The sequence below is a fragment of the Paenibacillus sp. FSL R5-0701 genome (assembly GCF_037973995.1).
Lineage (GTDB): Bacteria > Bacillota > Bacilli > Paenibacillales > Paenibacillaceae > Paenibacillus.
Map to the genome: position 1 here is coordinate 1672472 of NZ_CP150230.1, position 57372 is coordinate 1729843.

65 protein-coding genes and 1 pseudogene (2 of these 66 only partly in view) are annotated in these 57372 nt (G+C 44.5%); 46 read left to right on the plus strand and 20 right to left on the minus strand.

Going from position 1 to position 57372, the window contains the following annotated elements; all coding sequences use genetic code 11:
• Positions 1 to 95, plus strand: partial view of an aminoglycoside phosphotransferase family protein gene (locus MKZ13_RS07675; RefSeq protein WP_339183021.1) — the 3' end only. 859 nt of this gene lie to the left of the window's left edge; the window shows 95 of its 954 coding nt (coding positions 860-954); its start codon lies beyond the left edge, outside the window; the stop codon is at positions 93 to 95.
• A gap of 135 nt (positions 96 to 230) precedes the next feature.
• Entirely contained in the window at positions 231 to 737 is a 507-nt protein-coding gene (locus tag MKZ13_RS07680; protein ID WP_339183023.1) for a DUF2569 family protein, read from the plus strand.
• 132 nt (positions 738 to 869) lie between these two features.
• Here MKZ13_RS07680 and MKZ13_RS07685 read toward each other — a convergent pair whose 3' ends face one another.
• The 14 genes and pseudogenes from MKZ13_RS07685 to MKZ13_RS07750 all read right to left on the minus strand — a co-directional run bounded on the left by MKZ13_RS07685 (position 870) and on the right by MKZ13_RS07750 (position 12014).
• A complete protein-coding gene (locus tag MKZ13_RS07685) occupies positions 870 to 1328 on the minus strand; it encodes a threonine/serine exporter family protein (RefSeq protein WP_339183025.1) in 459 nt (152 codons plus the stop codon).
• An 18-nt stretch (positions 1329 to 1346) separates the two neighbouring features.
• Entirely contained in the window at positions 1347 to 2108 is a 762-nt protein-coding gene (locus tag MKZ13_RS07690; protein ID WP_036611092.1) for a threonine/serine exporter family protein, read from the minus strand.
• A 235-nt stretch (positions 2109 to 2343) separates the two neighbouring features.
• Entirely contained in the window at positions 2344 to 2649 is a 306-nt protein-coding gene (locus MKZ13_RS07695) for a hypothetical protein (RefSeq protein WP_339183028.1), read from the minus strand.
• A 64-nt stretch (positions 2650 to 2713) separates the two neighbouring features.
• The gene (locus MKZ13_RS07700) at positions 2714 to 3757 is read right to left on the minus strand and encodes a S66 peptidase family protein (protein WP_339183030.1); all 1044 of its coding nucleotides are present in this window, start codon (positions 3755 to 3757) and stop codon (positions 2714 to 2716) included.
• Positions 3758 to 3868: 111 nt separating this feature from the next.
• Positions 3869 to 5185, minus strand: a complete 1317-nt coding sequence (locus MKZ13_RS07705) for a DUF4179 domain-containing protein (protein ID WP_339183032.1) — start codon at positions 5183 to 5185, stop codon at positions 3869 to 3871.
• Complete coding sequence (locus tag MKZ13_RS07710) at positions 5185 to 5697, minus strand: sigma-70 family RNA polymerase sigma factor (RefSeq protein ID WP_339183034.1); 513 nt, start codon at positions 5695 to 5697, stop codon at positions 5185 to 5187. The genes MKZ13_RS07705 and MKZ13_RS07710 overlap by 1 nt, the downstream gene beginning before the upstream one ends.
• A 220-nt stretch (positions 5698 to 5917) precedes the next feature.
• Positions 5918 to 6445, minus strand: a complete 528-nt coding sequence (locus MKZ13_RS07715; protein WP_339183037.1) for an ankyrin repeat domain-containing protein — start codon at positions 6443 to 6445, stop codon at positions 5918 to 5920.
• A 68-nt stretch (positions 6446 to 6513) separates the two neighbouring features.
• Positions 6514 to 7377 (minus strand): AraC family transcriptional regulator, encoded by an 864-nt coding sequence (locus MKZ13_RS07720; protein WP_339183039.1) that lies wholly within the window; start codon positions 7375 to 7377, stop codon positions 6514 to 6516.
• Between the two features lie 18 nt (positions 7378 to 7395).
• Complete coding sequence (locus MKZ13_RS07725; RefSeq protein ID WP_221819352.1) at positions 7396 to 7848, minus strand: NUDIX domain-containing protein; 453 nt, start codon at positions 7846 to 7848, stop codon at positions 7396 to 7398.
• 159 nt (positions 7849 to 8007) lie between these two features.
• A pseudogene (locus tag MKZ13_RS07730) lies at positions 8008 to 8496 on the minus strand (GNAT family protein); the annotation flags it as partial.
• A 151-nt stretch (positions 8497 to 8647) separates the two neighbouring features.
• Entirely contained in the window at positions 8648 to 9058 is a 411-nt protein-coding gene (gene flgB / locus MKZ13_RS07735; RefSeq protein ID WP_221819275.1) for a flagellar basal body rod protein FlgB, read from the minus strand.
• A 183-nt stretch (positions 9059 to 9241) separates the two neighbouring features.
• The gene (speD, locus tag MKZ13_RS07740; RefSeq protein WP_036610662.1) at positions 9242 to 10057 is read right to left on the minus strand and encodes an adenosylmethionine decarboxylase; all 816 of its coding nucleotides are present in this window, start codon (positions 10055 to 10057) and stop codon (positions 9242 to 9244) included.
• Positions 10058 to 10214: 157 nt separating this feature from the next.
• On the minus strand, positions 10215 to 10793 hold the full coding sequence (locus MKZ13_RS07745) for a DUF1273 domain-containing protein (protein WP_036669296.1): 579 nt from the start codon (positions 10791 to 10793) through the stop codon (positions 10215 to 10217).
• A gap of 72 nt (positions 10794 to 10865) precedes the next feature.
• Entirely contained in the window at positions 10866 to 12014 is a 1149-nt protein-coding gene (locus MKZ13_RS07750; protein WP_339183041.1) for an RluA family pseudouridine synthase, read from the minus strand.
• Positions 12015 to 12204: 190 nt separating this feature from the next.
• Between MKZ13_RS07750 and MKZ13_RS07755 the strand changes: the two genes are divergently transcribed.
• Positions 12205 to 12612, plus strand: a complete 408-nt coding sequence (locus MKZ13_RS07755; protein ID WP_091015180.1) for a hypothetical protein — start codon at positions 12205 to 12207, stop codon at positions 12610 to 12612.
• 216 nt (positions 12613 to 12828) lie between these two features.
• On the opposite strand, the gene MKZ13_RS07760 is transcribed toward MKZ13_RS07755, so the two are convergent.
• Positions 12829 to 13539 (minus strand): GT-D fold domain-containing glycosyltransferase, encoded by a 711-nt coding sequence (locus MKZ13_RS07760; RefSeq protein WP_339183044.1) that lies wholly within the window; start codon positions 13537 to 13539, stop codon positions 12829 to 12831.
• 311 nt (positions 13540 to 13850) lie between these two features.
• On the opposite strand from MKZ13_RS07760, the gene MKZ13_RS07765 reads away from it, so the two are divergent.
• From MKZ13_RS07765 to MKZ13_RS07790, 6 genes are all read left to right on the plus strand, one after another.
• The gene (locus MKZ13_RS07765; protein ID WP_339183046.1) at positions 13851 to 14540 is read left to right on the plus strand and encodes a glycosyltransferase; all 690 of its coding nucleotides are present in this window, start codon (positions 13851 to 13853) and stop codon (positions 14538 to 14540) included.
• An 18-nt stretch (positions 14541 to 14558) separates the two neighbouring features.
• Positions 14559 to 15548, plus strand: coding sequence for a polysaccharide biosynthesis protein (locus MKZ13_RS07770; RefSeq protein ID WP_339183048.1), 990 nt, complete (start codon positions 14559 to 14561; stop codon positions 15546 to 15548).
• 75 nt (positions 15549 to 15623) lie between these two features.
• Positions 15624 to 17027, plus strand: a complete 1404-nt coding sequence (locus MKZ13_RS07775) for a nucleotide sugar dehydrogenase (protein ID WP_339183050.1) — start codon at positions 15624 to 15626, stop codon at positions 17025 to 17027.
• The gene (locus tag MKZ13_RS07780; protein ID WP_339183052.1) at positions 17014 to 17760 is read left to right on the plus strand and encodes a methyltransferase domain-containing protein; all 747 of its coding nucleotides are present in this window, start codon (positions 17014 to 17016) and stop codon (positions 17758 to 17760) included. The genes MKZ13_RS07775 and MKZ13_RS07780 overlap by 14 nt, the downstream gene beginning before the upstream one ends.
• Positions 17761 to 17924: 164 nt before the next feature.
• Positions 17925 to 19055 (plus strand): glycosyltransferase family 2 protein, encoded by a 1131-nt coding sequence (locus MKZ13_RS07785; protein ID WP_339183054.1) that lies wholly within the window; start codon positions 17925 to 17927, stop codon positions 19053 to 19055.
• A gap of 171 nt (positions 19056 to 19226) precedes the next feature.
• Entirely contained in the window at positions 19227 to 19433 is a 207-nt protein-coding gene (locus tag MKZ13_RS07790; RefSeq protein WP_339183056.1) for a hypothetical protein, read from the plus strand.
• Positions 19434 to 19785: 352 nt separating this feature from the next.
• Here MKZ13_RS07790 and MKZ13_RS07795 read toward each other — a convergent pair whose 3' ends face one another.
• Positions 19786 to 20310, minus strand: a complete 525-nt coding sequence (locus tag MKZ13_RS07795; RefSeq protein ID WP_339183058.1) for a DUF5412 family protein — start codon at positions 20308 to 20310, stop codon at positions 19786 to 19788.
• Between the two features lie 23 nt (positions 20311 to 20333).
• A complete protein-coding gene (locus MKZ13_RS07800; RefSeq protein WP_339183062.1) occupies positions 20334 to 21227 on the minus strand; it encodes a helix-turn-helix domain-containing protein in 894 nt (297 codons plus the stop codon).
• Between the two features lie 114 nt (positions 21228 to 21341).
• On the opposite strand from MKZ13_RS07800, the gene MKZ13_RS07805 reads away from it, so the two are divergent.
• The 11 genes from MKZ13_RS07805 (at position 21342) to MKZ13_RS07855 (ending at position 34051) form a co-directional block, all read left to right on the plus strand.
• Positions 21342 to 23162: an ABC transporter ATP-binding protein gene (locus tag MKZ13_RS07805; RefSeq protein WP_339183064.1), complete on the plus strand. Its 1821-nt coding sequence runs from the start codon at positions 21342 to 21344 to the stop codon at positions 23160 to 23162.
• Positions 23155 to 25119 carry an ABC transporter ATP-binding protein gene (locus MKZ13_RS07810; RefSeq protein WP_339183065.1) on the plus strand — a complete coding sequence of 655 codons (1965 nt, stop codon included), beginning with the start codon at positions 23155 to 23157 and terminating at the stop codon, positions 25117 to 25119. The genes MKZ13_RS07805 and MKZ13_RS07810 overlap by 8 nt, the downstream gene beginning before the upstream one ends.
• A complete protein-coding gene (locus MKZ13_RS07815; RefSeq protein ID WP_339183066.1) occupies positions 25112 to 25273 on the plus strand; it encodes a hypothetical protein in 162 nt (53 codons plus the stop codon). Before MKZ13_RS07810 ends, MKZ13_RS07815 begins: the two co-directional genes overlap by 8 nt.
• 313 nt (positions 25274 to 25586) lie before the next feature.
• A complete protein-coding gene (gene recQ / locus MKZ13_RS07820; RefSeq protein WP_036610632.1) occupies positions 25587 to 27467 on the plus strand; it encodes a DNA helicase RecQ in 1881 nt (626 codons plus the stop codon).
• A 634-nt stretch (positions 27468 to 28101) separates the two neighbouring features.
• Positions 28102 to 30144 (plus strand): B12-binding domain-containing radical SAM protein, encoded by a 2043-nt coding sequence (locus tag MKZ13_RS07825; protein WP_339183068.1) that lies wholly within the window; start codon positions 28102 to 28104, stop codon positions 30142 to 30144.
• 25 nt (positions 30145 to 30169) lie between these two features.
• Entirely contained in the window at positions 30170 to 30604 is a 435-nt protein-coding gene (locus tag MKZ13_RS07830; protein WP_221823554.1) for a hypothetical protein, read from the plus strand.
• Positions 30605 to 30740: 136 nt separating this feature from the next.
• Positions 30741 to 30884: a hypothetical protein gene (locus tag MKZ13_RS07835; RefSeq protein WP_339183071.1), complete on the plus strand. Its 144-nt coding sequence runs from the start codon at positions 30741 to 30743 to the stop codon at positions 30882 to 30884.
• 35 nt (positions 30885 to 30919) lie between these two features.
• On the plus strand, positions 30920 to 31837 hold the full coding sequence (locus tag MKZ13_RS07840) for an NAD(P)-dependent alcohol dehydrogenase (RefSeq protein ID WP_339183074.1): 918 nt from the start codon (positions 30920 to 30922) through the stop codon (positions 31835 to 31837).
• Between the two features lie 542 nt (positions 31838 to 32379).
• The gene (locus tag MKZ13_RS07845; protein ID WP_339183077.1) at positions 32380 to 32709 is read left to right on the plus strand and encodes a DUF3024 domain-containing protein; all 330 of its coding nucleotides are present in this window, start codon (positions 32380 to 32382) and stop codon (positions 32707 to 32709) included.
• 140 nt (positions 32710 to 32849) lie between these two features.
• Entirely contained in the window at positions 32850 to 33494 is a 645-nt protein-coding gene (locus MKZ13_RS07850; RefSeq protein WP_339183079.1) for a DUF3885 domain-containing protein, read from the plus strand.
• Between the two features lie 77 nt (positions 33495 to 33571).
• Positions 33572 to 34051: a hypothetical protein gene (locus MKZ13_RS07855; RefSeq protein WP_339183081.1), complete on the plus strand. Its 480-nt coding sequence runs from the start codon at positions 33572 to 33574 to the stop codon at positions 34049 to 34051.
• A gap of 69 nt (positions 34052 to 34120) precedes the next feature.
• Here the strand turns inward: MKZ13_RS07855 and MKZ13_RS07860 are convergent, their stop codons facing one another.
• Positions 34121 to 34723 carry a hypothetical protein gene (locus tag MKZ13_RS07860; RefSeq protein ID WP_339183083.1) on the minus strand — a complete coding sequence of 201 codons (603 nt, stop codon included), beginning with the start codon at positions 34721 to 34723 and terminating at the stop codon, positions 34121 to 34123.
• Positions 34724 to 34960: 237 nt separating this feature from the next.
• Here MKZ13_RS07860 and MKZ13_RS07865 point away from each other — a divergent pair, with 237 nt between their 5' ends.
• The 3 genes from MKZ13_RS07865 to MKZ13_RS07875 all read left to right on the plus strand — a co-directional run bounded on the left by MKZ13_RS07865 (position 34961) and on the right by MKZ13_RS07875 (position 36596).
• On the plus strand, positions 34961 to 35527 hold the full coding sequence (locus tag MKZ13_RS07865; protein WP_339183086.1) for a histidine phosphatase family protein: 567 nt from the start codon (positions 34961 to 34963) through the stop codon (positions 35525 to 35527).
• An 87-nt stretch (positions 35528 to 35614) separates the two neighbouring features.
• Positions 35615 to 35965, plus strand: coding sequence for a hypothetical protein (locus tag MKZ13_RS07870; protein ID WP_339183088.1), 351 nt, complete (start codon positions 35615 to 35617; stop codon positions 35963 to 35965).
• 46 nt (positions 35966 to 36011) lie between these two features.
• Positions 36012 to 36596 carry an AAA family ATPase gene (locus tag MKZ13_RS07875; RefSeq protein ID WP_339183090.1) on the plus strand — a complete coding sequence of 195 codons (585 nt, stop codon included), beginning with the start codon at positions 36012 to 36014 and terminating at the stop codon, positions 36594 to 36596.
• 50 nt (positions 36597 to 36646) lie between these two features.
• Here the strand turns inward: MKZ13_RS07875 and MKZ13_RS07880 are convergent, their stop codons facing one another.
• Positions 36647 to 37018, minus strand: a complete 372-nt coding sequence (locus MKZ13_RS07880) for a hypothetical protein (protein WP_339183091.1) — start codon at positions 37016 to 37018, stop codon at positions 36647 to 36649.
• Between the two features lie 160 nt (positions 37019 to 37178).
• On the opposite strand from MKZ13_RS07880, the gene MKZ13_RS07885 reads away from it, so the two are divergent.
• From MKZ13_RS07885 to MKZ13_RS07900, 4 genes are all read left to right on the plus strand, one after another.
• A complete protein-coding gene (locus tag MKZ13_RS07885; protein WP_339183092.1) occupies positions 37179 to 37472 on the plus strand; it encodes a hypothetical protein in 294 nt (97 codons plus the stop codon).
• 136 nt (positions 37473 to 37608) lie between these two features.
• Positions 37609 to 38649 carry an iron-siderophore ABC transporter substrate-binding protein gene (locus tag MKZ13_RS07890; protein ID WP_339183095.1) on the plus strand — a complete coding sequence of 347 codons (1041 nt, stop codon included), beginning with the start codon at positions 37609 to 37611 and terminating at the stop codon, positions 38647 to 38649.
• Between the two features lies 1 nt (position 38650).
• Positions 38651 to 39427, plus strand: coding sequence for an IucA/IucC family C-terminal-domain containing protein (locus tag MKZ13_RS07895; protein WP_339183097.1), 777 nt, complete (start codon positions 38651 to 38653; stop codon positions 39425 to 39427).
• A gap of 45 nt (positions 39428 to 39472) precedes the next feature.
• Positions 39473 to 41194 carry a helix-turn-helix domain-containing protein gene (locus MKZ13_RS07900; RefSeq protein WP_339183100.1) on the plus strand — a complete coding sequence of 574 codons (1722 nt, stop codon included), beginning with the start codon at positions 39473 to 39475 and terminating at the stop codon, positions 41192 to 41194.
• 165 nt (positions 41195 to 41359) lie between these two features.
• Here MKZ13_RS07900 and MKZ13_RS07905 read toward each other — a convergent pair whose 3' ends face one another.
• A complete protein-coding gene (locus MKZ13_RS07905; protein WP_339183103.1) occupies positions 41360 to 41701 on the minus strand; it encodes a hypothetical protein in 342 nt (113 codons plus the stop codon).
• A gap of 82 nt (positions 41702 to 41783) precedes the next feature.
• Here MKZ13_RS07905 and MKZ13_RS07910 point away from each other — a divergent pair, with 82 nt between their 5' ends.
• The 19 genes from MKZ13_RS07910 to MKZ13_RS08000 form a co-directional block, all read left to right on the plus strand.
• A complete protein-coding gene (locus MKZ13_RS07910; RefSeq protein ID WP_339183105.1) occupies positions 41784 to 43172 on the plus strand; it encodes a hypothetical protein in 1389 nt (462 codons plus the stop codon).
• Between the two features lies 1 nt (position 43173).
• Positions 43174 to 43479, plus strand: coding sequence for a WXG100 family type VII secretion target (locus tag MKZ13_RS07915; RefSeq protein WP_339183107.1), 306 nt, complete (start codon positions 43174 to 43176; stop codon positions 43477 to 43479).
• Positions 43480 to 43887: 408 nt separating this feature from the next.
• The gene (locus MKZ13_RS07920) at positions 43888 to 44493 is read left to right on the plus strand and encodes an oxidoreductase (protein WP_339183109.1); all 606 of its coding nucleotides are present in this window, start codon (positions 43888 to 43890) and stop codon (positions 44491 to 44493) included.
• 207 nt (positions 44494 to 44700) lie between these two features.
• On the plus strand, positions 44701 to 45117 hold the full coding sequence (locus MKZ13_RS07925) for a hypothetical protein (RefSeq protein ID WP_339183111.1): 417 nt from the start codon (positions 44701 to 44703) through the stop codon (positions 45115 to 45117).
• 127 nt (positions 45118 to 45244) lie between these two features.
• On the plus strand, positions 45245 to 45931 hold the full coding sequence (locus MKZ13_RS07930; RefSeq protein ID WP_339183113.1) for a hypothetical protein: 687 nt from the start codon (positions 45245 to 45247) through the stop codon (positions 45929 to 45931).
• 131 nt (positions 45932 to 46062) lie between these two features.
• The gene (locus MKZ13_RS07935; protein WP_339183115.1) at positions 46063 to 46371 is read left to right on the plus strand and encodes a hypothetical protein; all 309 of its coding nucleotides are present in this window, start codon (positions 46063 to 46065) and stop codon (positions 46369 to 46371) included.
• Positions 46372 to 46391: 20 nt separating this feature from the next.
• A complete protein-coding gene (locus MKZ13_RS07940; RefSeq protein ID WP_339183117.1) occupies positions 46392 to 46871 on the plus strand; it encodes an SRPBCC family protein in 480 nt (159 codons plus the stop codon).
• Positions 46872 to 47446: 575 nt separating this feature from the next.
• Positions 47447 to 47995: an SMI1/KNR4 family protein gene (locus MKZ13_RS07945; RefSeq protein WP_339183119.1), complete on the plus strand. Its 549-nt coding sequence runs from the start codon at positions 47447 to 47449 to the stop codon at positions 47993 to 47995.
• Positions 47996 to 48544: 549 nt separating this feature from the next.
• A complete protein-coding gene (locus MKZ13_RS07950; RefSeq protein ID WP_339183121.1) occupies positions 48545 to 48949 on the plus strand; it encodes a DUF4279 domain-containing protein in 405 nt (134 codons plus the stop codon).
• Positions 48950 to 48988: 39 nt separating this feature from the next.
• Complete coding sequence (locus tag MKZ13_RS07955; protein ID WP_339183123.1) at positions 48989 to 49219, plus strand: hypothetical protein; 231 nt, start codon at positions 48989 to 48991, stop codon at positions 49217 to 49219.
• Between the two features lie 82 nt (positions 49220 to 49301).
• Positions 49302 to 49937, plus strand: a complete 636-nt coding sequence (locus tag MKZ13_RS07960; RefSeq protein WP_339183125.1) for an AAA family ATPase — start codon at positions 49302 to 49304, stop codon at positions 49935 to 49937.
• A 103-nt stretch (positions 49938 to 50040) separates the two neighbouring features.
• Positions 50041 to 50415 (plus strand): hypothetical protein, encoded by a 375-nt coding sequence (locus tag MKZ13_RS07965; protein ID WP_339183127.1) that lies wholly within the window; start codon positions 50041 to 50043, stop codon positions 50413 to 50415.
• A gap of 110 nt (positions 50416 to 50525) precedes the next feature.
• Positions 50526 to 52325 carry a serine hydrolase domain-containing protein gene (locus tag MKZ13_RS07970; RefSeq protein ID WP_339183129.1) on the plus strand — a complete coding sequence of 600 codons (1800 nt, stop codon included), beginning with the start codon at positions 50526 to 50528 and terminating at the stop codon, positions 52323 to 52325.
• An 18-nt stretch (positions 52326 to 52343) separates the two neighbouring features.
• The gene (locus MKZ13_RS07975) at positions 52344 to 52517 is read left to right on the plus strand and encodes a hypothetical protein (RefSeq protein ID WP_339183132.1); all 174 of its coding nucleotides are present in this window, start codon (positions 52344 to 52346) and stop codon (positions 52515 to 52517) included.
• A 296-nt stretch (positions 52518 to 52813) separates the two neighbouring features.
• The gene (locus MKZ13_RS07980; RefSeq protein ID WP_339183134.1) at positions 52814 to 54439 is read left to right on the plus strand and encodes a serine hydrolase domain-containing protein; all 1626 of its coding nucleotides are present in this window, start codon (positions 52814 to 52816) and stop codon (positions 54437 to 54439) included.
• A gap of 360 nt (positions 54440 to 54799) precedes the next feature.
• Entirely contained in the window at positions 54800 to 55756 is a 957-nt protein-coding gene (locus MKZ13_RS07985) for an IS30 family transposase (RefSeq protein ID WP_339183136.1), read from the plus strand.
• Between the two features lie 360 nt (positions 55757 to 56116).
• Positions 56117 to 56296, plus strand: coding sequence for a tyrosine-type recombinase/integrase (locus tag MKZ13_RS07990; protein ID WP_339183138.1), 180 nt, complete (start codon positions 56117 to 56119; stop codon positions 56294 to 56296).
• 236 nt (positions 56297 to 56532) lie between these two features.
• On the plus strand, positions 56533 to 56823 hold the full coding sequence (locus MKZ13_RS07995) for a hypothetical protein (RefSeq protein WP_339183140.1): 291 nt from the start codon (positions 56533 to 56535) through the stop codon (positions 56821 to 56823).
• A 190-nt stretch (positions 56824 to 57013) separates the two neighbouring features.
• Positions 57014 to 57372, plus strand: partial view of a GNAT family N-acetyltransferase gene (locus MKZ13_RS08000; protein WP_339183143.1) — the start only. The gene runs 433 nt beyond the window's last position; only the first 359 of its 792 coding nucleotides appear in the window; its start codon is at positions 57014 to 57016; its stop codon lies beyond the right edge, outside the window.

Below are 57372 nucleotides of genomic sequence, written 5' to 3' on the forward strand. Positions count from 1 at the left end.
AGACACATGAGATGATGACCAAGATCGAACGTGTCCGTGAAGATCATGATGATTTTCGCAGTTTCATCCCTCGGTGGTATACTTTGAACAGGTAAGGGAAAAGCATAGCCAACAGATTATGCTAAGGTATACCCGGATCAGAATTATATTTGAGGCCAGGCAACGAAGTGGAACTTAGGCACAAGCGGTTATTACTGGAGACGTTTAATATTCGGTATGAGGAGGATGAAATGAACAATAGACACATGAATTCGGATGGAGAGCTGCCTGGCATCTCCGGATTAGGCGGCTGGCTCATTTTAATCCAGATCAGTCTTTGGTTTGCGTTGGTGTTTCTCATCTCGGATGTATCGCAGGTGAATGTCATCATGGACCCTGCCAGATGGGAAGTAGGCCGTGGTGTCGATCCTCAGATTTACACGGAGATGATCCGTCCACTCCTGTGGTTTGGTTTCATAAGCAGTACCATTCTATTGATAATCGTTATCGTGAATCTCATTCTTTTATATAAACGGAAGAGACAGTTTCCACGTATGATGATGGTGATGTACCTGATGAATGTGATCATAAGCATCGTGACGTGGATTCTGATTGCACGCAATGAAATCCCAAGAGAACAGCATGTGCTTGATGCAACTCCGGCTTTTCAGTTGATCGTACGATCACTTCTGACATGTTGTATCTTTATCCCGTATTTCCTAAAGTCGGTACGTGTGAAAAATACGTTTGTGAAGTAAATAGACTTCTTCGATTGTCTCACTGCACTATAGTGCTCTATAGGATAGTGACACGTAAGGCCCGTTGCTATACAAGAGATCATCCTGTATGCTAACGGGCCTTTACGTGTGTTGAATATATGAAAAGAATAATCATTTCGATGATGATTGTTCCCGAATTGAGGCGGGAATTCGGCGTATCATCTGGTTTAATACCTCGGAGAGCACCAGGCCTACGGCAATAGCTCCGGATAACATGAGTGCTTTGGCGGCCATCTCCATAGCGGCACTGTAGTCATTTTGCACAAAACTTCGCATCGCATTATACGCCAGTCCACCAGGAACGAGAGGAATGATGCCTGCGACGCTAAAGATGATGACAGGTGCGCGAAACATGCGAGAGAATACCTGGCTGATGACACCTACGGCTATGGTCGCTGCAAGTGTAGCAGGCACCGCATCCGCTGCATATTCAAGCACGATATAGATGATCCAGCCGATCATGCCGACAAATCCACCGTGGAGCAGCATGCGCCGTGGTGCGTTGAAGATGATCCCAAACGCGGCTGAAGCGACAAAACTGGTCAAGGCTTGTTCAATAAAATGGAGCATATCCTGCATTCCTCCGTCTTACATAAAAAGTGAAAATACAACTGCAATGCCGGTACCTATGGCAAAGGCGGTCAGAAATGCCTCGGCTCCCTTGGATAATCCGGAGACAAGATGTCCGGCCATTAGATCGCGTACAGCATTGGTAATCAGCAGCCCCGGAACCAGTGGCATAACCGAACCAATAATGATTTTGTCCCGTTCATGACCTACTCCCATGTAGATCAGGAGAAAAGCGAGTAAGCCAATAACAAAGGATGCCGTAAGCTCGGCAAAGAATTTGACCCGCACCAACCTGTGAAAGGCAATAACGGCTGCATAACCTATGCCCCCGCAGATTAACGCCGGAAGAAAGTCGCTCCAGCCCCCGCCAAACATAATGGTAAAACAACCACTGGATAACGCTGCGGCCGTAAGCTGCACCGCCGTTGAATAGGAGGAGGGCTTGCCTTCGATCTGTACCAACAGATCATGAGCTTCCTGAGCGGATAGCTCACCTTGCCCAATGCGGCGGGAGACTGCATTCACCTCAGACACCTTGTCCAGATCCGTCGTACGCTCGGAGATACGAATCAGCTTGGCGGGTTCGGTTGCATCAACAGAGAAGAAAATGCCTGTCGGAACAACGTAACTGTGCGAATGGGGTAAACCCAGCGCAGCCGCCATACGTTTCATCGTATCTTCCACACGGTAGGTTTCACCACCGCTTTGCAGCATGATTTTGCCTGCGAGCAGACAGATTGCAATCACGCGGGATTGTTCAGTAGGGTTGCTGCCAATCATACCCGTCTCGGCTTGTGATACGGGTGATGAATCATGACGTATGTATTCCAACCGGATCAAGCTCCGTTTCATATGAGATATGGGGTGGTGCGACACCATTGTATCATATTTCACACGCTCGCAAGGAATCATACCGCACCATGGCCGGGACCATAAAAAAGCTTCGTTCCCAAGACTTGAAGATCTCAGGAGCGAAGCTTCTTGGAACAGGTTCGGATATGGAAGTACAATACCCCTACATCAAGAGTGTGATAACCAACAATTCATACAGCACAAGCGGCAAAATCGTTGGTCCAAACAAGGCGCGCGGTTCAGGATATCCGTGCATCGGGGTAACCTGGAGATACAAAATTCCCCGGTCTGCACTGATGATGACACCTTCCCACACTTGCCCATCGATATTCTGGACGTGTACCTTCTTGCCTATATGCTGCCGGGCTGTATGATGAAGCATATTCCGCACACTTTGCACGGATTGAAGCATCGGTTGATTGGCTTGATACACGACACGCGCGGATGGCGTGGATGTGGATTCAGACATGATGCACAACCCTTCCTCAAAATAAGTTCTTACTTCAAGGTATGCATCTGCCTATAAAAGGTGATTACACAAACGCCATCTCAAGGCTCCCGCGTCCATTTTCATAAGCGACTTTGCCCAATGCTCCATTCACAAAGGTGAGCTGGGGCGGAACATGGCCGAGATCCACATCGTACAGTACAGGTACATCCAGATCCCCAAGTGCAGAGGATAGGGCATCGGTAAAATTGAAATCGGCTGTATCGGAGTAACCCGCAGGTCGGCCGAACATGAAACCTTTTACACCTGCAAACCAGCCAGCCTGTCTCATCTGCCACAGATGACGGTAGATATCCCCCGCATTCATCTCACAGCTTTCCAGATACCAGATGGTACCTTCGTCTGCACAGTACTGATCCAAATACGATTGGACGGGTGCATACGGCGTACCAATCAGACTGGAGATCGTATCCATACAGCCACCGATCAGCCGACCGGAGAACGACACAGCGGTATCTGCATCTTCCGAGTGGCCGAGCTGTTTCCATTGCGAAGGTGTATCCAGGTTAAATCCAGGAGATTCCGGTTTCCATGCCGATTGATAATGTGTGGAAGACGATTGTGTGATCTGTCCGCCGTATTTGGTCTGTAACACATCAATCCAGCGCGCAGTCACGGGATCGAGGGCGTTTGATCTTAGATCAACATAATTGGTGCCATGTGCGGATGCTGTTCCGGTGATCAGGGTATAGGCGAACAAGAACGTACTGATATCCGAATATCCCATGACCCATTTGGGCGGTAATGTTTTCAAAGCTTCCCAATCCAGCAGGGGCAGGATATCCATCAGAAATTCCCCGCCCCATGGAGGGATAATCGCTTGAATATTTGGATTGCGGAAAAATTCATTCATTTCTTCGGCGCGTTCCTCTTTGGAGGCACTCACACATTTGGTGTTGTGGCGGAGCGACGGGCTTTCCAGCACGCCAAAACCAAGGCGCTCCATATTACGTTTGCTCTCCTCAAGATAGTGGTATAGGGATTCGCCTACACCGCTGGAGGGGGCTGCCACACCGATCATGTCCCCTTGCGCGAGTGGTTGCGGATAACGGATTGAACGATTATTCATTGTGGAAACACCCTTTCTTGTGAACATATCGATTTAATGTAGCTGTTTAATATTTTCATTATAGTGCATGACAACGTCGAGTGGCTTGCAATTATGGCGGTTACATTTTCTTTAGGGAGTCACAGGAATTTCAATAGAGAACGGTGCGCGAATTTGATCAGGGTAAGAGAATATTTCCATTGTCAGATTTCCTTTGGCTGCGGCTCCATTTTTAATGACAACTCTTGCTTCAAAGACGGAAGGGCTCCAGCCTACTTCATTAATGTCGAAAGGGTTTCCTTTACTGTCCTCAATGTTGGTAAATGATAGCCCCGAAGTAGCATTTTGAGCATCTGCAATTGAAAACTCGAGGATCAGATTTTTGCCCTGGACCGTGCTTTGCAGCAATTTCAAACTGGATGGGCCGCCTTGTATTTCACCTGAAGATGGATCAATGCTGATAACCAGTTCTTCCTTATCCACCGCTGAAAGGCCAGACCCTTGCAAAGTCAGTTTTTTCGGAGTGGAGAAGTACATGCTTTCGAAAAAGACGGAACTTCCAGAGCCTGAGATAGAAGATGAATCTGTTCGCCATGCTCGGCCTTGCTCATCTACCAAGTGCAGATCACGAATGTTAAAGATTGTTTTGGTATTGTTCCGATCATATTCGATATCAAGTACAAGGCGAGTGGGATACAGAATGGCCTGTTTCACATGGATACGCTGCCCGTCCACGGTCATTGTTTGGTTTACGGGAATGATTTTTTTCATGCCTTTTGTTAAGCTGTGATCCACGGGGAAGGTGACTTTCCACTTATTATTCGGTTCCTTACCTCGTTCCTTAAATATAACGGTCAGCTCATGTGGCGGTAAAGATTCTATGAATGAGATATCGATTTTATCCTCATAAATTCCACTTTCTGAAGCTGGATTAAGAGAGGAATAGCTAAACGCAACAGGAAGGTCTTTACCGTTCTCATCCAGCAAATCAATGTCATAGTTGAATTTCTCGGAATCTTTCATGCCTTTCATCGTGTAGAAAATAACCATACGTGACTCGTCTGTGATAATGCCATCAACGGTCAAGGAAGTACCATCATGCTCGTCGGTGACACCGACCTGCTGTAAGAGGGACTTATCGATGGCCATCATTAATCCTTTGTCCTGGCGAATCATACTCACAATGCCCTCCATTCCGGGCAATTGCTCCACGAAGGATGCAAAAGCGGGAGAGACACGGATACATCCGGTAAACAGCAGGATGAGAGCCGCTGCCGAGATGGAACTCATATACCAGCGCAGCCGGGACTTGCGTTTGCGGGCAGCCTGGCGGATTCCGGACTGAACAGCCTGATAGGCGGCATCCGGTACAGGCATGGTTTCGTATTCCGTCTTTCGAGCATTCAGACGTTCTTCCAATGTGTCGAATGAGTTTTGTTCATCCGTCATCAGGATACATCTCCTTTCGTTTCAAGTTGATCACGGAGCTGTCCGAGTGCCCGATGTAATCGGGATTTTACAGTTCCGGTCGGGATGTCGAGAATATCGGCAACTTCAGTTAAGGAGAAACCTTCGAAATAACTCAGGATAATAATCTGTTTGCAATCCCGGTCAAGGGTGGATACGGCGGCAGCAAGATCGGGGTCCGCAGGACGATCCCAACTGCTGGATTCAATAATCTCGGTGACGGGACTGAACCGACTTTTACGTTTGCGTTCGTCCGCACAGTAGTTGAGCAGTATGCGGATGAGCCAAGTGCCAAAGTAGGAGGGCTCTTTTAATTTTTTGAGTTTATGGAACGCCCTGAACGTTGATTCCTGAATCGCTTCGAGCGCATCACCTTCGTTATGCAGGTAGGCATATGCGATACGGTACAGTTGGCTCTGATGTAATTCCATTAAGGCTGCAAAAGCCTCGGCATCCCCTTTTTGTGCGGCGATGGTGAGCTGAGAAGGGGTCACATGGCTCCTCCTTTCATCGATATGTTGAGTATTAGACCGTGTAAAGCTTCAAACGGTTCTTGTTTTCTTAGAAAAATATGTATGTACCTGATTTCTATAATAGTTGAACTACGTATTTGCATGAGAACATACAGGACAACAAATAACCGTCAGACCTTCTCTTTGTACTCCAAAAAGAGTCCTGACGGTTATTCGCGGTACTGCTCACGTTATCTAATCATTATTGCTGATGCGCTGTAACGGCTGCTAGCAGACATGAAGCTGTAGACGTGTTACCACGCTCAAGTGAAATATCCAGTGCGGTTTGGCCCGCTAAGTTTAGCGCGTTTGGATCAGCTCCATGCTGGAGTAACATCTCAATAAGTTCGATCTGATCCGTATGAAATGCTGCGGAGTGCAATGCATATTGTCCATCGCTGTCCAGAATACTTGTGGATGCCCTATGTTCGAGTAAAAGGCGGATAACTTCTGGCGAACGTTCTCCCGCAAGCGCGGCATGTAGTGCAGTATTGGACGGAATAAAGGAAATCTTTGAATGAGAAAGGGTGTTAACATCTGCTCCATGCTCCAGAAGGAGACGAACTACTTCTGCTTGTCCATAATGAGAGGCATATCCCAGCGGAGTTAACCCATCCTGATTTTCAGTATTGGTGAGTTCCGGGTGAGAAGCGAGCAATAATTGCAGGTTGGCCACATCTCCAGACTGTGCAGCCTGAAATAGTTGATTAATCTGTTCTGCATGATTCATAAGGAATACCTCCATCTGATGAGATAATTTAATTATAGATGTTCCTCTTCAGAGGTTCTTCTTCATAATCACCTTTTTGCCCGCAGCTGGGAAGGAGAGCTATGGAAGCGTCTAGTGAATAATGAACTGAACGAACCGAGGCTTTCGAAGCCCACATCATAACAGATTTTAGTTACAGACCTGTCCGAATCAAGCAAAAGCCGCTTCGCAGCCAATAGTCTGCATTCGGTCAGATAACGATGGGGTGAAGTACCAAACAACTTTTTATAACTGCGTAGAAAATGATTCACGGATAGTTGTGCAGCCGCTGCAGTCTGTTCTAGCGTTAACGGCTGATCATAGTAGGCGGAGATATACTCATGCCCGATATACACTCTTCGGTACAACTCTTCTCTGGTTGAACGTCTGATCATATCCAGTTCGTTGATCTCTTGCTGAACATTACGGTGTAGATCCAGCATGTGAAAAGCGAGCTGATGAAGCTGCTCCGCTATTGCCCAGGAATCCAGTGTGTCTTGACTGTACAAATTCCGCAAATCATTCAGAGCTGCGCCAAGCCGATTATCCATGGCATATGTACGTTCTACCCACTCAATCTTGTTAGAGGATGAATAACTATACGGCTCATCAAGTAGACGAAGATCACTGGTCATTAGATTCCGTCCGATCTCTTCCACATAACCGGAAGGGAAGAAGATACAGAAGGATTCAACTGGAGTAGATGAATCAATGTGGAGACTATATTCCTGACCCTCATTCAGAAGCAGATAGTTCTCATTATTAACTGCGAAGTGACCGCGGCCCGCTTCATAGAGCGTTTTTCCGTTACGGAATGTTTTCAGTGATAACGAGCCGCTGCCTTTCCAATCGAATTGGGAACTCGATTCATGCAGAATGAAGGGTACAGGTCGAGGAAGAGGAATCTCCAACATTTGCAAGCACCTCCAAGCTTAATTCTGGTTATATAACTTCTTCGCAGCTTCCAGCCCAGGTACGGCAAAGCAGGCGAGTGGAGAGGGCAGATCATTCAATGGGAACCAACCGATCTCACCAATGGCTCCGCCTTCTTCCAGATTACGAGCATGACCGCCAATCACCTTGGTGGAATAGAGCACGGATATCCAATGTTCCTTATGTTGTGGCTGGATCGTCTCCGCCGTACAGAGCAGACTGTCGATGGCGATATCCAGATTCACTTCCTCCTTGATTTCACGGATGACGGCAGTTTCCAGTGATTCGTAGGGATCTACTTTCCCGCCGGGAATACTCCAGGTGTATTGCTCGGGTTGACGATTCCGCCAGGCGAGAAGCACTTCGCCCCGTTCATTCAGGATGACCGCACCTACGCCGATGCGAGGTGAAATCTCAGATTCGCCTTTTGGATCTGAACTTAATTCCGACATTGACAGCGCAGCTTGTTCGTTCCCATTAGGTTGTGCAAAACCACCCGCGTCCATTTCCCCAGATTCAGGAGTACGATTAGACCGGAATGATAAGGGAAGCCCAGACTGTGCCGACCATTCTTCCGCAAGGATACTCATCGAGATCAGGTCATAATGCATGCCATCCCGCAAAACTGCAGAACGCTGGCGACCCTCTTCCCGGAATCCGGCTTTTAGGTATGCACGTCTAGCAGCTTCATTGTATTCGATGACTTCCAGCGCAATTCGGTTCAGGTTCAATTCGTGAAAGCCATACCGAAGAATCAGAGCAAGGGCATCACTGCCGTACCCTTTACCTCGATCATTTTCTTCGCCGATACCAATGGCCAGACGAGCAGAGCGATTGTTCCATTCAATCCGGTACAGGGCTGTGAAGCCAATGAATCGGTTGCCCTCCAGTGTACGTAATGCAAATTCAAATCCGTTGTCTCGGCGGACAGAGGAAGACCCTGTCTCATCCGGCGTTAACGGGATCGCGATATCGGTATCCATGTTGCGCAAGTATTCATAATCGTCTGTGAAGCGGGAGAGACGCATGCAATCTTCCGGGCATGGGGCCGCTAATCTGACTTTGGAACCTTGAAATCCATTTAAATGACGTGGAGACATGTTGCACCTCTTTTATTCGATATGAAATCAATCGTTTCTCCCCATTATACTATGAACAGAAGCGGATACCGAAAAATGGCACCAAACGAGCTATACTCAGTGGAAAAGAACCATAAAAAAAAGCAGCCGTTTCAGGCTGCTTGTACATTCATTATTTCAGATCATTCAATAAATTCTTCATTTTTTTGTAATGTCCACTGACCCGATCAACCATGTAGTTATACATGAGCTGGTTCTCTGAAAGGTCCGCCATTTCCTTGTCAATGTCAACGTTATTGTTGTTATTGTTCATCGTAGTTTCGTTGTTCTCGACAATTCGGTACTGCACGATGGAAGAATTGGGATCACTGACAGGGAAGTGTTTGTTATGAGTCCGCTTCATGGCGAGCTGATCTGTTTTGCCATTTTCAACGATACGTCTCAGCTCTTCCTGAAATTCTACCGTTTTCTTTTTGTAGTTGGGTGTGTCTGCATTGGCAATGTTGTTGGTAATGGCATTGTGTTGTGCAGTAAGCGCTTGTAACAGTGATTCGTTACGTCTTGTCGTATTCGTTTCGATCACGGGCTCAGTCTCCTTCACTGTAGATTGTACAGTTACTTCTATAATAAGAAATAAAGTTGCACACTGTCAACATAACAAAGAAAAAGACAAGCACATGCCGGAGGCCCCCCGAAAAGAAGAACCCTGCCTTCATGAAATCTTGTCTTAGACTTTGCCCTTATGGATCAGCGTTGAACAACCTCTTTAAGAGGGACGATTAATATTTTTACCGTAATAGATCTCGTCCATCTCCAGCTTCAGCCACTCCGTAATCTCCTGTTGTTCCTTCTTGCTGAGCTTATCCTTGGTGTACCCAAACAGATAATTGTCGAGATCAAACTCCCTCAGTTTACACTTGGTGTGAAAAATGTTCTCCTGATAGACGTTCACGTCAATCATGTCAAAGCTGCTCTTGATCTCGTCCGGAATATAATTCTGAATCGAGCCGATCTCATGGTCAATGAACAGCTTGCGTCCGCTCGTATCTCGCGTAAAACCACGCACCCGGTAATCCATCGTCATAATGTCCGTATCAAATGAGTGGATCAGATAATTCAGCGCCTTAAGCGGTGAGATCTCACCGCAGGTGGAGACATCAATGTCCGCACGGAAGGTACTGATACCTTCACTAGGATGAAATTCAGGGTAGGTGTGCACAGTGATATGGCTTTTATCCAGCTGCATGACAACGTTATCGGGCAGAGGGCCGGGAGATTCATCGAGTGATTCTTCAGGGATTTCCACAATCGGACCTTCCGAGACAAGCATCGTAACACTCGCACCTTGAGGCACGTAATCCTGCTGGGCAACATTAAGAACGTGGGCTCCGATGATGTCAGAGACATTGTTCAGAATTTTACTCAGCCGGGCGGCGTTATATTGTTCATCAATATATTCAATGTAAGCTTCGCGTTCGTCTTTGGTTTTGGTATAACAAATATCGTACATATTAAAACTGAGCGACTTGGTCAGGTTGTTAAATCCATGCAGTTGAATGCGCTGCTCTGGCGTAATTGTCATGGTTGCAGTTCCCCTTATCCCATACGACATATCATCGCAGTTATAATACTACTTATACCCAACCTGCCTCGAAAAAAAACATATGTACGTCATTCAAAATACGATTCTCCTCTGATGAAAGCTATGCATGAATGGACTTCAGATGATCTACATTTTTTCAGAATGAAGAATCGTCAAAGTCTATAACATCGTTCATGCGCTCATCCTCAGCTACAGATTGAATATCCTCTGAAGTGACACTGATGATTGTATAGTCCTCGTTCTGCTGTTTCTTCACGGCTTTTTCCTTCACAAAACGGGGACTGCCTTCCCCGGCATCTTCATCATAGACGAGCAGAAGACCGTCGCTTTTACGGAGCAACAGATCATCCCGTGCAGTGAACTGCCACGGCCCGATATAAGGTTGATTGCTAATCGCACCGTAATAGTCCACACCCGAGAGGATGGAACGGTAATACTCCTGCTTGTCTTCTTTCCATTGCTCCTCAGGGTTCTGAAAGGCAGTGATGATCGACAGCTTCAGATGTGGATACGTCTTCTTTAGATCAATCACCACTTCGCAGGCCCACAGGTCCACACCGTACTGTCCCGGCGTCAGCACCCATTCCAGGCCATCCTCGACAAGGGGAGTGAGTCGGGAGGAGATGGCTTTTTTGATAAAAGGAATACCTTCATGTTTCTGTCCAAAAATCTGCAATTCATGTGCCCGGTAACCGGTGATCAACAGGTTTTTCAGTGTCCGTTCCTCCTTTCAGGCATGATCAATTGATCAGTGAATTTTCTATATATGCACACATTAGTGGTGCAGTTATTTCACAGGTGGAGTTTCTGCACGGAACGGATACAGGAATGGCTTCGGAATATCCGTTTCGAATGACATTAACTCATCCGTTGTAGGGTGGATAAACGAGAGTATACGTGCATGAAGTCCGAGACGGCCAAGATCTCTTGTGCGTGCGCCGTATTTTCTGTCACCGGCAATCGGATGTCCGAGATCTTCCATATGCACACGAATCTGATTTTTACGACCTGTCTCCAGACGCACTTCCAGCAAGGAGAACTCACGGTTCGATTTCAGACGTTTGTAATGTGTAATGGCATGTTGTCCATCATTCGGACGAGAACTGGAGTACATTTTCAGCGTTTTGGTTTCCTTCAACCAAGAAGAGATGGTGCCTTCTTCTTTGGCTACTGAACCTTCAACAAGGGCAACGTAGACGCGGTCCTGCACATTTTCTTTCCAGTTGTTTTGCAGCTTCTGCTGCACCTCTTCACTTTTGGCAAACATCATCACACCCGATGTATCCCGATCCAGACGATGGACAACAAAGATCCGGTTGAGCGGATTGGTGCGGCGTACATGCTCTGTCAGTTGGCGATAAGCCGTGAGGTCATCTGTCTTGTCTGCGGCAATGGACAACAGTCCGGCTTCCTTGCGGATCACAATGATATCATCGTCTTCATGCAAAATGTTAATACCCGTTAAGGACGGAGCAGCGACTGCACCTTCTTTTCGAATGTAGACAATCTGACCTGGCGTCAGCGCTTCATTAAACTTGGTTACGACCTTCTGATCCACGGATACCTGTCCACGACCCAGAATGGACTTCACTGCGTTCCGTCCTGATTTCAAATGCTGCAACAGGAAGTTCAACAGTTCATCGGGTTTGGTCACTTTGTACTGGCGTGGTGGTTCCTGCTTGCGATAGTAGGAATTACCTGGTCGTTTGGATGCGCTGGCATTTTTGAGTTTGTTGCCTCCAGCTTTCTTGGGTGCACCCGATGATTTCGCGGTTATTGGCTTCTTATTCTCCTCCGTATTACGAGATGCGGAAGCACCTGATGTTTTGGCAGATGAGAAGTTGGACTTGCCGGACCGTGCTGAAGATGAACCTGTATAAGATTTCCCCTTGGCCGAGGCCGATGTCTTGCCTGTTGGACGTTTGCGTTTATTCATGAATAGTAATCTCCTTCTGAACAGCCTGTACCGCTTGTGTGCATACGATCCGTTCATTTTCGTTATGCAGTTCAATATACCATTAACAGTCGACAAATAAAAATAGGTTCATACAATCTGCTATACATCCAATCATAAGAGTAGTGAGATTCATAGGATAGGGTATCCCATAGCATTGGAGGTGTTACTCATGGGCGTGTTTCTCGATATGAGAACTTCGATGAACTCGGCAACCGTAGGACAGCCCGGTTTGTCACTGTCAGAATCCCCGACAGCTTTCGGCACCATTGGTCTGCAGACGCAGGGTGTGGTGAATCCCATTATTACGTTGAACGGGACAGTAGGTGTTACGGGAGAACTGGGAGATACCTTTGTTGTGGAGCTTGTGCGGGGTTTTTTATATGATCCTTTCTATATCATCTACCGTGCTGAAGGTACGATTGGACAGAACGGAGGTGCCGAATTTCATTCGTTCACAGCTCAGGATCTAGCTGCACCACCAGCATTGGAAAGTGTGTATACTTCGTTCATCTCGGGGGTGTCCACAGCAGTAAGAACCGGGCCGGAGATGTTATATGGTATTGCAGCCACCGGTTAGTAGTGAAAGGCGAAATATAACAGGCAGAGTGCTTCGTCATCACTTCCGTTGACGGCAGAGTTCGCTTCATACCCCAGAAACGCAAGACAATGCAGCGATAGGTTTCGACTAGCGCTCAGCAAGAAACCCCCGGCTTAAGAAGTCGGGGGTTTTTGCCGTACAGCATCTGCACGTTTCAATACAAATCACGAATCTAAAGTTTGGAACTGTCCATGATCAGTTGGCACGGCCTTTCAGAATGATGTTGTTGGCTTTGCCAAAATCGATAGCAACTTTGCCTGCGAGTGCGGCTGTTCGCTCCGCAAGGATAACCGCGTTGACGCCACAGGAGAAGAGAGCGACATCGAAGGTCTGTTGATTATTCTGAATCCAGTGCAGCGTTTCATCCATTTGATCATAGCTGTCGAAGGGCAGGGCAGTCACAATGTTTAGATTATAGGGCTCACGTTCGAGCATCACACGCAGTTCCTCAATCTCACGGGTAACGAGTAACACACGCTTGCCTGCAAGCATCTGCCAGAAACGCGGGTTCTGCGCCAGTTCCCGATTGACACAGGCGTGACAAGTCAGTGGAGGAGAGATGCCAAAGTGTGCAAATACCATGTCGGTCAGGGGTCTTTTGAGATAATCGGGAGCATTGATGGTGCTGTCACCACGAGGAAGAATGCCCACGATATCGGCACGTTGCAAGGAAGCGGCGACTTCATCCCGTAGTTTCGGGTTGGGAAGACGAAGTCCCTTTTGCCCTAGGTTGGCTTTCTTGGCCCAACGCTCCTGAAGGACCTGTTCCGTAGGCCATACGGTTTCTTGAGACATGACGATATTCTCGCCATCACCGACTCTTACAAGAGACAGCGGTCGGTGTTCCAGAAGTGCCGCTTCGAGCTGATCAAGCACACCTTCCATTTCAAGATAGATCGAATTCATTGATGGGTTGCCTCCTTTGAAAATTGAACTGTTCTATTCTATGTTGCGAATACCGTAACGATATGTACGTTTGACCCAAAGGGCGTCATCTTCAGTTGTATATCAATCTATTTATATGAAAGTTAGTACATCTGTCGGTACCGCTTCTATCAACGTTTCATACGATATAGAGTGCTGGATTCACAAGCGAGATGTGGCTTGTAAGCAATCAGATAGATAGAAGATGGTCTTCGTAGGAAGACAGCATCAAAACTATGAAAACAGTCTGTATCCGGTAAACGGAATTTGCAGCGTTCATGAGGAGGAATGTTATGTCCAGGAAAGTTGTGATTGAGATTAACTTCAACAATTACGGGATGGACCCGCAGCGATTGACGCGGGAATGGCTGGAACGTCGGATGAGCATCTTCCGCACGTTCACATTGCATTGCCTGAAGGCACAGACGAATCAGGATTTCCTCACAGTGGTGAAGTTGTCCAAGGAATCCGGGGAATTAATGCAGGAGATTCTGGCGGGTCAGGAGCCGCTTCCCTCCAATATTCGTTTTGGAACCAATATCGAGAGTGTGCGTGCCATTTTGGCGTTTGCCAAAGGTACGGAGCAGCTCTATATTGCCCGTCTGGATTCGGATGATTTATACCATAAAACTTTTGTTCAACAACTCTACGATATTCAACCGCAGCAGCAGACGATGGCATTGATTAACCAGAACGGATATCTGTGGGACAGTGTGAATAACGAGATGGCACCAGCGTTTCACCGTTCTCCGCAATTCTATGTCTACTTATATAAGACAGCCGAATACGCAGCAGGATACCGGGTCAAGCTTCCGGGCAGAGGTACACATGGCAATGTCATTGAACTGCCGCACGAGCTGCTTGCTCCGCGCAATTATGTCAACATCGTGCATTCGAGCAATACTTCAACCAAAAAGGTACCGCCCAAAGACCGGTTAAGCCGGGATGAGATGGCACAGGTACTACGCGAATTCATGATCTGATCAGGGAGGGATTCATCCATGATTCAAGGACAAACGATTCTGATCACTGGAGGAACGGGCTCCTGGGGTCAAAAGCTGACTGAGGTACTGCTGGAGCAGGACCCGGCTGAGATTCGCCTTCTGTCACGTAATGAATACGCCCAGATTGCGATGCAGCGAGAGTTCAACCATGATCCGCGTCTGCGATTCATCATTGGGGATATCCGCGATTATCGGGCAGTGGAAGATGCATGCAGAGGTGTGAATGTGCTCTTCCATCTGGCTGCGCTGAAGCACGTTCCGGTCTGCGAGGACCAACCTGATGAAGCGTTCAAGACCAATGTAATCGGGACGCAGAATATTATTCGGGCTGCGATACGCATGCAGGTTGCCAAAGTCATCGATGTGTCCACCGATAAGGCGGTAGATCCGATTAACGTATATGGCATGACCAAGGCTTTGGGTGAAAAAATGATGATCCGTGCCAACTGGCTAAGTGAAGGTACCCGGTTTGTCTGCATCCGCGGGGGCAATGTGCTTGGAACCAGCGGCAGTGTTGTGCCTTTGTTCCGGCGTCAGATCGATGAAGGCAAAAGCCCGACCATTACGGACAAAGGCATGACCCGTTTTTTCCTGACGCGTACCGAAGCTATACATTTACTGCTTAAGGCGGCTGAGGCGGCCGTGGGCGGAGAGACTTTTGTGATGAAAATGAAAGCTTGCAAGATGACGGAACTTGCATCCGTCATGTTGGAACAGGCAGGTCGTCCATCCTTCGATTATAAGGTGACGGGAATACGTCCAGGCGAGAAATTGCATGAAGTGTTGATCTCGCCCTTTGAAGCGCCGCGTACGTACCAATACGATGCGCAGTATTATGTCATCCTGCCGGAGCACAAGGACAAGAGCCTGACGGATCAGTACAGCAGTCTGCCACGTGTGAACTTCTCCGAGTATCGCTCGGACAGTGCCATGATGAACAAACCAGCGATTGCCCGGTTTTTGCGTGCAGGTGGCTATATCGATTAGGGTGTGTCTCAAAACTCGCTCGGAGTTTTCAGACACGCCCACTGAGGGGAGGCGGAGCGTTTGGAGGTGGTAGGTATGGAAGAAAATCATCAGCACAACCAGCACGAAGGTAATGAAGAGTTACAGCAACGTAACCTTATACAACATATTAATGACCGCTCCCTAAAAGCTGTTGTCATTGGTCTAGGCTATGTGGGTTTACCCATGGCTGTAGAGATAGCACAGGCCGGTTATCAAGTCCACGGGATTGACATCGATACTTCCAAGGTAGCTAAGCTGAACGCCGGGAATTCGTATGTCATAGGTATAGAAGATGATGTTGTGCAGTCGCTTATGCAGGCTGGATTATTCACGGCAAGCACCGATTATGCAGCGGTGAGACAGGCGAATGTCATCGTGATCTGTGTGCCCACTCCGCTGACTGCCGATCATCAACCGGATATCTCGTATATCTCGGCCGCGGTGGATGGCATGACTCCGTATTTGCAGGAAGGCAGCCTGGTTATATTGGAAAGCACGACCTATCCGGGCACAACGGAAGAACGCGTGAAACAACCGATTGAAGTGGCAAACGGCTGGCGAGCTGGAGAACAGTTCTACGTCTGTTATTCTCCGGAGCGGGTAGATCCGGGCAGTGTTCATTATGGTGTGAAAAATACCCCGAAGATTATTGGTGGTTCGACACCCGCTTGTCTGAATTATGGTAAACAGTTCTACGGCTCATTCCTCAACGAAGTTGTTCCGGTTAGTTCAACAACGGTAGCGGAGACGGCAAAATTGTTCGAAAATACATTTCGTAGTGTCAATATTGCACTCGTGAATGAGTTGACCCCGGCCTGTGAACAGATGGGTGTAAACATCTGGGAAGTACTGAATGCCGCGGCAACCAAGCCGTTTGGTTATATGCCCTTCTATCCCGGTCCCGGTATCGGCGGACATTGTATCCCAATCGATCCGATCTATCTGTCCTGGGCAGCAAACCGTCAGGGATCGGAGCTGCAATTCATCCAGCTGGCGGATGCAACCAATCGGCAAATGCCAGAGAGAGTAGTGAAGCGTGCCTCGGAGCTGCTGAAGCAGAATGGTGTATCTGTGCGGGGAGCACGTGTTGTACTGGCGGGTATGGCTTATAAAAAAGATATTGACGACTTGCGCGAATCGCCAGCATTGGACGTTTTTCGGCTGCTGAGCGTAGCGGGCGCAGATGTGGTTTTCACCGATCCAATGGTGCCTGTCTTCCGGAAGGATGACGGTACGATGCTCCAGTCTCGGCCTGCTGTACCGGAATTGTGGACAGGAGCTGATCTGGTGATCATCACCACGGATCATTCGGCATTCGATTATCAGGAGATGGCGGATCATGCAAAGCTGATTTTTGATACACGCAATGCAACGGCCGGATGCCACGGGGGAAATATTGTGGTGCTGGGTCAGCCTGTACGGCGAGGAAACACGGGAGAAACCTATGGCGAATCATGACCGGGTGAGTGAACGCTATTACGGCGAGATCAATTCGGAGGATTCTCATGAAGCGACGAGAACACGTATCCACTGGATGTGTCGTGCGGCGACAGGCAAACGCATCCTGGATGTCGGGTGCAGTCAGGGCATTACGTCCATTCTACTGGCACGTGAAGGATTTCGTGTCACTGGCATTGATTTGGAAGAAGAAAGTGTCCGATATGCGCAAGCTGAGCTTGCCAAAGAGTCTAGGCCAGTTAGGAACAATGTGGATTTTCGAATGCTGGATATTACGCAATGGAAAGTACGGACGACCTTTGATACTGTGCTGCTTGGAGAAGTACTGGAACATTTTGCTCATCCGGAGACGTTGTTGGTCCAGATTCATCGGCTGCTGCAAGAGGATGGGACGCTGGTTGTGACCGTACCGTATGGATATCATCCGTTCTATGACCACAAGCAGACCTTCTATGCAGGAAGCCTGGCGATGACCCTGATGCCGTATTTTGAAGTCTTGAAACTTGAAGTTCATCATAAATATCTATGTTGCGTGGCCCGCAAACGGCGGAGTACACAACTGCATATGTCGCCGACTTTGGATCAATTGATGGAGTGGATGGAACTGGATCATGTCCATTTTGCCGAGGTGGAACATCAGCACCTCCGCGTAATGAAGCAGCGCAAGAAGGCACTGGACAGTGCGGTGGAGCAGGTGAAACGGCTTCGCCGTCAGGAGAGTGGAGAAGTGTAACATGGGATACGATTGTAACAGGATAGGATATAAGAAGGCATGTGCCTGAGAGATTAAAATTACTGCAGGTACACCGGAACTATGTACTTGAGTTAATTAGAAAATAGGGGAACTTGCATGATCGACATATTGCAATACGCGTACGACAGGAAGGGGCTCAAAACGTGATCACCATCAGTCTGTGTATGATTGTGAAGAACGAGGAACGCATGCTGGCGCGCTGTCTGGACTCGGTTGCCGGCATCGCGGACGAGATCATCATTGTGGATACCGGTTCATCGGATCGCACGATGGACATCGCTGCGCAGTATACCAACCAGGTCTACACGTATGAATGGAAGGAAGACTTTGCCGCAGCGCGGAATGAGTCATTCACCAAGGCCACGCAGGAGTATATCCTGTGGATGGATGCGGATGATGTGCTGCTGCCCGCGGAACGGGCGAAGCTGGAGGTGTTGAAGCAGCAGCTTCCGTCCGGGGGGGAGACGGAAGCTGTGATCTTGAACTACACGCTGGCCGAGGGAGCGGAGGGGAGTCCACTTGTGACGGACCGACGCCTTCGCCTGGTCAAGCGGGATGCCGGGTGCCGCTGGCATGGCCGGCTGCACGAGCAGCTTAGCTTTCCGCGGGGCGAGGTCATTACGGCAGACATTGCCGTCACGCATCGCCGCGAAGCGGGACATCATTCAGCGCGAAATGTGCGCATTCTGCGCAAATGGATCGCCGAAGAGGGCGTAGCACAAGGCCGCCTGCTGTTTTATTATGCAGGCGAATGTTATGACCGCCAGCGTTATGCGGCGGCGGCACGCGGGTACACGAAGCTGCTGGAGCAGCCAAGCGGATACCGCGAGGATCGCCTGATTGCCTGCGCGCGGCTGGCGGAATGTTATGAACGACTGGGTGAGCCGGGCCGTAAGCTCGGAGCATTGCTGCAGTCGTTCCAGTATGATCTGCCACATGCCGATTTCTGCTGCGCTATTGCGGCCTGTTTCCATGAACGGCAGGAACCCGTCTCGGCGATCTACTGGTATATGCAGGCGGTGGACGTGAGCAGCCGCGATCCGGGTCTGCGCCCGGTGCCTATGGCTTGCCGTACATGGCTGCCACATGCCCGTTTATCCCTTTGTTATGCTCATCTGGGCAACTGGGAGCAGGCATTGCTGCATAACACCAAAGCCCGTGAGTACTTGCCCAACGATCCCGGATTGCTTGCGAATCGGCAGAAGCTCGAAGTTGTGGTACGCAAAGAGATGAAGGAGCGGGAAGAACGTGGTGAAGTGTCACCGCATAAGTAGGGAGATGAACTGGGACAGATGAGGACAGAAGAGTTTGCAGTGGGAGTAGAGATAGAGAAAATAGATTGAAATAGAAGTGAAATAACAAAGAAACTAATCCGTTGCTGGTAGGATGCGATAGGATGGATCAGTGAAAATAAGGGTTGATTGGAAATAGAGTGTAAGGCACAATTGCGAGCAGAAGCAGAAGCAGAAGCAGAAGCAGAAGCAGAAGCAGAAGCAGAAGCAGAAGCAGAAGCAGAAGCAGAAGCAGAAGCAGAAGCAGAAGCAGAAGCAGAAGCAGAAGCAGAAGCAGAAGCAGAAGCAGAAGCAGAAGCAGAAGCAGAAGCAGAAGCAGAAGCAGAAGCAGAAGCAGAAGCAGAAGCAGAAGAGGATTAAGAGGTAGAATAGATATAATAGATAAATTATGATGCTGCCATATGTTTAAAGTCCGATAGCTACGAAGTTGGTAGTGACTGAGCTTATGCAGACCACAATGAAGCATAAGTTGATAAACGATAACTTGCAGAACAAGAGCAGCCCCGCTCAACCGAAAGAGTCGGTGAGTGGGGCTTTTAATGCTTATCGTGCCGCGTATATCTCCTGCCATGGTGTAATGAAAGTAGCATTTGGTGAAATTTTCACAAGGCATACAGAGCGTTGGGACTTTTGACAATGCGGTGCAGTGAGGATTACTCATCAAGATGAGCCGTCGAGTGTTCAAGGCCATCATATTAGCTGCTAAGTTGTTTTACTTTTCAGGTGCCAAGCATCGCACATACTGTTCTTTCAGCCGTAAGCTCTTGCATGCCCAGCCCCATCCATCATATATTTCGTCATCGATGTTGAGGGTGATGGTCTCATCCGTATATTCATTCCAGTTTTCAATCCGGAGTGTGTTTTCACTTTCCCATTCGAGATGGTTATTTCCGTGGTGCTTGGCACGAAAGATTGTTTTTACCGTGGCACCCTCAGGTGCATTTGTCTTCTTTACATCGACCCAGATTGTAACGCCGCCTGCCGCACCACCGTAAGGTACACCGTAAATTTCGGCAGTATAGTCACCATTACGTGAAGGCATGGAATAGCTTAATTCTCCTTTCTCAGAACGGTCAAACGTGGAGAAGTAAGGACGGAGCCAGAAATACAGGAATACAGCGGCAAACAGTACAAGAATCAACAATGTAAATGTAGTGAGAATAGGGTGTCTACGTATCCAAGGTTTGCGAGAATCTGTATGGGATGAACTTGAATTAGCTTGAGTATTTGAGTCCATAAGGTTGATCCTCCAATTGCAGCTTACAGTGATATTTGCTTTGCAGGAATATAAATGTCCAACTCTCCGTAGTGGTCTTGAGCCAGACTGCCATCAATTTTTTCAAAATAGTAGGGATCACTCTTCTCGTACCCCGAATGGCTCTGCCAATATTCATCGATAAATGTCCAGACACTGTCCAGATGATCAATATTGATGAGACTTGGATGGAAATCACAGACAAATTTGAATACAGCATACTGGTTGGCCGGGACCTCAATTCCGTCCAGTTCTTCAGGGATATGATCCAGACTGGTGACCTCTACAGACGGCTGATATGTACTGTAATCCTCGTTAATCTCATTGGTAAATCCGATATATACGTTGGGTTGCAGCACGTTAGGAATCGAATGAAAGTGTTTTTCAAAAAAGTCGTTGCCTGCTGAATTGGCTTCATAGTGTTCTTCATTGTCTGCATACCGAATGTGGGATCGTTGCCCAATGAGTTTCATAGCCGGTTTTCGTACATACGTTGGTTTGAAAATATATCCATATGGAAGCGTTGTGATCATGGACGAAGTCATGCGGGCTGTGAATTCAAGGTTTCCAGCTCCCTGTTTGCGATACTGCAGGGGTGTAATGCCGAAGGCTTGTTTGAAAGCACGTATGTAGGATTGTTCATGTTCAAAAGCGTAATGTCCGCTGATATCGATAATCTTCCAGTTCAGATTCACCAATTGCTCCAGGCTGCGTGCTAATTTGCGTGAGCGAATGTATTCTCCAGGCAATTGTCCGCTTACATGTTTGAACATGCGATGCAGGTGGAATTTGGATATATGAGTCACAGATGCCAGATGATCCAGCGTTAATTTGTCTTGAATATGGTCTTCTATGTAGTCAAATAGCTTATCCAGTGTGTCTAGCAGATCGTGTTGCATATCAATCTCCCTACTTCTAATAGTACTTACAGCAATAAATGTTCATTTTTTCCTTATCACCGATGATATCATAACCAAGTACATAATTTAATGACAAGATTGGAGAAACCATCCATGTTTGCTGACAAAAGAACTTATACAACGTTAGGCATGTTAACTCGATTATGGACACTAACGGGCAAGTACCGTATGTTCATCATTCTGTTACTTTTCGCTGCCTGTATGGTCTCACTGATTGAGGTCGGTTATTTGGAATCGATTCGAAGACTGGTCAAAGGCGCGACTGAAGGACAGTTTTCGTTACTCTACTCAGGGTTGATCATAGGCGTTAGCATTGTAGTATTACGATTGATTGTAACCGCATTCATGACGAGGGTCGAGACGTTATTCCAGCAAAAGACATTATTGTCTGTGCAGTCTCTACTGCTCTCATCCTTTAGCAACACAGAGACACGTGATCTGGCACATTATCATACAGGTGACCTAACCTCTAGGATCTGGACTTCAGCCAAGGAAGCACAGAAGGGGATCAACCAACATGGCATTGAACTCGCGAAAAATATCATTCAGCTGATTCTTGCCTTTGCTTACTTCAGTTGGGTGAACTTGCCGCTGTCGTTGGCTATCATTGCATTCACATTGATCTATCCTCTTGTAACGGTAGGACTTGGTAAACGTCTACAAAGACAGCATGATCAGTTGAATGCCAGCGCAGCGTCAAGAGATGAGATACTAACTGAGATCATCCAAGCCCCAGTTGAGATCCGAAGTTACGGACTCGCGGGTTATGTACACCATCATTTTAAAGATCGAATGGATCAAGTGTTCAGACATACGATGTCTGTATCTGTGTTACAACGACTTTCGGAAGCAGCCGGACGGGTCTCGACGTATGGTGGCATGATTCTGATTCTCTATCTAGGCGGCATGCAGGTCCTGAATGGACATATGGATGTAGGCGGATTGGCAGCTTTTCTGGTAGCAAGCAGTCAGTTAACTCGTCCGATTGAATCATTATCTGGGTTGTGGAATGATTTTATTGGTTCGGCTTCTCATGCGTCCAGAATCTTTGAAGTGTTGGATTTGGAGAGAAAGAACACGGTTGCTAATACCAGTACAAATACATATGTACGATCCGAACCGGGTTCAGGTGAAATTGAAAAGCAATCTAAACCAGCTGGGATCAACGTACAGCATGTGTCTTATAGGTATGCGGAGCAAGAAGAAGTGTTAACAGATATTTCTTTTGAGGCCAAGAAAGGAAAGCTTACTGTAATTACAGGGCCAAGTGGATGTGGAAAGACCACGTTATTGAAATTAATAGCCGGATTAGATACATCTGTTACTGGTTCGATCCAGGTCATGAATCAGAAGAATTCACTGAAGGATATGCACGAAGTTCAGACAGGGAATGTCAATCAGGTGTATGTTCCGCAACAAGCCTTTATTTTCACAGGTACAGTGGAAGAGAATATTGTTTTTGGACAAGAGGGGATATCTGCCGATCAAGTAAAGGTTGCGGCCCATATGACGCATGCACATGACGCGATTATGCGTCAATCGCCCGGCTATGGGACAGAGCTTCAGCCGCAAGGCGGGACGATGTCGGGTGGTGAGCTTCAGCGTATTAGTCTAGCCAGAGCAATGCTGAGGAACCCGGATATTCTATTGTTGGATGAACCGACCTCATCTCAAGACCCGTGGCATGAGCAACGACTGAATGATCTCTTTGCCCGAATCACTGCTGACAAAGGCACAACGGTTATTGCAGTTACTCATCGATTATCGCTGATAGAACGGGCAGATCAGGTCATCTATATTCAGCAGGGACGCGTCGAAGATACGGGGACTCATCGTGAATTGCTGGATCGTCCAAACGGATATCGAAGTTATATTGCGGAGCAGGATACGGAAGTGGAGGGACAGCATGAGTAACAAGATCGAAGATGCAGCATATGCCGATGAAGTTGAAATGAAGAGCAGTCATGAGAAAAGTGGAGCTTATGAGATAAATGAAAATAATGAAAATGAAAATATCGAAAATGAAGCTCATCATCAGATGAACGAAAGTGATGTTCCAGATGACCCAAAACAAGCTGTATCATTGGCAACGGTATGGCCCGTTATTTTTCGCTGGATGAAACCTTATGGATTAGCTGTAGCGATCTTGCTCATTTTTATCGCAGCAGATGCGGTCTTTGATTGGGGACTTGCCTTTGTACAGGGATTCTTCGTGGATGCTATTCATGATGGGGGACAGGAGCAGTTAAACGCTACGGCGATGATCTTTATCGCCATTCTGTCAGGGTTTATCGTTTTACTCGCGATGCATCGTTATGTGCTGGTATGGCTCAAGGAATCGATGCAACGGGATATGTCCATGGATCTGTTGAAACTGTTAAACCGGATGCCCTATTCCTGGGTGCGCAGACAGAAGTCCGGGGATGTGATGCTTCGTATCAAGGAAGACACCAAGCATGGTGCAGAAGTTGTGGAGGCTATTGCAGAGGGTGTTACGGTTGTACTCATCATTGCTCTATCGCTGGGATACTTGTACAGAGCAGATGCATGGGTTGCGGTTATCGCCTTGGTAAGTGCAGGGGCAATCTGGTTTACGGCGAGGTTGTATGATCAGCGAATTGTACATCTGTCCGATGAGGTCGAATCCAGGGAAGGCGAGTCCCAGGAACAGATCCAACAGTATGTTGAAGGGATACCGGTGATTCAGATGTATAATGCTTCACCGTGGTTTCTCGCTCGTTTTCGGACACAACAGCAATCACTGAATCGTGTTCAGGCTAAGTTGCAGATGACCCTGAGCATGTCGGATAACGTGGCGATGGCGGTGTTTGGTCTGGCTCAATTGTCAGCGTTGTTCCTTATTGCTTTGTCAGCGGCTAGGGGAACTTTGTCTCCGGGCATGGTTGTTGCAAGTAGTCTGCTGTTTGAACTGGTAGTGTGGCCAGTACTCGGCTTGTCCAGCCAGTGGAGTCAGATGCAAGCCAGCGTGGGTGCATTTGGACGTATCTCTGCATGGTTGAAATTGGCGGAGAACAAGAAGACAGACACATCCAATACCAAGCACGAGGAACTTGCACAGGGAATTTGTAACCAAGATCAAGGGAGTACACAAAAAGGGGCACATAAAGAAAAAGAAATTGCTATGCTACGTCTTCAACAGGTTACATTAACCGATGAAGACAGTGGTCGGAACATTCTGGATCAGATTACGCTTAATCTGGTTCCTGGTGAACTGGTTGCGGTAGTTGGCGCTAGTGGTGCTGGCAAATCTACACTGTGCCAAGTGTGTGCAGGGCTGATCCCGCCAACAAACGGAAGCATATTGCTGGGTGATAAACATGTTGAAGAGTATATAGAAATGGATAACCAATCCAGACTGACGTATATGCCGCAGACACCTACTTTTTTTACAGGAACGATTGAAGATAATATTCGTCTGAGTTCAGACGTTACATTGGACAGAGTAAAGCTTGCGGCAGAGCAGGCAGGTTTGCATGAATATATTGAGGCACAGGAAGGACAATACGCAGCAATGTTGCATGAGAAAGGTGCCAATCTATCTGGAGGCCAACAACAGCGACTGTCGCTTGCCAGACTCTTTATGAGGTCATCCGATCTATATATTCTGGACGAACCAACGTCATCACTGGATATTCAGACAGAACAGAACGTGATGAATCACTTGCTGAACTTTATGAAAGGCAGGATAGGATTGCTTGTCACACATCGCATGGAGGTTGCTCGTCAGTGCTCTCGCATCCTTGTGATGGAACATGGCCGAATTGCCGAAGATGGAACGCATGAACAACTGATGCAGAGGAAAGGATTGTATTATCGTATGAATGCAAGAGGCGTTGCTGCCAATGAATGAACCTACGTTGAAAAAAGCGATGGATACGCTGGAGTTCTTGAGTCAGGATCGTGAAGCACGTCGTTTGTATGAAGAGCGGCAAAGTATTTGCATGACGAAGCTTCTATGGTTGAGTGGGCTAACTGAGTCTGAGATACAGTCATTGAAAGGCTAGGAGCGTATACAGTACAAACTAGTTGTTAATTAAGCTCTTATTGTATGTTGAAATGAATGCAATCGTTTTGTCCAACTAGGGCAGGACGGTTGTTTTTATTTTGATGAAGGGGCTTCAAACGTTTTACAGTAAAACGCGGTTGCTCATTCGGGGCTGGGCCGTTAAACTAAAGGGAGCGGCGTTTGCTTGACGGACAAGTCATGAGAACGCCATTTTGTTGTCAAGGATGCGGCATATGTGCCGCTTTCGGATGTCAGAATCGGATCGGACCAAGCTGGTGGAAAAACACCGGTGATAAGTAAGGAGTCTTTACATGAGTGTGCAAACACCTACATTAGAAGAAGCGCAGGGTCTCCTGCAAAAATATTATGGCTACCCCGACTTCCGTGAGGGACAGAAAAAGATCGTAGCCAGCCTGCTCGAACGTGAAGATACGTTGGGTATTATGCCAACCGGGGGCGGTAAGTCGATCTGTTATCAGATCCCCGCTCTGTTATATTCGGGACTGACGCTTGTTGTCTCCCCGTTGATCTCATTGATGAAGGACCAGGTCGATGCGTTGACGACCGCCGGAATTGCTGCCGCGTATATTAATAGTACACTTAGCGGCAAAGAAGTGAATGATCGCATCCGCGCGGCGCAGCGCGGTGAGCTGAAGTTGCTCTATGTCGCGCCTGAGCGACTGGAGCTGGATTGGTTCCGCGAGGAGATGGGCTATTTGCCGATCTCTTGCGTTGCCGTGGATGAGGCCCACTGTGTATCGCAGTGGGGGCATGATTTTCGGACAAGCTACCTGGCGGTAGCACCGTTTGTGGATAGTTTGCCGGAGCGGCCGGTGGTTGCGGCCTTCACGGCTACAGCGACGCCCGAGGTCATGGGCGATATTCTGCGGTTGCTGCGTTTGCAGGACCCGCAGACATATGTGACCGGACTTGGGCGGGATAATCTGGCGTTTAGCGTGCTGCGTGGCGAGAGCAAGAAGGATTTTGTCCTGAATTATGCGCGCGAGCATGCCAGCGAGCCGGGCATTGTGTACGCCGCGACTCGTAAGGACGTGGACGATCTGCATCAGCGTTTGTTGCAGGCGGGATTGCCCGCAGGACGCTACCATGCCGGGATGACGGACGATGAACGGTCCCAGAGCCAGGAAGCTTTTTTGTACGATGATATCCGAGTGATGGTGGCGACCAATGCGTTCGGGATGGGGATTGATAAATCGAACGTGCGTTACGTTATTCATAACAGCATGCCGAAGAACATGGAGGCATACGTGCAGGAAGCCGGACGTGCAGGCCGGGATGGAGAGCCAAGCCAGTGTATTCTGTTATTCGGGGCACAAGACATTATCACCCAAAAGTTCCTGATTGAGCAGAATCCGATGGACGGCGACCGCAAACAGAACGATTACCGGAAGCTGCAACAGATGGTGGATTACTGTTACACAACGCGTTGTCTGCGCAGTGCGCAGCTGGATTATTTCGGTGAGGTGCATGACGATACACCTTGCGGTACTTGCAGTTCCTGTACGGACGACCGCGAGTTGGTAGACATGACGATTGATGCACAGAAAATATTCAGCTGCATTCACCGCATGCGTGAACGGTATGGTGTATCGCTAGTCGCTTCGGTGCTCAAAGGCTCCCGTGCCAAAAAGGTACTCGATTATGGTTTCAACTCTCTGCCAACCTATGGCGTGATGGGCAATCGGACAGAGCGTGAGATTTCGGAGATCATCAACGTGATGGTATCCGAAGGATATCTGATGCTGTCTGAGGGACAGTATCCGGTTGTGCGTCTGCAACCACTTGCGGTGGAAGTGCTCAAAGGCCAGCGTGAAGTGATGCAGCGTGTCGTCCGCAAGACAGCGGCAACGGCTTCGGGCACGAACTATGGTGGACGCCGCGGACGCGATGCGATGCCATCTGCGGTTAATGAGACGGTATTTGAACAGCTTCGCCTGATCCGGCGTGATCTGGCGGCGAAAGAGCATGTGCCATCGTACATTATCTTCAATGATGCGACCCTGCGTGAGATGAGTGTGGTATGTCCACAGACAGAACGTGACATGCTGGATATCAAAGGGGTCGGTGAGGTCAAGTACCGCAAGTACGGACTGCCGTTCCTGGAGTTTTTCCAGAAGCAATCGGGCGAAGAAGTGGATACGGATGACGATGCTTTTTACGAGTATGAGTAGGTATGAGTGAGTTATGATCAATTATGAGCGAGTTTGGCTGGTTGGGATGAAGTGAGGATTGTTGTTACGTTCGCGCTTTCAGGTCTTTGAAGTTCATGACGCGTAAAGCTTAATTGATTAAAAGTTGATATATATGCTTCGTGCAAGTCGATGATTTATCCATGATACGGGAAAAGTGTTTGGCACAGGTTCGACGCTAGAGTCTCAAGCTTCAAAGCTCAAGACAGTAATATGTGGATATCGAATTTTGGATGGAATGCGAATGAGGTATTTTACAGATTGAAGTGAGTTTGAAGTTGGTTGTCGTGTCTCTGTAGAGTGGACAAATGGTGGCGAATTGTCTTTCAAAGGGTGGACATTGGCGTTAGGAATGGCTGACCGCATCTTATACAATATGTAGGTTCGATGTGCGTTTTTTTATACTGTATGTTGTGGTTTGGGTTTAGCGAGATGTATATGTCTTTTTGAAAAGAGTGTCCACTCTTTGAAAGACAAAAGTTGGATATGTCCATGAGACATGGAATGGCGAGTTCAAAAGAGGTTTAGATGAACAGCATCCGGGGCAGGATGGCTGTGCAGCTTTCTTTTTACCAAAAAAAATATGGTCTGGGTGTCCAGGCAAAGGTTGTGAACCATGAAGGTTATTCTTTCTACATTAAATGCAAAGTACATCCATACCTCCTTGGCCTTGCGTTGTCTGAAGGCGTACAGTGAGAAGGATTTTGATATTGACCTGGCGGAGTATACGATCAAGGACCCGGTGATGAATATTGTGTCTGATCTGTACCAGCGCGGTGCGGACGTGATTGGTTTCTCGTGTTACATCTGGAACATTGAAGAGACGATCAAGGTCATCGATAATCTGAAAAAGGTTATGCCTGACGTGAAAATTCTGCTGGGCGGACCGGAAGTGTCCTATGACACGGAATATTGGATGAACCGAATTCCAAATGTGGATTTCATCGTGATGGGTGAAGGGGAAGAGACGCTGCATCAGCTTTTGATGGAGCTGGAAGGGAGTAAGAAGTTCCACTTTGTCTATGGACTGGCGTATCGCAAAGGGGAAGAGGTCATTCTCATGCCAGGACGGCCAAAAGCGGATCTGAACGATCTGCCTTCACCACACCGATTTGAAGAGGATATCCCGGATCTTGGGAAACGGGTTGTTTATTTTGAGACCAGTCGGGGCTGTCCGTTCAGTTGTCAGTTCTGTCTGTCTAGTATTGAAGTGGGTGTGCGGTATTACGATATTGAGCGGACGAAGTCGGACATTCTGTACCTGATTGAGAAGGGTGCGAAGCTGATCAAGTTTGTGGACCGGACGTTCAACATCAAGCGGGATTATGCGCTCGAAATGTTCAAATTCCTGATCGAGAATCATCAGGGGACGGTGTTCCAGTTTGAAATTACAGCGGACATCATGCGTCCCGAAGTACTGGATTATCTGGCAGAGAATGCGCCACCGGGCACATTCCGCTTCGAGATCGGGGTTCAGTCCACGAATGATCCGACAAATGAACTGGTGAAACGCCGTCAGAACTTTACGAAGCTGAGCCGTACGGTGAACAAAGTCAAAGCCAGCGGCAAAATCGACCAGCATCTGGATCTTATCGCCGGACTGCCGGAGGAAGATTACAATACGTTCCGCAAAACATTTAATGATGTGTTTGCACTGGGGCCGGAAGAGCTTCAGCTGGGATTCCTCAAAATGCTGCGTGGTACGGGTCTGCGTCTGGATGCGGAGAAGTACAACTACACGTACATGGATCACGCGCCGTATGAGATTCTGGGCAGCGATGTGCTGCCGTTCAGCGATATCGTGCGCTTGAAGCGGCTGGAGGATGTGCTGGAGAAATACTGGAACGCACACCGGATGGACCATACGCTGAAGTATCTGATGGAGCAGGAGTTCAATTCGCCATTTGACTTCTTCCAGGCATTCGGGGATTACTGGGAGGGTCAGGGGTGGCAGAAGATCGGTCACCAACTTGAGGATCTGTTTACTCGTCTGCACAGCTTCCTGGAGTCGCGGAATACGCCGCATATGGATATCGTACTCGGCCTGATGAAGCTGGATTATTTCCTCGGCCACAAATATAAACCACGCAAAATCTGGTGGGAAGATCCGCTCCAGAAAGACCAGTGGGCGGGTTATATGAAAACGTTGGCTGAACGTCCGGAAGATGTTCGTCTGCCACGTGTTGCCGGCGCCGCAGGCACGGCTTGGTTGGAAAGCAGCGGCACGGGTCCGAGTGCCGCTGGGGCAAGTTCGGCTGCTGCCGAGGAAGACTCTGCCGCAGATGCGGCGGGTGTAATCGGCAGCGAAGCCGGGGTTGCAGCGTCGCTCACTTCGGGCGACGCAACAGGGTCCGCCGCGGATGGAGCGGCGGACATGGTGGACGGCAACGCTTCGCGTGCGTTGCCGATGACCTCGGCCATGACCGCACAGACGGTCATGGGTGCCCGTGCTTTCGCCGACCTTGGTCTCGGCGAAAAGGAACTGCAGAAGCACACCGTATTGGATGTGCTTCCGTTCCGGCTTGAGCGTGTGCTAGCTGGCGCCAGCCCGCTTGCCGCGAAAGGCCGGACGCTGCTGGTCGTTGTGTACCAGCAGCATGAAGGGCAGCAGGCGCAGTATTACACGCTGCCGCTGGGAGAAGAAGCCGCTGCCATGTAGATGCAGCGACCTAGGGGTTAGCTGCATGGCCGATTGGCGGCATGCAGCGGGAGAAGCGCCACGGCTTAGCGGTCGTGGCGCTTTTTGTACGCATCACGGCTATGCGCTCGTGATGCTGCAACGGCGAGCACCGCGGTTATGGACGCCGTGCCATCCCGTGAGGTGCTGCCCCATTGGGCGCAGCACCTCACCCTTACGCGGCTTGCCACTGCATAAGCCGCGCTCCGCTCCACCTTTTAAAAAATCATATGTTTCGAAAGCATCGGAAGGTCGTCTAATTCTCTATGGGATGAAGAAGGGCCTTCCTTTTGTTTTCAAGGTCACGCCAGAGGAACTGGAAGAAGTCAAACGAGAAATCAAGGCTCATATGACCTATTACAACCACTACAGATACCAATGGAACTTAAAAAAGGATGACCCTTATAGGGTACAGTTTAAACGAAGGCCTACTTTAAGTTGATTTACATATTACTGCATCAATAATACGGTTATCGGTTCGAGATCATGGTACAGTTGAAAAAACGATCCGTTTTATCAAAGCTTGCGGCTGTTACTTGGGGATGTGATCGCAATGGATAGGATGATGGGAACAACATTTGGAAGATGAACGGGTTATTAGAATAGCACTAAAAGCAGGCCCAGAAGCATATTTATTGAAGTCACATCAATCCCAAACATGGCCCAACCAATCAAACGTTAAAAAAGGCTCAACAGTATGGCTGCTGATGTATAAACAATGATCGAACTAGGCAGAGAAACACTAAGGAGGGTTCATATGAAAGCTGTGATTTGCACCAATTACGGACCGCCAGAAGTGCTACAGATGAAAGAGATGGAAAAGCCTAAACCGAAAGACCATGAGGTTTTAATTAAAGTTTTTGCAGCCACAGCACATATTGGCGATACCCGTATTCGAAGAGCTGATCCATTCTTGGTGAGACTTGTATTCGGCATGCTCAAGCCCAGGAAAAATTTAATACTTGGCCTGGAAATATCCGGTGTGATTGAGTCGGTAGGGAAAAACGTACAATCCTTTAAGGAAGGAGACAAGGTCTTTGGGCTTACAGGGTTTTGTGGGGGTTATGCCGAATACATTTGTTTACCTGAAAAAGTGAAAAACGGAACCGGTGAAAAAAAAGGAATGGTTGCAATAAAGCCCAACCATTTATCCTACGAAGAAGCTGCGGTCGTTCCATCGGGAGCACTTACAGCTTTGAAAAATTTGCAAAAAGCAAAAATCAAGCCAGGTCAGAAAATATTGATCAATGGAGCATCCGGCAGCCTAGGGACGTATGCGATTCAACTTGCGAAATACTATGGGGCAGAAGTCACAGCGGTGTGCAGTAAAAGTAATTTTGGATTGGTAGAATCTATAGGAGCGGATAAAGTAATCGATTATACCGAAGAAGACTTTACGCAATCAGAAACGAAATACGATATCGTTTATGATGCCGTAATAAAAGCCAAACCCTCACAATGCCAAAAAATTCTAACACCCAATGGTGTTTTTCTAAACAACAGTCGACTTCCGAAAATGGAAGAAGCCGATTTACTTTTTCTCAAAGAGTTGATCGAGGAAAACAAACTAAAACCGATCATTGATCGAACCTATGCTTTGGATGAAATTGTGGAGGCCCACCGATATGTGGATACCGGGCGTAAGAGAGGCAATGTGGCAATAACGGTCAGATAGAATGAAGGATGTATATAGGAATCAGCTTTACGCTGAGGCCATGTTTTAGGGAAAAAGGTGCTGAAGATCGGCTGAGGAAAAGGTCAATCCCTGCGATACCACAGGGAGCGTAAAGCCACTGATCTATGGGGATGGATCTTATGCAGCATGAAGGGCATCAGGCGCAGTATTACATGCTGCTGCTGGGAGCGTAAAGCCGCTTCAATGTAAATGCAGCGTCTGGGGTTAGCTTGCATGGCCAATTGGCGACATGCAGCAGAGAGAAGCGCTACGACTATGCGGTCGTGGCGCTTTTATTGCATGCATCACGGCGTAGTCCACCGTAATGCTGCTGGAATGTTGAGCACCGCGGTTATTAAAACGCGGTGCAACCCTATGAGGTGCTGCACCCATTGTACGCAGCACCTCACCCTGACGCGGCTTGCCATTGTATAAGCCGCGCTCCGTTTTACCTTTTACATCACTAAAAGCATCATTTAGGTCTGAGAAAACATCGTGATATAATTAAACCAAAACCGATTAGGGCAGGAGAGCTATAGAAAATGGATGATTTTACTAAGAAGCGCATTCAAAAGATTATGGATAATTACACCCAAAATGCAGTACCCGAGCACGTGAAAAGCCAGATGAAGATAAGTTATAAAATCAGAGGAAAACATGTGACGTTGATTGAAGAAAGGCAAGCCTTTCGAAGCGAGCAATGGGTACAGATGCCGGTAGCACAGTTCAGATTGGATGAGAAGGCATGGAAAGTGTATTGGCAGGACAGTAAAGGCAGATGGCATTTCATCGATGATATCGAACCGAACGAAGATTTTGAAACACAACTCAAGATCGTTGACGAAGGTCATAACGGAATGTTCTGGAATTAATTTTTCGAAAAAAAGAGTTGGAGAGTTGAGTAAGATAATTAACATTAAAAGATATGAATGTCAAACTTGAAACCATTGAAGAGACCGATTCATTCTCTTTAGCTGGCATTCATCTTTAAAGAGAATTTGGAGGCCACAGAATGGATCTGAAGACGTACCTGGCAGAGCATTTTCCAAACCTGACTTTAGAACCGCCTCTTTTTTATAATTGGGATGTTGCAATACGATTCGAACTTGGCAATCCTCTGATGTTTGAAATGAATACGGAGCATTACATGGAACAAGTTTATCATCGATCACTTGAATTATTTAAGGCTCTTCATAATCAAGAAGATGAAGTTCTATTAATAACTCAAGCTTATTTTGCAGATAAGCCTAAACACAAAGTGAAGAAATTGAACCTGTATAGAAAATATATCAAGAAGAAAGAGCCGATTAGAGCCTTGAGACTTGAGATACTTTCAGGTTTGGATTGTGAACCGGATGAAATCCCAGACCCAAGGAACAACATGTATAGGTACTGGACTAAATGTAGAGTTGAGGACTTGAAATATAATCAGTTAATCAGAGCTATATGTAATCATGATGTTGGAATTAAGCCAACGATTTATCATAGGGTGTATCTCATTAATATAAATAAGAAAACGATATTTCATATCTATGATGATAGAGGTTGTGATGTTATTTCAGCATCAAGAGAAGCTCTAACGGATATCTATACAGAATATTACGATTGGATTTTAGATTATGATAGAGACAGAATTAACAATGTATTTCTAGGATAATGATATTGATCGCGCAGGGATAATGTATTATTTGAAACACAGGTTTTAAGGGCTTTCCGATGTAAGGAGTTAGGATTATGGATAAAAAAGAAAAGAAGTTACTCATTGTTATGATTGTACTTGCTGTAGTTGTATTAGGAGTTATATGGTACCTGAAAGTAGGCTATCTATTAAGGAAACCGGAGATGCCCGAAGCAAATATTGCAATTCAGACCCAAATGGTGGATGGCGGTAAGATCAGTTTACGAAATGCTGATTACACGGAAAATCAAATCAAGGTTGGATATGAAGTGAGAGGGTTCAGCTTGGAGGAATATAATATTGCTTGTGAGCTTTATCGTGACGGACATTTGATTTCAACTTCTGGCTCAACAGGTGGAGGTTTGATAGAACTGGACGAAAAGCATTATTACTTCATCGGTTATGAGAATATAACTGAGATGACTTTGCCTGAATCTATACATCTAAACGTGGAGATTAAAGTGATACCCAATGATTACAGACAAAAATCGATAACTTCATCCTTTGACGTAAGCCTAGATAAAGAAGTGCAATAGATAGAAGAGGACTGCTATTACCGGTGATTAAGACAACTGTTAAAGGGATGAGTGTTGTATGATAAAACCTTAATTCAAATGGTACTTCTCCATAACGGAATCACGGAAAGTTTCGTATTTTGATAACGCTTGTGCAGTGGAGGATTGAGGCACACTATATTGAGTTATCCCTTCAAGGCTGAATTTGCCTAAGTTATCATTGATTAATCCATAATTACCAAAGGAATTTTTCATCAAAAAGAGCACACTTTGATCACCCTTCTGCAGTTCTACATAGTCATCGACTGTATATTTGACGTCTCCTTCGAGGCTAACGGGTTCAATGATTGTCAATTCGTTCTGATCTGAAGGGTAATCGTCAGGCTTCTTCAATATCTTTTCAATCTTGATGTTTGTGTTGGTGTGAAAGGATTGCATGGTCCCATCATCAAATGCAGTAATAACATGCTCTCGATCTCTGAAATCTTCTATTGCATAACCAATAACGATCAGTTCAGCGAATGCATCCAGCTTATCTATTTCATGAAATGTTAAAGAATTGGCTGAAAGGTTGACGACGTGATGAATGGGCACGTCCGGTTTCGATTGACCATTTACGTAAGCGATTGCAACAGCAGAGATAGCCAATATGAGTAAAGAGACTAGTACAACCTTCCTTTTGAAAAAAGACATGATCTCATCCTCTCCGTCAGATTTAACTTCTTTTGAAAACATCTTGCTTCATTTCTACTATACACATATCTGAAAATTATTGTAAATTAAATGTCTAACAGAATATCAATCCTGAATTAATTCAGAATCTAAAATATGGTGGCACCTTTCATTGATTTTGGAACGGAAAGACAAAATATGTTGAAGGACCTAAAGTGTGACCATAAATTTTGATACAAGAAATTCAAGGAGGGTCCTATGAAGACCATCGTTTATATGGTTAGGCATGCGGAGTCACCGTATACGGAAGGAACGGAAAGAACGAGGGGACTTACCCTGCAGGGCAAGATGAATGCAGAACGAATAACGGAAATATTAAAGAATGAAGGAATACATGCCATTGTCTCAAGTCCTTATGCCAGGGCTATTCTAACCTTAGAAGGTGTGGCAGCAGCGTTAGGATTAGATATTCAGATCATGGAGGATCTGCGGGAAAGACATTTTTCAGATGATATGATTGCGGATGAAGAGTTCGAGCCTGCTTCGAAGAAGATGTTTGATGACCCGGATTATGCATTGCCAGGAGGGGAGTCGAACACGGTTTGTCAGAATAGAGCAGTGGGCGTGTTGAAACAGATTTTAGAAGAATACAAGGGTGAAAAAGTGGCGATCGGCACACACGGACATGTACTGACGTTGATGATGAACTACTTTGATTCGAGTTACGGATTGGATTTTATGAATCAAACCAAAAAACCGGACATTTATCGATTACAATATGACGAGATGGAATTAGAGAACGTGACAAGGCTATGGGGCGAATAGTGTGAAAGTGAATAGGCTAGAACGCTTGTTCATAATTTTAGTTACAGGTAAAGTATAGATATATTTGAATTCTAAGGGGTGACTCCAATGACGTTACAAAACTTGTTTCATCAAAAACCAACGAAGTTATGGAATGAAAGAATGGTTAAACACGGAGATGAGCTTTTCACAGAAGAGAGATTACTCATGTCTGATCAAGCCCTGGATACATATTTGCACCAATTAATAGCATTACAAGAAACGAAAGATTTTGAGCGCATGATCAAGGCTGTAGAAGAAGTTGTGGTTAGGTTTAATGAAATGAATGAGGCCAATGGTTACTTTATTGAAACGATGGAACGTGAAGAATTGGCTGATTTTATAGACAAGGCGGTTAGGCTGGCTGGATTAGACATTCAGGAGAATGAAGATATTACGGAAGAATGGAGAGAGTGGTAATTCGGCTGAATAGCGTTTTCCAATTTTATAGATAAGGGTGATCAATATGGAACGAGGACTCATTATATTTTTGAACGGAACGTCAAGTTCGGGGAAGACAAGCATTGCGATGGAAATGAAAAATCAGGGAGAGGTTCCGTTTCACCATCTATCTGTAGATCAATTTCTGCATAACTATGATCAATTCATCGATACTACATATCCAGATATGAAACCAACAAGAGAAGTGGAACACCAAGTGATGACAGATATCCTGTTCGACCCTATCAATTCATTGTACTGTGCAACCATTAAGCTGTTTTCGGAAATGGGTTTGAATGTCATCTTGGATACGGTCATCAGCAATGACAAGTGGTTTAATGATTTTTATGAGTTACTATCGGATTATCCGATATTGTTTGTAGGCGTGCAGTGCTCAAAAGAAGAACTCACCAGAAGAGAGCAGAGCAGGGGAGATCGAGAGATTGGACTTGCCCATTCCCAGTTCGACTACATCTACTCCTATGATGAATATGATCTGGAAGTGAATACGGAAGAGCTTAGTGCAGCTGCATGTGCGGAAGAGATATTAAGTTATATGAAGTCTGATCAGGAATACTCGGCATTTAAGAAGTTAAGTAGAAGAGACTAAGAGACTGCTGCTGATTGCGTCAGATCAAATGATATCCATTCCAATGAAAGTTAGGGATTTGGCCAAATCTTTTTCTTAGAGTTGCCAGGACCTAATAAGTAGATTTCATCAACACTCCCATAAGTATTAGAAAATGAAATTGTGAAGTCTTTACTACCACCGATAGGAAGTTTACTACCTTTAATCTGAATGAAAAGTGAATTGTTATGATGTGAGAGGTAGTAGCCGTGATATCTGCTAATACTGTCTGCAAATCCACCTTGTATAGTAATAAGCTCAGGAGAAACTTCAGTTCTTGTAACCATTGTCTCGTTAGGATCGACAACCTTGTTCAACATATAAAATCCAATGATAAAAGGAATAACAACAATAATAACTGCGCTAACAATAATGCTATACTTCATGTTTGGTCGCATATTCATTATTCACCTCATAATTAGATGATATGAATCGATGTCTCAATACTCATTGGGCATCGATTTATTGTATTTAATCAGAACAGAATTCTACATTTAGAAATATTAGGCTCATTTAAATAATATACTAATTCATTTTTTTTGTAGAGATAGGTGGAGGTTACCGATGGAAATAAACGCTATGAATCCGGAAGATCATATCCAATACATGTTACAGTCAATCATTGAAAAGACACAATCCATTATCAACGATACTGGTAAACAATCCTTCGGCTCTTTAGATTATTTCTTGGAGCACATTATAGCGTATCGGGATGAACAACAATACATGTCTAACGAGTGGCATATCCGCACACCGCGCTGGCTAGGGGAGTATGGAAATACGCCAGAAGAAGAAGAGCTTCTTTCAGACATTTACCGACTGCAAGCGTATATCGCTGAGACATTAAAGGGCGGATAAGCGGCTTACGATGTCGCATTAGTCCGGCTCAAATGTCGCAAAAGTACATGGTAACGCGATGCGGAGATCGTTTATACTCTCTTTATGTTTCGATAATGAAAATCATTATCAGTATTATACATAAGGGGGATTCATCATGAATCAAGGAACAAGGAGGCAGGCTGCCGGAAGCAAGGCATATACTGCTCACAAATCACGATTATTCATGGGCTTGATGTTAGCCCTTATTCTTGTCCTGACGGCTTGCGGTGCTGGAACAGGTACAGATAGCGGCAATCCGTCTGCGGTAACGCCAGCGGAGAAACCTGCGAGTGCAGAAACACAGACAGACGTGGCTTTTCCCGTAACGATCACACACATGAAGGGTGACATTACTCTAAACGAAAAACCGAAGAGAATTGCAATTCTTGATGTTAAGTTCTTGGATCAGATGTTAGCGATTGGCGAGAAGCCAGCAGGAAGTGTTATTGCAGGAGGGAATACCGATTTTCCAGAATATTTAGGAGACCAACCGAATGGCGTAGAAGTTCTGGGTACACGGGACGAGCCTAACCTGGAAGCGATTGTAGCACTCGACCCAGATCTGATCATCATGACCGACTTTCAAGAGAAGCAATATGAGGGTGTAAGTAAAATTGCTCCTACCCTGGTACTCGATTTCTACGAAGACTGGCGGGATACGTTAGCTACAGTGGCTAAGATTACAGACAAGCAGGACGAGGCAGAGAAAGTGCGTACAGCGTATGAAGAGAAAATCGCCGGGCTGAAGACAAAATTGTCAGAGAAGCTGGGTGATGAAACGGTGGCGATCATTCGTCCACGAAAAGAAGGAATTCGTGTTCACGGTATTGAGCACCGCATTGGCGGTATTATGTACAATGACTTGGGGCTGAAGATGCCTGCTTTGGTACAGGAGATTAATGAAGATGGTTCCGTTGAAATCTCGATGGAGAAGGTTCCTGACATTGGGGCAGATCGTTATTTTGTGCTGTCGGATGAGCTGTTTGCGGCAGAGGCAGAGGCTATGGTGAGTAATCCCGTGTGGAAGTCCCTTGATGCTGTGAAAAATAACCGCACGTATGACGTAAACTCAACACTTTGGATTGCATATTACGGACCTCTTGCGATTAATCTTATTGTAGATCAGGCATCGGAAGCCCTGCTCGGATCGAATTAATATGAACCCATATCTCTCGACAGACTTATGGAAAGAGACAGTGGAGGATCATTCGATCTTGCTCGGTGAACCGCCTGAACATAGTGTCCGTACCATTGCTCTAAGTGAGCTGCATGACGAAGCGGCATGCCGGGAGTACATCAGTTGGTTACAGGAGTACATCGATGCGCCTGACATGAAGGTTGCTGCTTCGATGTTAGCCAAGCGTATCGGTTATCTGTGGACAGCTCCGCTGGTGACCGCGATGACTTTTCATCATCAGCATGTGACGTTTCAGCTGGAAAACAGTTATCTCTATCATCCGGCCCTCTCAGATCATGAGGGCGGTACAAGGTTTCCTTTTCTATCGGTGAATGGACTTCAGGCTGAAGGACTAACGGGAGACAGGGCAGCGTGGCGGGAAAAGATGCTCGAGGAGATTTTTGCGGGACAGCTTACACCCCTGTTAAAGACGCTTGCTGCGATTGCGCCTCTTTCGATGAGTATTCTCTGGGAGAATATCATGGTACGTATCGGCCGACTATTCGCTCCTGATGAAGCCGAGACTGAGCAGGAAAGTAAGATCATTCGAGAGGACTTTTCATATCTGACGCAGGTGGCATCCGGGGAAGTGTTTGGTGAGAGGAAGAATCCGTTAACCCGCTTCACCGATTGTAAGGACAATGTGCATGTTGCCAAAAGCGAGCGGATTACCTGCTGTTTCTATTACCAGATGTCAGGCGAATATTGTCTCAAATGTCCGAAAATTGACAATGAGAAAGAATCTCAACTAAAATGACAACAGCAACAACTTTACCTTTGCTATTGTCAGGAGATGAGAAAAATGCCGCTGCAAGAACAGACAAGTCTATGGAGTGATACAACGATCAAGATGCTTGATGGGTATAGCGGTACTTTGCAGACAGGCAGCGTTTTACACGAAACGGATTTAACTTCAAATGTGCTGCTGCTGGCATATGGAGGGGAAGGGGAGCTTGCAATGAATGGCGAGGATAGCCACATTGGAGCTTCTTTTGCCTGTCATGTGGTGAAGGGATCATCCTTTACGCTGACGGCCAGATCAGAGGACATTCATTATATTGTTATTATGTACAAGGCTTCTTCCATAGAGGGAGCCTCTCTTGTTGTGCCTTCATATCGCAAGCATCCGCTGCGCAGGTCATTTGTTCAAAACTCGGCAGCCCATGCGGAATGGATCGAAAATGCCGAAAAAATCGTTGCCAAATGGCGCCGCGGTGAAGGACTGGAACGTTTTTATGCCAACGCTTTGCTCCAAGGAATGATCTACGAGCTGATCATGGCGTATGAACGTGGTCAAGGGGGAGCGGAGTCCGACATGGTGGATGTAGTCGCTTCTTATATCACATCGCACTATCGTCAAAACTTGGAGCTAAAAGAGCTGGCAGCCCTAGCGGGCTGTAGTGTAAGACAGCTGCAGCGACGATTCAAACAAGAGAAGCATCTTGGACCGATGGAATACGTCATTCAGCTGCGTATGGAAAGTGCCTCACGCATGCTGCGTCATACGGATGCTTCCATCGGTGAAATTGCAGAAAAAATGGGCTATCGCGATATGTATTACTTCAGTAGGGCATTTAAAAAATATAATGGTGTCCCACCGCTACATTACCGGCATGCCGCCGCTTCGAGAAGAGATGCAGATTATGCGAATGCTTTGCTGCAAAATCGCAAAGCTTCTTCCTATCAATCAGCCGAAGGCCCGGTCATCTGCCATAAGCGCGGGGAGTACACCGTCACCGAAATACCACAGCGTATCGCTGTCCTCGATGTGCAATATGCTGATCATTTGCTTGCACTGGGCTTGTCTCCGGTAGGGAGTGTCGGATTAGGAAGTACCGTGTTAACGTTCCCTCAATCACTCCGGTCAGGACTCCAGCATACAGCATTACTTGGTACGTATGAATACCCCGATCTCCCGGCGGTAGAGCGACTTGCGCCGGATCTGATTATCTGCACCGAGGTTCATGAGCAGTATCTTGAACGGTTAGGTAGGATCGCTCCAGTGCTGATGTTCAAGCGTAATGAAAACTGGCAGACCATCCTGAGTCTATTCGGTGAACTGACAGACAAGCGAGCAGAGGCCAAGCAGATTATCGCGAATTATCATCGCCGAACAGCTTTGCTATCCGAGGAATTGTCCTCTGTACTGGCAGGAAAAAGTGTGGCATTGATTCGTCCACTCGATTCCCTCGTGCGCGTCCATTCTGCTGCTCATCGCACAGGCGCTGTGTTGTACCGGGATCTGGGGTTGCCCGTTCCGTTGTTTGTAGCAGATACTTCCGACACGGCCTATCATATCTCGGTTGAGAGATTACCGGCTGTACAAGCTAGCCACTACTTTTTGCTGAGTAATGAGTTTATGCAAGATGGAATATCTGCCACAGAGCAACGTGTCTGGGGGATGCTTGATACGGATGAGCGACAGCAAATACACTCCGTAGATGCCGCGACATGGATCGGTTGTTATGGGCCGATAGGTGTTAAGGGGATTGTGGATCAGATCGAGCAGGCGTTGTTGGGATGAGGGGGAGTTCTGATGTGACTCCTCTATTTCTGTATCATTTGTTTCTTCATTTTATTGTTGTGGGGAACGTTGACAGAAGTAATTGACGAAAGATACAATCCATATATTCCCTATAATTTCAAAAGTGTTTATATCGATTGATCGTTTTAAAATAACTTCAACCCTCTATTTGGAATTTGATTTTTTGGATATACCTTCAGGAAGCGATAGTGTCTTAATACTTAAAGGATCGTAGTTCACGAAAACAAATACCTTCTTTTTCTTATCGCCTTCAATGTAGCCGTGGAGGCCTAACGACTTGCTTAAATCGGGAGGAGAGAATCTATACTCCGTAAAACGAACGGTTTCACCGTACTTTTCGAGAATATAATTTGCAGCGAACTTCTCGGCGGAGGATACAATCATCTTTTCCTCTTTGGAGGCACATGCTCCAAGCAAGAGAGATGAGATAATTAAGATTACAAACAGGAAGAAAGGTTTTCTCAAAAGGGACACCTCTACTTTCATATACTGGTATTAATATACTATAAAGATTGAATTATCACTAGTTTACATAATCATATTGAAATGTTCAATTCAGGAGGTACTTATGCGGAACGATTACATTAGCGATGAGTTGTATAAGGAAATATCTGACTTAGCCTACCAGAAAAACGTTACTGCTGGAACATCCCTTACGGAGGAGGGTGATTATGCACAATGGAAGGTCATTGAACCTGAAGGTGCTAAGCTCCACAATAAAGTGTCGGGTTTTGATTCCGTCATCCTCCACAACAATCAGACGAATCAGATTGTCATCGGTTACCGCGGAACGGAGCCAGATGGGAGCTGGCTTGGTAGAGCGGCCGATTACGAAACAGATGTGTTCGATGTTTTAGGTGGACGTACCAGAGAACTGGAGGATGCCGTAACTGATCCTAATCATCATAACATTTTCAAGAAAAGTTTTATTCAATCCATTAAGGACGATATCGATTGGGAGAACAACCAATTTCATCAGGCGGAAGTACTTTATGAACAAGTCAAAGCAAAATATCCTGACGAAAGTATCTCTCTTACGGGACATTCGCTTGGAGGTGGTTTAGCGCAATATGTGGCAGCGCGACAGGATTTGTCGGCCATGACATACAGTGCTCCGAGTGTAACCAATCTGCTGGACGATGCAAGCTTGGCGAAAGTGAACGAAGGTTACTATGATAAAAAAGTGGTAAACATCGTTCAGCCAAACGATTCAGTAGGTGCAGGAGGACTTTTTGAATATGACAGACATGTTGGCAGCACGTACTACAAAGGCCAGGATTTTGACTCGGCCAATGCGATGTACCAAAACTGGAGGCTGCAATTCCAGCTCATGGTACCGATTAGTCCGATGGGGCCCAGCGGCCCGTTAGTAACATACAATTTCCCAATTGATATCGACCTAGACAAGTTTCAGGTCGGTAATATTGTTCGATTGATGGACTCGTTTTCCAAGGAAGAAGGCAAAGGATATCACTCGATGAACCAGTATCAGTTTGATGAACAGGGAAACTTGGTCGGTCCACTTATCGATCGCGCCACGGGGAAACAAATTGACATCTCACCACGCTGGAATGCTTATCAGGAATCACGGATGGCTTTGTCAAACCTCGTTGGAGGGTTTGTGGCTCCCTTGATTGCGGCTGTATCCAATGGAAAGTCAGGTCAAGGTGGTGGGACAATCCGACTAACGCCGGAGGAATTGGCACAGGCAGCCAAGGAAATGCGCCTTAGTCTGAGCGGGTTTTCCAATGATGCACAAGCTTCCATCCGAATGTTCGAGGCTTATACTTCCACAAGTGAAAGCCATTCCTTCACGTCAATCGCTTACGAAGCTACGGCGACACTGGAACGAATTAACCGTTGGTATCAGGAATCCATCAGCGAGATTGCCGAGTACATTGAACGCAAGCACGAAGATTTCGTTCAAGCAGACCAGTTCTTAACGGGAGGTAATTGACATGGGAAGAATATCGGTATCTTTATCCGATCTGAGAAGAGCCGTTCAGCAATGTGAGCAGTTGCAGAAGCGCTTAGTGCAGCAGGAGCAGAAGATGCGTTCATTACATAGTAGACTGGAGCAAGATTGGGCAGGAAATGCTGCCACAACGCTAGGATTCAAAATGCAATCTTTCCTGAACGGGACATCCAGCCGAATGGATGAATTGGAGACGCATAAAGAAGCATTGCGACGATACATTCACAGGATGGAGGAAGCTGACCGTTTGGACTTCAGAGACCGGAGGGAGCACAGCATGCTGAGCTGAGATATTCGAACAGTGGTATGCAGATTCTGCTGCAACAAAGATCGGCACAGGGTTGTAATGTAGAAAGCCTGAATGTCAATCCACGAAGTTATGACATTCAGATGATGTGGCGAAGCGATACGCTCTACCTTTTTTAAAGTTGATAGGTTCCAAATGCATCGGAAGGTCTTCGGATTCCCTATGGGATGAAGAAGGACCTTTTTGTTTTATTACTATAATGAAAGGTTCCACTGCGTACTCGCATTCTGTAAAACCCTGCATATATTCATCGTATTTAAAGCTCATTGGATCGATTGGATAAGGGGTTGAGTAAACTAATAAATCTCCTTTATTCGCCAATTTCCTTTCGTAAATGTAACAATATGGGTTATCATATACGTAGTTCAGGCACTAGTAAGAGGTGATTCAATGAGAAAAAATGCTGCAATAATTGTATTAATAGTTGGATTGATAATAAGCATGTACTTCAACTATCAATTCAAAGCGTACAAAGACAATCAAGAAGTTGAATACACGGTTAAACTAAATCATGGAACTGAAATTGGTATAAAAGAATCAATCTATAATTTAGATAATGTGATAAAAAGCTTAGAGGACGACTCTTCGAAGGAAACAGTCATACATGCCTTAGGAAATGTGGCGGTAACTTTGAAAGTTGGTGAAGAATCATTTGTATTTCTGAATTCCGACTTCAAGGAAGCTCAATTATCATCAACCGATTTAATCTATAATGTGTTTAAAGATATGTATACGTATATAAGTGTTGAAATCACAGACGACATTTTATCGAATAAGGTATCGCTAGAAAAAGAATCGAGAAATCAACTGATTAAGGATATTGGAGTGCTTAAACGAGATTTGGAGTATATCGATAGTCAATTTAACGAGGATATTCTGAAAGAACAAAGTCCTAAGTGGATTGAAAACAAATGGAAAGAGTTAATTGGAGAGATTGTAAATAGAAATGCGGATTATAAGTTATATGAAAGAATGAAAACGAAATATAATTTATAAGTATTTCTTGTAAGGAAATTAATATCTTAATAACAACATATCTACGCCGTGTTGCTTTCACTTCTTGCTCTATAGAGGATATTCGAAGAAATGGAGTCAGCAGGTAACCATGCACTACCTTACTGAATTGCGGCAAGTCGCTGGACTCTTAAGGGTAGTGAGGGTTTGTAGATACAAGTTATCAATAAAACTTTTTGGGGAGAACTGATGGAACCATTACAGATTATCAAAACGCCTCCATACTTTAAGATTCTAAATTGTAATATCACGAAAGTTTTAGATGAATTACTAATAGAAGATAATTCTATTTTATTTTTAGACATTTACCATGAAGAAGATCTCGATACCTACTTATCTAAAAATAAAATATTAAAGTTAGATAATGTGATACAAATTATCGATAATTCAAATAAGATGAGTTTTATACCATATATCAAATCGAAGAAAGATTTATTAGATCATTATAGGTACCAAGACTGGGACTTTTCTTGTATTGTCTTTGATAAAAATTTTAAGTGTCTTTTCTACATAAGAGGGATAGATGATGCAGGAGAGAATGGAATTAGAATAAAAGAAATGGAGCCCAACCTATATAATAAATACTTTTTAAATTATCAAGATTAGAAGGTAACTCTTACGAAGGCGAGAGCTAATGTGAAGTGATTTGAAGAGATGTTGAAAGAATGTATGGTATAACGATGCATTACCGCTGATTCACGAAGTTAAGTGAAAGACTATAAGGAGGGATATAATGAAGCTTTTTCGTGGAAAAGAAGCCTTAATTCAAGGGACTGATCTTATAAAACCTTCAATAGATACGCCTCTTGGAACAATTGAACTTTCTCTTGCTGTCTCCAGCGAATTTTATCTTCCTAGTCACTGTGCTCAGCTCAAACATGGCGGATCACTCTACCAATATTACTACGACTCGTTTGATTGCGAGTTAGTGCTCTGTAATCTGAACCATAATCTTTCTTCACCTCAGGTAGTAGAGGAATGCTGGGGAGCCGTATTTAGAATCAAACCCAATACACATTATCGAGTAAGCACATGTAGCTTTTCTGCTTCGTGGAAAGAGGGATACAGCTGGGAAGATTACGGATCTGACACGGGAGAAAATCTTGAAGCTGTCGAATATGAGAATGAACAGTACCGCTTACACATAGGAACCCAAGAAGAACCACTGATAATGGGAAAAAGAAACCAAGGTGATATGATTCCTAAATCTCTTGCTTTGAACTCTGCTTTTGAGAAGTATAGTTTTGTCTTACATTCTGATCAAGGCATTGAAGTATCTATGACAGAGATTGATTCCCACCAGATATGCCAAGTACATTTTTTAATAGCGTGGAAGAGAAAAATAAAAGAGGATATTTCTACTTGGTTAGCTGTAGACCAGCCTACGAAAGAAATCTTAAAGGGAGAAGATATTTGGTAAACTATAAACGAAAATAGTATATAAAGAACAAGAGATACATCCTTGATCAAGTAGTGGGAGAAGTGTGGTACTTTACCTATATATATAGGATAAATTTTGATATACGTCTAAGGTAGAAGGAGAGAATGTAAATGAACAACATAAACTCTCATAATTGCAATCTAAATATAAGATATGACCTGCCTGATGAGGTGTGGGCTAAAGTTTCTAAAGTATATGAGCGGATGCCAGGGTGGATTGGTTATAAAAGTGGAATTCCGTATTGGTTTGGAACTGAAGAGGATGATGTTTTCATTGAAGCATCCGTTGAGCCTAGTGGATTATCATTTTATGCACAGATGAATAACGATGATTGGACTTCATGGATAGAAACGTTCAAGTTGGAAGCGTCAAAAATATTAGGTTTTGATGTTGGTGAACCTGAACATGGATATATGTGATGAAAAAGGAGGATGAACAGGTGAATGAATATGGTGCATTACTTGAGTCAAACGGTCGGTATGCTTTGAGGTTTGAACGATTTCTTCATCATAATCCAGAAGATGTTTTTCTTGTGATCACGAAGCCTAATTCCTTCGCCCAATGGTATCCTTTCTCAACAGGAAAGATGGATCTCAGACTTGGTGGTAAGATTGCCTTCGATGATGGTGAAGGAACGACATATGAGGGGATCATTACTGAGCTAGAGAAGCCATATGTATTTGGTTTCCGTGAAGTTGATGATCAGGTTAACATTTCATTGCAGAAAGAAGATAAAGGATGTCGAATGATCTTTACCCATACGTTTAACGATGATTCATGGGCAGTGAATACCGCAGCAGGATGGCATAGGTGTCTGGATGTATTGGTCCAAATCATCAATGGTAAACCCATTAAGTGGCATGATAACTCAACTGAGCTGCGTGAAATCTATAGTGAATTATTCAAGATAAAAGATTAACAGAATTAAAAAAAGTTATTTCTATATAACACCCTACCTCAACGTTGATCAGCATAGTGGGGTGTTATCGTGACTAAGGATTCGTGTATACAGATTAGTTATCTGAGACCGACAAGATGGGGAGGAAATAAAGATGATAATAGGACTATACAGAATCAAGGGATTAATTACGCTATAGACTGTAATCGATTAGATGCGATAATATTTCCTGGTTATATTTGGGGATATATGCGCGAAAGCAGGTCATCCGTCTATTGCCATTCCAGTGTTTAATTCGTATAGCTATTCTTTCCAATAACGAACGAAGCATCGCAAAAACCAGTATTCAGCTACCGTGATACGATAATTAACGATAACTACAGATGAGGGTATCAAAGAATACGATGACATCCGATAACACAGCATTCCTACTGTGGGCATACGCCCTTGATCGCTAAAAAGGATTTTCAAGCGGGTTATTAAGGCGATACATTCAAACAGCTAAGTCTAACGACCCGTTCCCTACGGTCACTTAAGCTGCTTGAACGTCAGAAATGCCAAACGTTATACAAAATTGCCGAAAGGATTGATGGACGTTGATTCAAGGAGAATTAATTTATAAAACAATAGACTCTTTAAAGAAAAGATTAGAAAATAATAAATTACTAGAACTACAACTTCATGAAGGTTATTTAACTCAAGCTACCTGTCAGTTTAATGAAGCAGCAGATGAAAGTGATTTATTGGAATTCCAAAGGAAGTTAGGGTATAAACTTCCCAATGATTATCTTAACTTTTTGAAGATAACCAATGGTTGTTCATTATTTGACCATCCGCAATACGGTGGAGAATCATATTTATATAAGTGGCAGGGTATTGAAGAATCAACGTACGAGGAACCAACTGATGGGTACTTAAAGATAGCCTATATATATCAAGATAATATAATAATTGATCTGAAAGCATATAACCAAGGCTCAAATAATTACTTAAAGGTTAAGGGGCACATAGATCATTTTCATGAGTCGAGACCCTTGAATATGAACTTCGAGTTGTGGTTCGAACGATTTATTATCAGTCAAGGAGATAAGTTTTGGGAATGGTCAATATATACGGCAGAAAATTATTATAGATTAAGAGGATAAAATATTGAAGGAAATTTCTGAGGAGTACTTTCAAACTAGAGGATTCGTGAATACAGGAATGTTATGTGGAATTGTATTGAAAGAGTTGGAGTAGGTGAGTTCAGTGGTGGAGAGGAAATTTAAAAGTCATTTTTTTTATATTGTTCTACTGTCAGTTCCATTTGTAGTAGGAGAGATTTTACTTTTATTAAAATATCCTAACACCGGATTAGGCAGGATTATAAGCTTGCCCATGACCTTTATGATGAATGGTGTGATTATTCTGATCTCATCTAGTTTAGTTTATTATTTGCTTAAATACACCAGACTTAGAGTTGTTGGGCGAGTTATTCTAGGATTAACGATATGTTTAACACTTATCGTAACAGTGTGGTTGTATCCACAGGATTCATCCAAACATATTTCAAAAACCATAGTAGAAGATATTAAGAATTTATGGATTAAATGAGGAATTCGCTTGGTATATATTTTCTGATTAATTATTATTTCTAAAGAATCCATACATCAATTCTTAAAGAGGTGAATCTCCTGAAAGACAAAACCGAAGTAATGGCCTATTTTAGTTTGTTTGGAGATGAATTCGATCCGAATCATGTAACTTCAATACTTAAAATTGAACCTACAAATACGGCTTATAAAGGCGATATAATCAACAAAAAGCAGCGAATAAAAGAAACATCTTGGACATTAGGTACGGATTATGAAGAATCATTAGATGTAAATCACCAATTAACAAAAGTAGTCGATGTATTAAGAAACAAAGTAAAAGAGATCAATTCGATTCGGATTGAACATCGATTAAGTACGAAATTTTTCATTGTAATAAGAATAGTAGAGGGGAAAACTCCTGCTCTTTATTTCGATTCTGATTTTATTGAATTTGTTAATATGATTCATGCTGAAATTGATGTTGATTTGTATGCAAATCCATATAATGATGAAAAATTGGAATAAGAAAATAAAGTTGTTTTCCTTAAAGGAGGATCTTAAATAATGAGAAAACGACATTCTATTGAAAAAGCGGAGTGGTCAGAAACAAGAGAGAACCAGTATCACAAAGACTGCAAGGATATGGTATTTGCATTTGGCGATAGACTCATTGAAGTGGATGGCACGGTTTATTTGAAACGAAAAGAAGTCCCAATTAAGGTAATAAAACCTCTTAAACGAAAAACATTTTGGTATGAAACATGGCTAAGGATCAAAGAAATCTACAATACATAGTCTAATATAAATTCAACATGATCGCTTAAGAGCCAGTGAAGGTTGATTAATCATTTGGTGAGTAATATCTGGAGGTAATTGAATGACGATAATTTGTCTCGAAGGTGCCAGTTCTGTAGGTAAAAGTACTACTTGTCAGCAGTTCGCTACACAATATGATGCATTTATTGTTCCAGAAACAGGGTTCCTTTTTGAATCTCCTCAACTTGAAGGTAAGGAACTTATGATGTGGTTACTGGAGAGACAAATCGATAGATGGCATATAGCATATGAGAAGAATCAACAACATGAGTATGTGATTTTGGATGGCGATGTATTTAAGATTTGGTACAGCTGGATATATGGTTCTGAGCACCTATCTTTAGATGAGACAGCGAACTTTTTTAGAGAGAAGTTATTGGAGAATGAAATATCATTACCGGATGCTTATGTACTATTCTGGGCAGAAGAAGATGAACTGCGCAAGCGAAAGGAGATGGATCAGACAAGATCTAGAAGAAATTTTGATAAACATCTACGCATGATTGAACCTCAAATGAGATACTTCCATTATCTTAATGAACTGGTACCAGGATATGTGGGGATTCATAAAGCAGAGACTGTAGCAGATAATATACATCATATTGTAAAGCATAGCGAGACATTACCGGACATAAAAAAACGCGAGAGCGAGATCTTTGATAGAGTAATTGATTTTTACAAGAGTACAACTCCTTAATCTTAGTGTGGCTTTTGATATCAGATCTCACAGCTACTCTAGCTGTGTCTTGGAACTGAACAAATACTGCGAACCAAGGAAAAAGAAATATGCGAGGTGAGTTATGGGCGTAAGAAAAAAATATAAACGTAAAATCGTTCGCTCCAATCGATTATTTTATTGGTATGTTGAACCGGATATTGACGATGAAGGGATAATCAAATTACATATCGTTTCTGAGGATAAGAAGTTAATCGTCACTTATGAAGTGGGACAACACAGTATTAGGAACAAGACTCCATTTATAGTCATCATCGGAGAAGAATTCGAAGGCTGGACAACAGAATATATAGGATTCAGAAGAGTACTCACACCGAAATGGAGCGATGAGATCATCACGCCAAAATTGATAGGTGAAATCATTGATTGGTGCCTCTTGAAAGATAAAGAAACAAAAGTCGTTAATTGGAAAGGTGAAATTCTCCCACTTCTCTCCTGAATGGAGTGTAATTACATTGGAGAAATAAATTAGATTCGTGGACTCTTTTGAAAACGTATACGTGGAAACAAGATTATGTAATCAATATTTAAATAAAAGGAGAGTAACTAATGCAGATTAATCGTGGATATCACACTGTTAACAAAGTAATCGCTTGTGTTCTGTCATTCATATTTATCATTATGGCAATAGCGGTACCTGCTCACGCTGAAGAGAAACAGGTTGAGACTACACCATCCAGGATTCCTTTATCCAAGTTAGAGGAAACGATTGATGCTTATGTTGCCTCGTATGAGAAGTACACCGCTGCCGTTTCGGTTGTGGCTATTAAAGATGGTGAAACCATTGTGAATAAGGCATATGGTTACGCAGATATTGAGAATCAGCGAAAGGCGGATACCTCTACTGTGTTTGAATGGGCTTCCATCTCGAAACTGTTGGTCTATACGAGTGTGATGCAGCTTGTTGAACAAGGCAAGCTTGATTTGGAGACGGATATCCAAGAATATCTCCCAGAGGGATTCTTCAAAAAGCTGAAATACGATGAACCGATTACCCTATTGAACCTGATGCATCACAATGCGGGTTGGGAAGATCAAACAGTGACCGAAGTGTATTATTACGAAGAAAATAAAAATTATAATTTAGGAGAAACGTTGCGTAAAAATGAACCGAAACAAATCTATAAACCGAATAGCGTTGTCGGTTATTCAAACTATGGCGTTGGACTAGCTGGTTACATCGTGGAAGTGGTAAGTGGCCAACCTTATTATGAATATGTTAATCAACATATTTTTGAACCTCTTCGTATGAACGACACTACGGTTCATCCAACAGGGCAAGATCGTCCAGACCTTGTGCAAAGAAGGAATGAGGTTGAAGGGTATTCGAAAGATTTGAAACTGATCCCTGAGAACAGAGTATACGTAACGTTCTATCCTACAGGGGCAGCTATCGGGACAGCAGAAGATTTAGGGAAATTCCTTGCAGCGCTGATGCCTGTCGATGATAGCCATGTATTATTTGCGAAGAGGGATACGTTAGACGCAATGTTGTCAACAAGTCTGTATTATGACGGGACTTCGATTCCGCGATTTGCGCATGGGTTCGTTGAGATGGAATACTGGGTACCTTCACTGATGCACGAGGGGAATCTGAAAGGGTTCTCAAGTAAAGTTGTCTTTGATCCCGCATCTAAATTTGGGATGGTCGTCATGACAAACCAGTCTTTTGAGGAAATTTATTATTATGGACTTATTAAAGAAATTTTCGGTGATAACGTCAATTCTAATATCATTACTTCGGAGGGAGGAGGATATTTTCAATCCACACGACGGCCTGCCTCTAGATTTACCGATTTATTCAGGCAACTTGATATAACAAAATTTTCAAAAGCTGAGTTAAGTAGTCTTTATAATGTGGTCGAGCATAATGGCGTTGTTGAGAAAATTTCCTTCACTCCTTACATGGATTACTTGCCTGTATCGAATTTGAAGGTGAACTTGATTGTAATATCTTTTATTCCTGTCATACTAGCCATCCTTTTCAGTGTGACTGCTTTGCTCGTCTATTGTATCCGGATGCTACTTTACAAACTAAATAAACGAGGAAATCCTCGGATAGATTTTAATAAATATCATCTTGCAATTAATGTTGCAGGTGCGGTACTTCCTCTTAACCTTTTAATCATACACACAAGACTTCCAAATTATCCCGCTCATTCTTCGATACGAATTAATTTAATGTTTAATCTACTTTATGTGGTTCTAGCAGTGGTGTATCTTGGTTTGCTTATGTATAAACTGCGTAAGAACAGTTATAGCAAAAAGCAAAAGGTGATGTACATTATGTCTGGCATCTCGGCGTTCATCTTGGCTGCTTTTATTGTGGGATGGAATTTGTATGTTTAGAGTGTTGTAGAAAATACAATGTCCTATAGAATAGGAGTTCAATCTATATTGAATATCGGGTACATGGAAAGAATAATTCGCCTGAATGGATACTGGGATATTTCTGCAAATGACTGGGATGAGTGGTCTGGTTTTACTGAAGAACAAATCAAAAGCAAGACTGATAACTCGGAGAACGACAAATTATCTTAGTAAGCGCTACTTAACAAAGGAACGTTGTCTGAATTCTATAAAACTTATAGATCCATGAAATGAGTGATCTTATGAACATATATAATGAGATTACAGTTATTTTTAATGTTAAAGGAGATTAGCTAATGCAAATAGATCGAAGGCATCGCTATGCTAACAAATTGGTCGCCTGTGTTCTGTTATTCGTGTTTCTCATTATGGCATGCGGGGTACCTGTCTATGCTGAGATAGAGAAAGTGGAGACTACGCCTTCCAGAATTCCGTTGTCTTCGCTAGAGGAGACGATCGATTCCTATGTGGCTACGCATGAGAAAAACACCGCTGCCGTTTCAATTGTGGCTATCAAGAACGGGGAAACGATTTATAGTAAGGCCTATGGCTATGCAGATATTGAGCAACAGAGAAAGGCGGACAGCTCTACTGTTTTTGAATGGGGTTCCGTCACTAAACTGTTGGTCTGGACGAGTGTAATGCAGCTTGTCGAGCAGGGAAAGCTTGATCTACATACTAATATTCAGGAATATCTACCGAAAGGGTTTCTAAAGAAGCTGGAGTATGATGCCCCCATTACGCTATTAGATCTTATGAATCATCAAGCGGGTTGGGAGGATAGGATGCTTGAGTTATGGTATCTATCCGAGAAGCAAGTTATGGATCTGGGAGAAACATTGCAAAAATTTGAACCAAGACAGATCTATGAACCGAGGAGTGTATTTGCTTATTCAAACTATGGTGTTGCTATGGCTGCCTACATCGTAGAAGTGCAGAGCGGACAACCTTTTTACGAATACGTGAATGAACATATATTTAAACCACTGGATATGAAAGAAACTACGATTCATCCGTCACATCAAGATCGTCCAGACCTCGTGCTGAGAAGGGATCAGATTCAAGGCTATACTGCTAATGCCGAACTCATCCCCAAAACCAAAGTATACATGAACATATATCCTGCAGGAGGTGCCATGGGCACCGCAGAAGATGCAGCAAAATTCCTAGCAGCCCTGATGCCAATCAATCGTGGTAATTTATTATTCAAGAACAAAGAAACCTTAAACGAAATGCTGTCAACCAGTCTGTATTATGATGGAACTTCTATCCCTCGAATCGCACATGGATTCATTGAGGTAGAGTACTGGACACCTGCACTGGAACACGGTGGGAATACATTGGGGTTTTCGAATAAATTGATCTTTGATCCTAAATCTAATTTTGGGTTAGTGGTGATGACCAACCAGTTCGAAGAAGAGGTATATTGTTTCGGTCTTGTCCAGAAATTGTTTGGGGATAATTACAGCTCTAGCTCTGTAACCTCTGGAAATGATGGATATTATCTCACTACACGACGTTCCGGTTCTGGATTTACGAAGCTCTATTCGATTCTCTTGCTGAAAAAGTATTCCACATTTGATCTTAGTAACTTCACCAATGTTGTTGAGAAAGATGGTGTCGTTGAGAAGGTCTCCTTTACTTACAATGATTATGTACGTGTATCAAGCTCAACGATGATCTGGATCATTGCCTCTTTAATAGCTCTTGCAATAGCCATCGTATTCAATTTGAGAGCTGTGATTGGCTATTTTATCCGATTATGTTTTTACAGATTAAAAAAATGGGAAAGACCCGGGACAGGGTTTGATAAATATCATGTTGCCATTAATATTGCAGGTCTGGCATTCCTACTGAATACTACAGTACTAGCCATGCGAGCATTGAGTTTAAACGCCTCTTATTCTTCATTACGAATTCATCTCATCTTTAACCTGATTTATGTGATTCTAGCTTTAGCATATCTTGTCTTGCTAATCTACAAACTGTGGAAGATAAGTTACAGCAAAAAGCGAAAGGTTGTATATATCATGACTGGAGTGTCGGCTTTCCTATTTGCTGCTTTTATTGTAGGATGGGATTTGTACTTTTAGAAGGGCACTCATGAAGATGTATTGGAGTGAAAGACAGCAGTTCCTCATCGGGGACCGCTGTCTTTGTGTTTATATTCTCTTTGGCTTTTGAAGAAACTGTAAATGACCACTAGAATATTCAATAATAATAGACCTATATATCCATCTGTTAACTTTGTACGTTCAATCCACTTGTTCACTAACTCTCCAGAGAGAGCTTGTTTTCCTAAATATTTATTTATATCATTCGGATGGATTTCATCTATATGACGGATTGTAATATGAAGTGCGACACCTACTGGATAAATAAAAAATGGCCCATGGCCGGATTCGTGTAGAATGAAGTCACCACAACACCATTCACACAAGGAGAATCCAACCATGAGCTACAGACATCTTAGCATAATCGAACGTAGCAAGCTAGAAGTCCTCCACAGACAAGGTAGAAGCTCAAGAGCCATTGCGAAAGAACTGGGTAGGCATCCATCGACGATTTGTCGTGAGTTAGATCGGGTGACTTCATCACATCCTTATCAGGCAGAACAAGCTCAGAATGCTTATGAGGAGCGTCGTAAGGCCTCAGTCTCTCCCGGGAATTGGTCCGATGCCTTGGCTGCTTCACTGGAGGAAAAATTGGAGGCAACGTGGTCTCCGGAACAAATCACCGAACGTTTCCGCATCGAAGGGCGGGATGCAGTCTCTTTCAAAACCATCTATCGCTGGATCTATGCAGGGCGCCTGGTTCGAGGCGTATTACAGGTTCTTCGGCATAAGGGGAAGCGTCAGAAACCCACAGAAACGCGCGGTAAATTCGCTATTGGAAGGACTATTTCAGATCGCCCAAAAGAAGTCCGTTCCCGTGAAACATTTGGGCACTGGGAGCTGGATACCGTTGTATCGGGTCGTGGGAAAAGTAAAGGCTGTGTAGCGACGTTGATTGAACGCAAGACACGTTTATATACTGCTGTTCTCATGCCTGATCGCACCGCTTTGTCGATGGAGATTGCGCTCGGTGTAGCGATCTCACAGTATCCCACGGGAACCTTCCTCACAGCAACGGCTGACCGAGGCAAGGAGTTTGCATGCTATGCCCATCTGGAAACCACCCATAACCTACACGTTTATTTCGCTGATCCATATTCATCCTGGCAACGTGGTTCCAACGAGAATGCGAATGGATTGCTTCGAGAGTTTTTTCCTAAAGGTACCGATCTCGCGAGGGTTTATGATGATGATCTCGCCCATTCACTCGATCTAATAAATCACAGACCACGAAAATGCTTAGGTTGGAAGACCGCTCACGAATCTTTCGCAGAAGAACTGTCGCACTTGGTTTGACAATCCGTCATATATATAAGTGGAAACTCCATGCTGTTGGAAGAAGCAGCTAGCGGCGGATAGAACTCTACCCATTTCTGACCTGCCCATCGATCATACTTATAATGAAAGTCTGCGCTGGATTCAAGATTATCCCACCTGAGAAAACCCAATATGATTAGAATACTAAGTGTAAAGATGCTAAATATTAACTTCTTGTTATTCAAATATACCCCATCCTTAAGTGTGTACTACTAACAATATCACTGTGTGAAAACAATTTTATCATCCGTGTATATTCTATCAGCATTTTCCGTTATCTGTAAGTAAATTAATTCAATGAAATGCTAGTAAGTAAAAAACCAATCGATCAAAGAATCGTTGCAGCAGGTTTTCGAAGAAGCTAGACAGCGTGCAGGGATTGCAAAAAAGGTGAGTATTCATGCGCTGAGACACTCCTTCGCCACTCATTTGCTGGAAAACGGGAAAGATCTACGGTACATCCAGGTGCTACTCGGTTATACGTGTGCACGAACAAACCCAGCGCTATACGCATGTTAGTATGAAAAATATTCATCGTATTCAAAGCCAATCGGATCATATGGATACGGGGATTGAGCATCCCTATAATTCTCCCTTTTTCACCAAATTTTTCTTCGCAAAAATCACCGTATAGGTTATCATATACGTAGTTCAGATATCAGGCAGGAAGTGTGGTATTTACGAAGTACATAGATTAGGTGTTATCGGAAATCGGACAAAGAGACTATAGAAAATGAAAAGAGTGAAATTACATTATGGGTGTAGCTGTAAGTTTCAAATTACAAAAAATCATAGATGGCAAAGCGACTTATAACTATGGCTTGAACTTCAATAATTTCGAAGGGGAAATAGAAATAGATTTAAGTGAAACAAGTAACTCTTTAACAGAAGATGAGAATCGAGCAAAAATTAAAGCAATCTTAATTACTCCTTGTAATGGGGAATGGTCAAATTCTGGTCTTGCACTTAGAGTAGTTTCAAAAATTTATAGGAGCTACATAAAGGAACAAAAGTATATTGAATCGGGAGGACACTATGCGGGATAATTAGTGTGCATGTTATCCACTGAAGTGTCCGGCATCCGATAACAATATATTCACGCTTCGGACATCCGTCCTTGGCCCGGCATATGCCGGACACCCGACATACGTCGGGTCGTGAATACAGGAACGTTAGGCGAAACCGCCCAGGAGTAATTGTATAATTGTATGCGGATAAAGGAAGGGGATAAATTGAATGATATTGAATTTGGAACTAGCGGATATTTTAGAAAAATCTGAAATTAATTATATGGTTGATCGAATGACTGCAATCAGAGAACGAGAAGGAAACCCTGAGGGAATTGAAATAAAACGATTCGGGGAGAGCACGGCGTTTTATAGTAAAACCATGCCATGGGGTCTTTTTAATAATGTAAAGGGAAGGATTTCTGAAGATGTCATTGAAGATATCTTAGACTTTTATAATGAGCGGGAAAGGAATTTTGAGATTCAAGTCATCCCGGGTAATATAAATCAAGAAGTTATGAAAAAACTCCATAATATAGGCTTTTATCAATCAGGATTTCATACAACGCTTTTTTGTGTACCTGGAAA

Bases quoted from the DNA above. Each gene is read 5' to 3' on its own strand.
- MKZ13_RS07680 (WP_339183023.1), top strand. From the start codon at position 231: ATGAACAATAGACACATGAATTCGGATGGAGAGCTGCCTGGCATCTCC.
- MKZ13_RS07685 (WP_339183025.1), bottom strand. From the start codon at position 1,328: ATGCTCCATTTTATTGAACAAGCCTTGACCAGTTTTGTCGCTTCAGCC.
- MKZ13_RS07690 (WP_036611092.1), bottom strand. From the start codon at position 2,108: ATGATTGGCAGCAACCCTACTGAACAATCCCGCGTGATTGCAATCTGT.
- MKZ13_RS07695 (WP_339183028.1), bottom strand. From the start codon at position 2,649: ATGTCTGAATCCACATCCACGCCATCCGCGCGTGTCGTGTATCAAGCC.
- MKZ13_RS07700 (WP_339183030.1), bottom strand. From the start codon at position 3,757: ATGAATAATCGTTCAATCCGTTATCCGCAACCACTCGCGCAAGGGGAC.
- MKZ13_RS07705 (WP_339183032.1), bottom strand. From the start codon at position 5,185: ATGACGGATGAACAAAACTCATTCGACACATTGGAAGAACGTCTGAAT.
- MKZ13_RS07715 (WP_339183037.1), bottom strand. From the start codon at position 6,445: ATGAATCATGCAGAACAGATTAATCAACTATTTCAGGCTGCACAGTCT.
- MKZ13_RS07720 (WP_339183039.1), bottom strand. From the start codon at position 7,377: ATGTTGGAGATTCCTCTTCCTCGACCTGTACCCTTCATTCTGCATGAA.
- MKZ13_RS07725 (WP_221819352.1), bottom strand. From the start codon at position 7,848: ATGTCGGAATTAAGTTCAGATCCAAAAGGCGAATCTGAGATTTCACCT.
- speD (WP_036610662.1), bottom strand. From the start codon at position 10,057: ATGACAATTACGCCAGAGCAGCGCATTCAACTGCATGGATTTAACAAC.
- MKZ13_RS07750 (WP_339183041.1), bottom strand. From the start codon at position 12,014: ATGAATAAACGCAAACGTCCAACAGGCAAGACATCGGCCTCGGCCAAG.
- MKZ13_RS07755 (WP_091015180.1), top strand. From the start codon at position 12,205: ATGGGCGTGTTTCTCGATATGAGAACTTCGATGAACTCGGCAACCGTA.
- MKZ13_RS07760 (WP_339183044.1), bottom strand. From the start codon at position 13,539: ATGAATTCGATCTATCTTGAAATGGAAGGTGTGCTTGATCAGCTCGAA.
- MKZ13_RS07765 (WP_339183046.1), top strand. From the start codon at position 13,851: ATGTCCAGGAAAGTTGTGATTGAGATTAACTTCAACAATTACGGGATG.
- MKZ13_RS07770 (WP_339183048.1), top strand. From the start codon at position 14,559: ATGATTCAAGGACAAACGATTCTGATCACTGGAGGAACGGGCTCCTGG.
- MKZ13_RS07775 (WP_339183050.1), top strand. From the start codon at position 15,624: ATGGAAGAAAATCATCAGCACAACCAGCACGAAGGTAATGAAGAGTTA.
- MKZ13_RS07780 (WP_339183052.1), top strand. From the start codon at position 17,014: ATGGCGAATCATGACCGGGTGAGTGAACGCTATTACGGCGAGATCAAT.
- MKZ13_RS07795 (WP_339183058.1), bottom strand. From the start codon at position 20,310: ATGGACTCAAATACTCAAGCTAATTCAAGTTCATCCCATACAGATTCT.
- MKZ13_RS07800 (WP_339183062.1), bottom strand. From the start codon at position 21,227: ATGCAACACGATCTGCTAGACACACTGGATAAGCTATTTGACTACATA.
- MKZ13_RS07805 (WP_339183064.1), top strand. From the start codon at position 21,342: ATGTTTGCTGACAAAAGAACTTATACAACGTTAGGCATGTTAACTCGA.
- MKZ13_RS07810 (WP_339183065.1), top strand. From the start codon at position 23,155: ATGAGTAACAAGATCGAAGATGCAGCATATGCCGATGAAGTTGAAATG.
- MKZ13_RS07815 (WP_339183066.1), top strand. From the start codon at position 25,112: ATGAATGAACCTACGTTGAAAAAAGCGATGGATACGCTGGAGTTCTTG.
- recQ (WP_036610632.1), top strand. From the start codon at position 25,587: ATGAGTGTGCAAACACCTACATTAGAAGAAGCGCAGGGTCTCCTGCAA.
- MKZ13_RS07825 (WP_339183068.1), top strand. From the start codon at position 28,102: ATGAAGGTTATTCTTTCTACATTAAATGCAAAGTACATCCATACCTCC.
- MKZ13_RS07830 (WP_221823554.1), top strand. From the start codon at position 30,170: ATGGCCGATTGGCGGCATGCAGCGGGAGAAGCGCCACGGCTTAGCGGT.
- MKZ13_RS07840 (WP_339183074.1), top strand. From the start codon at position 30,920: ATGAAAGCTGTGATTTGCACCAATTACGGACCGCCAGAAGTGCTACAG.
- MKZ13_RS07845 (WP_339183077.1), top strand. From the start codon at position 32,380: ATGGATGATTTTACTAAGAAGCGCATTCAAAAGATTATGGATAATTAC.
- MKZ13_RS07850 (WP_339183079.1), top strand. From the start codon at position 32,850: ATGGATCTGAAGACGTACCTGGCAGAGCATTTTCCAAACCTGACTTTA.
- MKZ13_RS07855 (WP_339183081.1), top strand. From the start codon at position 33,572: ATGGATAAAAAAGAAAAGAAGTTACTCATTGTTATGATTGTACTTGCT.
- MKZ13_RS07860 (WP_339183083.1), bottom strand. From the start codon at position 34,723: ATGTCTTTTTTCAAAAGGAAGGTTGTACTAGTCTCTTTACTCATATTG.
- MKZ13_RS07865 (WP_339183086.1), top strand. From the start codon at position 34,961: ATGAAGACCATCGTTTATATGGTTAGGCATGCGGAGTCACCGTATACG.
- MKZ13_RS07870 (WP_339183088.1), top strand. From the start codon at position 35,615: ATGACGTTACAAAACTTGTTTCATCAAAAACCAACGAAGTTATGGAAT.
- MKZ13_RS07875 (WP_339183090.1), top strand. From the start codon at position 36,012: ATGGAACGAGGACTCATTATATTTTTGAACGGAACGTCAAGTTCGGGG.
- MKZ13_RS07880 (WP_339183091.1), bottom strand. From the start codon at position 37,018: ATGAATATGCGACCAAACATGAAGTATAGCATTATTGTTAGCGCAGTT.
- MKZ13_RS07885 (WP_339183092.1), top strand. From the start codon at position 37,179: ATGGAAATAAACGCTATGAATCCGGAAGATCATATCCAATACATGTTA.
- MKZ13_RS07890 (WP_339183095.1), top strand. From the start codon at position 37,609: ATGAATCAAGGAACAAGGAGGCAGGCTGCCGGAAGCAAGGCATATACT.
- MKZ13_RS07895 (WP_339183097.1), top strand. From the start codon at position 38,651: ATGAACCCATATCTCTCGACAGACTTATGGAAAGAGACAGTGGAGGAT.
- MKZ13_RS07900 (WP_339183100.1), top strand. From the start codon at position 39,473: ATGCCGCTGCAAGAACAGACAAGTCTATGGAGTGATACAACGATCAAG.
- MKZ13_RS07905 (WP_339183103.1), bottom strand. From the start codon at position 41,701: ATGAAAGTAGAGGTGTCCCTTTTGAGAAAACCTTTCTTCCTGTTTGTA.
- MKZ13_RS07910 (WP_339183105.1), top strand. From the start codon at position 41,784: ATGCGGAACGATTACATTAGCGATGAGTTGTATAAGGAAATATCTGAC.
- MKZ13_RS07915 (WP_339183107.1), top strand. From the start codon at position 43,174: ATGGGAAGAATATCGGTATCTTTATCCGATCTGAGAAGAGCCGTTCAG.
- MKZ13_RS07920 (WP_339183109.1), top strand. From the start codon at position 43,888: ATGAGAAAAAATGCTGCAATAATTGTATTAATAGTTGGATTGATAATA.
- MKZ13_RS07925 (WP_339183111.1), top strand. From the start codon at position 44,701: ATGGAACCATTACAGATTATCAAAACGCCTCCATACTTTAAGATTCTA.
- MKZ13_RS07930 (WP_339183113.1), top strand. From the start codon at position 45,245: ATGAAGCTTTTTCGTGGAAAAGAAGCCTTAATTCAAGGGACTGATCTT.
- MKZ13_RS07935 (WP_339183115.1), top strand. From the start codon at position 46,063: ATGAACAACATAAACTCTCATAATTGCAATCTAAATATAAGATATGAC.
- MKZ13_RS07950 (WP_339183121.1), top strand. From the start codon at position 48,545: ATGGCCTATTTTAGTTTGTTTGGAGATGAATTCGATCCGAATCATGTA.
- MKZ13_RS07955 (WP_339183123.1), top strand. From the start codon at position 48,989: ATGAGAAAACGACATTCTATTGAAAAAGCGGAGTGGTCAGAAACAAGA.
- MKZ13_RS07960 (WP_339183125.1), top strand. From the start codon at position 49,302: ATGACGATAATTTGTCTCGAAGGTGCCAGTTCTGTAGGTAAAAGTACT.
- MKZ13_RS07965 (WP_339183127.1), top strand. From the start codon at position 50,041: ATGGGCGTAAGAAAAAAATATAAACGTAAAATCGTTCGCTCCAATCGA.
- MKZ13_RS07970 (WP_339183129.1), top strand. From the start codon at position 50,526: ATGCAGATTAATCGTGGATATCACACTGTTAACAAAGTAATCGCTTGT.
- MKZ13_RS07975 (WP_339183132.1), top strand. From the start codon at position 52,344: ATGTCCTATAGAATAGGAGTTCAATCTATATTGAATATCGGGTACATG.
- MKZ13_RS07985 (WP_339183136.1), top strand. From the start codon at position 54,800: ATGAGCTACAGACATCTTAGCATAATCGAACGTAGCAAGCTAGAAGTC.
- MKZ13_RS07995 (WP_339183140.1), top strand. From the start codon at position 56,533: ATGGGTGTAGCTGTAAGTTTCAAATTACAAAAAATCATAGATGGCAAA.